At 72.0% G+C, this 48083-nt stretch carries 39 protein-coding genes, 1 tRNA gene and 1 pseudogene; 12 read left to right on the forward strand and 29 right to left on the reverse strand.

What is annotated here, in order from left to right:
* Nucleotides 1–140 precede the first annotated feature (140 nt).
* Complete coding sequence (locus ACWC24_RS32355) at nucleotides 141–1004, reverse strand: quinone oxidoreductase family protein (RefSeq protein WP_450666456.1); 864 nt, start codon at nucleotides 1002–1004, stop codon at nucleotides 141–143.
* Here ACWC24_RS32355 and ACWC24_RS32360 point away from each other — a divergent pair.
* The 3 genes from ACWC24_RS32360 to ACWC24_RS32370 all read left to right on the forward strand — a co-directional run bounded on the left by ACWC24_RS32360 (nucleotide 972) and on the right by ACWC24_RS32370 (nucleotide 2431).
* Nucleotides 972–1364 (forward strand): MarR family winged helix-turn-helix transcriptional regulator, encoded by a 393-nt coding sequence (locus ACWC24_RS32360; protein WP_450666457.1) that lies wholly within the window; start codon nucleotides 972–974, stop codon nucleotides 1362–1364. The two genes, ACWC24_RS32355 and ACWC24_RS32360, sit on opposite strands and share 33 nt — an antisense overlap.
* A gap of 174 nt (nucleotides 1365–1538) precedes the next feature.
* The gene (locus ACWC24_RS32365) at nucleotides 1539–2174 is read left to right on the forward strand and encodes an AAA family ATPase (protein ID WP_450666458.1); all 636 of its coding nucleotides are present in this window, start codon (nucleotides 1539–1541) and stop codon (nucleotides 2172–2174) included.
* Nucleotides 2171–2431: a hypothetical protein gene (locus ACWC24_RS32370; RefSeq protein WP_450666459.1), complete on the forward strand. Its 261-nt coding sequence runs from the start codon at nucleotides 2171–2173 to the stop codon at nucleotides 2429–2431. Before ACWC24_RS32365 ends, ACWC24_RS32370 begins: the two co-directional genes overlap by 4 nt.
* A 9-nt stretch (nucleotides 2432–2440) precedes the next feature.
* Here ACWC24_RS32370 and ACWC24_RS32375 read toward each other — a convergent pair whose 3' ends face one another.
* Nucleotides 2441–4426, reverse strand: coding sequence for an MFS transporter (locus ACWC24_RS32375; RefSeq protein WP_450666460.1), 1986 nt, complete (start codon nucleotides 4424–4426; stop codon nucleotides 2441–2443).
* Between the two features lie 232 nt (nucleotides 4427–4658).
* On the opposite strand from ACWC24_RS32375, the gene ACWC24_RS32380 reads away from it, so the two are divergent.
* From ACWC24_RS32380 to ACWC24_RS32400, 5 genes and pseudogenes are all read left to right on the forward strand, one after another.
* Entirely contained in the window at nucleotides 4659–7034 is a 2376-nt protein-coding gene (locus tag ACWC24_RS32380; protein WP_450666461.1) for a GH92 family glycosyl hydrolase, read from the forward strand.
* 160 nt (nucleotides 7035–7194) lie between these two features.
* Nucleotides 7195–7602 carry a YciI family protein gene (locus tag ACWC24_RS32385; RefSeq protein WP_450666462.1) on the forward strand — a complete coding sequence of 136 codons (408 nt, stop codon included), beginning with the start codon at nucleotides 7195–7197 and terminating at the stop codon, nucleotides 7600–7602.
* Nucleotides 7603–7610: 8 nt separating this feature from the next.
* Nucleotides 7611–8786 carry an RNA polymerase sigma factor gene (locus ACWC24_RS32390; protein WP_450666491.1) on the forward strand — a complete coding sequence of 392 codons (1176 nt, stop codon included), beginning with the start codon at nucleotides 7611–7613 and terminating at the stop codon, nucleotides 8784–8786.
* 97 nt (nucleotides 8787–8883) lie between these two features.
* A pseudogene (locus ACWC24_RS32395) lies at nucleotides 8884–9093 on the forward strand (hypothetical protein); the annotation flags it as partial.
* A gap of 45 nt (nucleotides 9094–9138) precedes the next feature.
* A complete protein-coding gene (locus tag ACWC24_RS32400; RefSeq protein ID WP_450666463.1) occupies nucleotides 9139–11445 on the forward strand; it encodes an FUSC family protein in 2307 nt (768 codons plus the stop codon).
* Between the two features lie 46 nt (nucleotides 11446–11491).
* Here ACWC24_RS32400 and ACWC24_RS32405 read toward each other — a convergent pair whose 3' ends face one another.
* From ACWC24_RS32405 to speB, 13 genes are all read right to left on the reverse strand, one after another.
* Nucleotides 11492–11998, reverse strand: a complete 507-nt coding sequence (locus ACWC24_RS32405) for a GNAT family N-acetyltransferase (RefSeq protein ID WP_450666492.1) — start codon at nucleotides 11996–11998, stop codon at nucleotides 11492–11494.
* A gap of 175 nt (nucleotides 11999–12173) precedes the next feature.
* Nucleotides 12174–12247 (reverse strand) — tRNA-Met (locus tag ACWC24_RS32410).
* A gap of 234 nt (nucleotides 12248–12481) precedes the next feature.
* Nucleotides 12482–12874 (reverse strand): glycine cleavage system protein GcvH, encoded by a 393-nt coding sequence (gene gcvH, locus ACWC24_RS32415; protein ID WP_450666464.1) that lies wholly within the window; start codon nucleotides 12872–12874, stop codon nucleotides 12482–12484.
* A 227-nt stretch (nucleotides 12875–13101) separates the two neighbouring features.
* Nucleotides 13102–13731, reverse strand: a complete 630-nt coding sequence (locus ACWC24_RS32420; RefSeq protein ID WP_450666465.1) for a glyoxalase — start codon at nucleotides 13729–13731, stop codon at nucleotides 13102–13104.
* Between the two features lie 120 nt (nucleotides 13732–13851).
* Entirely contained in the window at nucleotides 13852–14589 is a 738-nt protein-coding gene (locus ACWC24_RS32425; protein ID WP_450666466.1) for a DUF4232 domain-containing protein, read from the reverse strand.
* A gap of 188 nt (nucleotides 14590–14777) precedes the next feature.
* Entirely contained in the window at nucleotides 14778–17612 is a 2835-nt protein-coding gene (locus ACWC24_RS32430) for a SpoIIE family protein phosphatase (RefSeq protein ID WP_450666467.1), read from the reverse strand.
* A 46-nt stretch (nucleotides 17613–17658) separates the two neighbouring features.
* Nucleotides 17659–19080: an MFS transporter gene (locus ACWC24_RS32435; RefSeq protein WP_450666468.1), complete on the reverse strand. Its 1422-nt coding sequence runs from the start codon at nucleotides 19078–19080 to the stop codon at nucleotides 17659–17661.
* A complete protein-coding gene (locus tag ACWC24_RS32440; RefSeq protein ID WP_450666469.1) occupies nucleotides 19077–19934 on the reverse strand; it encodes a class I SAM-dependent methyltransferase in 858 nt (285 codons plus the stop codon). The genes ACWC24_RS32435 and ACWC24_RS32440 overlap by 4 nt, the downstream gene beginning before the upstream one ends.
* Nucleotides 19935–20070: 136 nt before the next feature.
* Nucleotides 20071–21984: a glycoside hydrolase family 5 protein gene (locus ACWC24_RS32445; protein WP_450666470.1), complete on the reverse strand. Its 1914-nt coding sequence runs from the start codon at nucleotides 21982–21984 to the stop codon at nucleotides 20071–20073.
* 314 nt (nucleotides 21985–22298) lie between these two features.
* On the reverse strand, nucleotides 22299–23747 hold the full coding sequence (locus tag ACWC24_RS32450; RefSeq protein ID WP_450666471.1) for a gamma-aminobutyraldehyde dehydrogenase: 1449 nt from the start codon (nucleotides 23745–23747) through the stop codon (nucleotides 22299–22301).
* 208 nt (nucleotides 23748–23955) lie between these two features.
* Nucleotides 23956–24348: a YybH family protein gene (locus ACWC24_RS32455; protein ID WP_450666472.1), complete on the reverse strand. Its 393-nt coding sequence runs from the start codon at nucleotides 24346–24348 to the stop codon at nucleotides 23956–23958.
* A 163-nt stretch (nucleotides 24349–24511) separates the two neighbouring features.
* Nucleotides 24512–26053, reverse strand: coding sequence for a purine-cytosine permease family protein (locus ACWC24_RS32460; protein WP_450666473.1), 1542 nt, complete (start codon nucleotides 26051–26053; stop codon nucleotides 24512–24514).
* Nucleotides 26050–26997: an agmatinase gene (gene speB / locus ACWC24_RS32465; protein ID WP_384727628.1), complete on the reverse strand. Its 948-nt coding sequence runs from the start codon at nucleotides 26995–26997 to the stop codon at nucleotides 26050–26052. Before speB ends, ACWC24_RS32460 begins: the two co-directional genes overlap by 4 nt.
* Before the next feature lie 136 nt (nucleotides 26998–27133).
* Between speB and ACWC24_RS32470 the strand changes: the two genes are divergently transcribed.
* Entirely contained in the window at nucleotides 27134–28570 is a 1437-nt protein-coding gene (locus ACWC24_RS32470; protein WP_450666474.1) for a PucR family transcriptional regulator ligand-binding domain-containing protein, read from the forward strand.
* A 40-nt stretch (nucleotides 28571–28610) separates the two neighbouring features.
* Here the strand turns inward: ACWC24_RS32470 and ACWC24_RS32475 are convergent, their stop codons facing one another.
* The 7 genes from ACWC24_RS32475 to ACWC24_RS32505 form a co-directional block, all read right to left on the reverse strand.
* A complete protein-coding gene (locus ACWC24_RS32475; protein WP_450666475.1) occupies nucleotides 28611–29219 on the reverse strand; it encodes a DinB family protein in 609 nt (202 codons plus the stop codon).
* Between the two features lie 87 nt (nucleotides 29220–29306).
* Nucleotides 29307–30821 (reverse strand): arabinosylfuranosidase ArfA, encoded by a 1515-nt coding sequence (gene arfA / locus ACWC24_RS32480; protein WP_450666493.1) that lies wholly within the window; start codon nucleotides 30819–30821, stop codon nucleotides 29307–29309.
* Between the two features lie 51 nt (nucleotides 30822–30872).
* Entirely contained in the window at nucleotides 30873–31838 is a 966-nt protein-coding gene (locus tag ACWC24_RS32485; RefSeq protein WP_450666476.1) for an arabinan endo-1,5-alpha-L-arabinosidase, read from the reverse strand.
* Nucleotides 31839–31860: 22 nt separating this feature from the next.
* Nucleotides 31861–32724, reverse strand: a complete 864-nt coding sequence (locus ACWC24_RS32490; RefSeq protein WP_450666477.1) for a carbohydrate ABC transporter permease — start codon at nucleotides 32722–32724, stop codon at nucleotides 31861–31863.
* On the reverse strand, nucleotides 32721–33677 hold the full coding sequence (locus ACWC24_RS32495) for a carbohydrate ABC transporter permease (RefSeq protein WP_450666478.1): 957 nt from the start codon (nucleotides 33675–33677) through the stop codon (nucleotides 32721–32723). The genes ACWC24_RS32490 and ACWC24_RS32495 overlap by 4 nt, the downstream gene beginning before the upstream one ends.
* A complete protein-coding gene (locus tag ACWC24_RS32500; protein ID WP_450666479.1) occupies nucleotides 33677–35023 on the reverse strand; it encodes an extracellular solute-binding protein in 1347 nt (448 codons plus the stop codon). Before ACWC24_RS32500 ends, ACWC24_RS32495 begins: the two co-directional genes overlap by 1 nt.
* 149 nt (nucleotides 35024–35172) lie before the next feature.
* Nucleotides 35173–35325 carry a hypothetical protein gene (locus ACWC24_RS32505; protein WP_450666480.1) on the reverse strand — a complete coding sequence of 51 codons (153 nt, stop codon included), beginning with the start codon at nucleotides 35323–35325 and terminating at the stop codon, nucleotides 35173–35175.
* A 27-nt stretch (nucleotides 35326–35352) separates the two neighbouring features.
* Here ACWC24_RS32505 and ACWC24_RS32510 point away from each other — a divergent pair, with 27 nt between their 5' ends.
* Entirely contained in the window at nucleotides 35353–35712 is a 360-nt protein-coding gene (locus ACWC24_RS32510) for a signal peptidase I (RefSeq protein WP_450666481.1), read from the forward strand.
* Between the two features lie 129 nt (nucleotides 35713–35841).
* Here ACWC24_RS32510 and ACWC24_RS32515 read toward each other — a convergent pair whose 3' ends face one another.
* The 5 genes from ACWC24_RS32515 to ACWC24_RS32535 all read right to left on the reverse strand — a co-directional run bounded on the left by ACWC24_RS32515 (nucleotide 35842) and on the right by ACWC24_RS32535 (nucleotide 44136).
* Nucleotides 35842–38073 carry an N-acetylmuramoyl-L-alanine amidase gene (locus tag ACWC24_RS32515; protein ID WP_450666494.1) on the reverse strand — a complete coding sequence of 744 codons (2232 nt, stop codon included), beginning with the start codon at nucleotides 38071–38073 and terminating at the stop codon, nucleotides 35842–35844.
* Between the two features lie 198 nt (nucleotides 38074–38271).
* Complete coding sequence (locus ACWC24_RS32520; RefSeq protein WP_450666495.1) at nucleotides 38272–39132, reverse strand: hypothetical protein; 861 nt, start codon at nucleotides 39130–39132, stop codon at nucleotides 38272–38274.
* Nucleotides 39133–39209: 77 nt separating this feature from the next.
* Nucleotides 39210–39626 carry a hypothetical protein gene (locus tag ACWC24_RS32525; RefSeq protein WP_450666482.1) on the reverse strand — a complete coding sequence of 139 codons (417 nt, stop codon included), beginning with the start codon at nucleotides 39624–39626 and terminating at the stop codon, nucleotides 39210–39212.
* A 229-nt stretch (nucleotides 39627–39855) separates the two neighbouring features.
* A complete protein-coding gene (locus tag ACWC24_RS32530) occupies nucleotides 39856–40869 on the reverse strand; it encodes an ArsR/SmtB family transcription factor (RefSeq protein WP_450666483.1) in 1014 nt (337 codons plus the stop codon).
* Between the two features lie 264 nt (nucleotides 40870–41133).
* Nucleotides 41134–44136, reverse strand: a complete 3003-nt coding sequence (locus ACWC24_RS32535) for a carbohydrate binding domain-containing protein (protein WP_450666484.1) — start codon at nucleotides 44134–44136, stop codon at nucleotides 41134–41136.
* A gap of 277 nt (nucleotides 44137–44413) precedes the next feature.
* Here ACWC24_RS32535 and ACWC24_RS32540 point away from each other — a divergent pair, with 277 nt between their 5' ends.
* The gene (locus tag ACWC24_RS32540; protein WP_450666485.1) at nucleotides 44414–44995 is read left to right on the forward strand and encodes a hypothetical protein; all 582 of its coding nucleotides are present in this window, start codon (nucleotides 44414–44416) and stop codon (nucleotides 44993–44995) included.
* Between the two features lie 61 nt (nucleotides 44996–45056).
* Here the strand turns inward: ACWC24_RS32540 and ACWC24_RS32545 are convergent, their stop codons facing one another.
* Nucleotides 45057–46337: a PP2C family protein-serine/threonine phosphatase gene (locus ACWC24_RS32545; protein ID WP_450666486.1), complete on the reverse strand. Its 1281-nt coding sequence runs from the start codon at nucleotides 46335–46337 to the stop codon at nucleotides 45057–45059.
* A gap of 167 nt (nucleotides 46338–46504) precedes the next feature.
* On the opposite strand from ACWC24_RS32545, the gene ACWC24_RS32550 reads away from it, so the two are divergent.
* Complete coding sequence (locus ACWC24_RS32550) at nucleotides 46505–47347, forward strand: tyrosine-protein phosphatase (RefSeq protein WP_450666487.1); 843 nt, start codon at nucleotides 46505–46507, stop codon at nucleotides 47345–47347.
* A 106-nt stretch (nucleotides 47348–47453) separates the two neighbouring features.
* Here the strand turns inward: ACWC24_RS32550 and ACWC24_RS32555 are convergent.
* On the reverse strand, nucleotides 47454–48083 hold a 630-nt coding region (locus ACWC24_RS32555), incomplete at its 5' end, for an acyl-CoA dehydrogenase family protein (protein ID WP_450666488.1).

Raw genomic sequence — 48083 nt, forward strand, 5'->3', positions numbered from 1 at the left:
CCAAGCTCGCGCTCCCACCGGCGCTGGAGGCATACCCAGCACGCGCCCGCCCTGCCCGGTGGAGGGCAGGGATCCGGCCATGCCCGACGGCGCACGGAAGCATCACCCGGCGCTCAGGGCGTGCGCGGACGAGGCACAGCTCAGCGGAGGCGGCCTCCGTGGCTGTCGGCGATGCGCAGGACGCTCTTTCCGACGGTGACGCCCTCGCGCAGCCGCTGAACGGCGGTGCCGGCTTCGTCGAGGGCGTACTCGGCGGTGATGTCGATACGGATCCGCCCGTCGGCCAGGAGTCCGAGTGCCTGTCGGGCGGAGTCGGCGAGGCGCTGCGGGTGGGTCCGGCCGAGCAGGTGGCTGTTGTAGGTCAGCAGGGACGTGCCGTTCATGAGCAGGTCGTCGGTGTCGGCGAGGGCGGGCTCGCCGTCGCCGACGGTGCCGTAGGCGACAAGCCGTCCGTGCGGGGCGAGCATCCGCAGGCCGTCCCGCCGGGTCCGGCCCCCCACCGGGTCGAGGACCACGTCGAACCGTTCCTCTCCGGCCGCGTCGGGCAGTTCGGCGCGCAGCATGATCCGGTCGAAGCCGAACCGGGCCGCGTACCGGGCCCGGTGCGGGCTGCCGACCACCCCGACGATCCGGCCGGCGCCGGCCAGTCCGGCCAGCTGGGCGGCGACCGTACCGACTCCTCCGGCGGCCCCATGGATCAGCACGCTCTCGCCCGCCCGCACGCGGGCGACGCCGTGGACGAGGTCGTAGGCCGTCGGAGTGCTCCAGCCGAAGCCTGCCGCCGTCCGCAGGGGAACGCCGCCGAGGGGTAACGCGAGGACGGCGGGCGCGGCGACCAGCTCGGCGCAGGCGCCGCCCGTGGTCAGCGCGGTGACGGGCTCGCCGACCCGCCCCGGGTCCACGCCCGCGCCGACGGCCACGACGTGCCCGGACACCTCGAAACCGGGGACGAACGGGCGGAGCAGGCCCTGATGGCACATCACGAAGCCGTGCTGCGCGGACACGGGCTGACCATGACGCAGTACACCGTGCTGCTGACGCTCTCCCGCGAGGGCGGCCTGTCCGCGGCTCAGACGGCGCGTTCCTGCGGGGTCACCCAGCAGACGATGGCGACCGTCCTGGCCAACATGGAAGGAAAGGGGCTCATCCGCCGCGACCCGTCCCCGGTGCACGCCAAGGTGCAGATCGCCACGCCGACCGAGGAGGGCCGGGCGGTACTGGACCTCGCGTACGCCGAGGTGATCGTGCTGGAGCGTGCGCTCACCGCCGCGTTCACACCCGCCGAGCACGCCTCCCTGTGCGCACTGCTGGACCGCACGACAGAGGTCCTGGTCGAACAGACCCCACCGGCCCGCGCCCGCTGACCGGCCCGGCCTTCGGCACCGGCGCCCGCTAAGGCACCGCCGCACCGGTCGCCGCGCGGCACGTCGCCCGGCCGCCGTCAACGCGCGGGCCGCGTGCGACCCCGCGGGTGAACCCGGGCGCCGCGTGTGCGTGCCGGGCGGCACCCGCGGCGTCCACTCCCTACGGTGGCGCCTGTGCTGCTGAGCTGTGCCTTCATCAATCTGAAGCCCGGAGTCGGGAAGACGACCAGCGCGGTCTGGCTGGCCCACGCCCTCTACGAACTGGGACGGCCCCCACTCCTGGTCGACGGCGACCCGGCCGGTTCCGCGCTGCGCTGGAGCGAGCTCGCCGGTGGCTTCCCGTTCCCCGTGATCGCCCTGCCGGTGGGCGACGTGCACCACCGTATCGACGACTTCCTCGGCCTGCGCCAGGCCGTGGTGCACGACGCCCCCCAACTGGAGGACCACGCCCGCATCGCGCGCAGCATCATGCGCCACGCCGACGAGTGGATCGTGCCCGTCACCCCGGCGCCCATCGAACTCGACCGGATGGCGCCCATCGGGGCCGAGATGGGCGACGTGCAGTCCCTTCGCGCGCGACCCGCCCGCACCGCCGTGCTGCTCAACCGCACCAACCGCCCCGACGCCACGCGCACCGGTCCCGACGCCGACGCCCGGGAGGTGCTCGCCGAACGCGGCTTCGACGTGCTCGACACCCAGATCGCCCGGCTGGACCTGTACTCCCAGTCGTTCGGCGGCCCGGTCCGCGCCCAGGACACGGCGTACATGGACCTCGCCGAAGAACTCATCAAGCGTCAGGAAAACGCATGACCCAGCGCAAGAACAACTACCGCGCCGCCCTGCACCGCGACCCGGCCGAACCGGGCCCCTCCCCCACCAGGGCCACCACGCTCAGCACCCGGTTCGTCCGCATCACCATCGAGCTCGAGCCGGACGCCGCGCGCAGCCTGGACCGATGGACGGCACCGGCGATCAGCCTGCTGTCCCACACCCGTACGACCGCGCTGCACCTTCTCTCGGCGTTCAGCCAGGCCACACAGGCGGCCACCGCGGACCGGCCCTCCTGAAGCGCGGGATCACGGCGGGGTCACCCGGGGCGCGACCGCGGCCATCTGCGCGCCGGACAGCTCGTCCAGGGAACGGCCGCGGGTCTCGACCCGGAAGACGTAGGTGACCAGGAAGCCCAGCGCGCAGGTGCCGGCCACCCCGTACAGCAACGCGCTCTCCCCGATGCCGGACAGCAGGACGGGGAAGAGGAACGTCCCCAGGGCCGCGCCCAGTTTCCCGCACCCGGCGGCGAAGCCGTGGCCCGCGGTGCGCATCTCGGACGGGAAGACCTCGGCGGGCAGGGCGAAGGTGGTGGAGTTCGGCCCGAGGTTCATGAACAGGTTGAACAGCCCGAACCCGACGGCGACCAGCACGAGGTGGGCGTCCGCCCCGCCCGGCAGCTGCCCGGCGACGGCCAGGGCGCACAGCGCGCAGGTCATCACCGCGAACCCGGTGAGCTGGAGCGGTACCCGGCCGACCCGGTCCACGAGCACGATCGCCAGGGCGAACCCGACGGCCAGGAAGACGTCCAGGAAGGCGGTGCCCTTGGTCGAGGCGATGTCGTCGGCGATGAAGCCGCCGTTCGCCCCCGCCGGCGAGAGCGACGCCAGCAGGGTCGGGGTGAAGATCCCCACCCCGTACGTGGCGATGTCCATCAGGAACCACGGCACCGCGGCGAAGGTCGTGCGTCTGCGCCAGCGAGGGGAGAACAGCCGCGGCTGGAGGAGCGCCTTCAGTCCTTCCGGTGTCACCTCCTGGCGGACCCGGTCGGCGTCGGACACCCGGACCGGGGAACCGACCAGGGCGCGGCCGACCTCGCACGCCTCCCGCTCCCGCCCGTTCCGCGCCAGCCAGCGAGGGCTCTCCGGCACCCTGCGCCGCAGCCAGATGATGACCAGGGCGGGCAGCGCCCCGAAGCCCAGCATGATCCGCCAGGAACCGGTGTGCGGCCACACCTCCAGGATCACCACTCCGGCGACCGCCCCCAGCAGGACGCCCGCCGCCTGGAGGCTGAAGGCGGCCACCAGCCACCGGCCCCGGGCCCTGGCGGGCAGGATCTCCGCCAGATAGCTCGCGGCGATCGGGTAGTCCAGGCCCACCGCGACGCCGAGCGCGAACCGGAAGGCCGTCAGCGACCACACGTCCCACGCGCCCGCGCACAGCAGGGAGAAGACGACGAACATCCACAGGTCGACCCGGAAGATCCGGCGTCGCCCGATCCGGTCCCCCAGCGGCCCCAGCAGCGCCGCGCCGAAGACCGACCCCACGATGGCCGCCGCCGAGATCAGGCCCTTCTGCGCCGCGCCGACCCGGAAGTCGTGGGAGATCAGCGGGTTGGCGACCCCGATGACGAAGAAGTCGAAGCCGTCGAGCATGATGCCCAGCCCGGCGAGCAGCCAGAACAGGATGTGCAGGCGCGTCATGGCCGCCCCGTCGAGCGCTTCGCCCAACGGCCGGACCTGTTCGGGGAGACGTGTCGTCCGCGTGGTCTCGGAGGTCATGGTCCTCACCAGGCCGGGGGCCGCGTCGAAGGGCAGTCGGACACCATCGTGCGCACATCCGGACGGCTCGGGAGGGGTGCCGAGCCGACGACGGCCCGAACACACGCGATCGGCCCAGCGGTCGCGACGCATGACCGCGGGCGTACGACCGGACGCCCGCCCGCGCTGTGGACGGCCGGTCCTGCTCGGTCCCGGCGGGTGCGCCCCGGCCACCCGGCCGACGACGGCCGCGACCTGCTCCGGATGCTCCGCCGACCAGGCGAGGAGGTGTTCCCGGACGGCCCGCGCGACACAGTCGCGCACCACCGTGCCGTCCGGCTCGCCGTACGAGGGGCCGCGGGACTCGGGTCGGTCCAGCTTGACCGACCCGACCGCGGTCAGGCCCGCGCAGACCCGGCCGGGACGCAGGTCGATACCAATCGCTGTCGACAGCGCCCGGTCGGGGCGCAGATCGGTACCGGTCGCTGTCGGCAGCGCCCGCTCGCGTACACAGGCGCCGATCGCGGCAGTCACCCCGTCGCGAAGGCTCACGCCCCGCTGCCGAAACCCGGCCGAAGGCCTGCGGAAACCGCGCACGCCCCCGTGGCGGGCGACCCCCGGGGCGCCGATTTTCCCTGTGCGCGGCGGAGGCCATTCGCGAACTCACTCGCACACAAAGGCTCTTGACGGTCACACAGATAACGCCAAGAATGAGCGCGCTCGACTCTGACAACGTTGTCCAGTGGCTCGAGAGGCGCTGACGCCCATGCGATGGATCCAGCGAACACGCGGTGCGAGGACGGTGGTCACGGCGGTCGCGCTGCTCGGCGCCGCCCTCACCGCACCGACGGCCCAGGCGGCGCAGACCGCCCGTGCGCCGCAGGCCGCACCGGCCGCCGCGCACACGGCCTCTGCCGACGGGGATCAACTCACCGATCTCGTCAACCCGTTCATCGGAACCGAGAACGAGGGCAACACCTACCCCGGCGCGGCCGTGCCCTTCGGAATGGTGCAGTTCTCCCCCGACACCGGGCACAACACCGGCTACGACCACTCCCAGAGCCACATCCGCGGCTTCTCCCTCGTCCATCTCTCCGGCGTCGGCTGCGGACTTGGCGGCGACCTGCCCGTGCTGCCGACCACGGGCGACATCACCGAGACCGACTACGCCAAGTACGAAGCCGAGTTCAGTCATGACACCGAGCAGGCGAGCCCCGGCTACTACAAGGTCGCGCTGAAGTCCGGCATCACCGCCGAACTGACCGCGACGGCACGCACGGGAGTGCAGCGCTACACCTTCCCCGCCACCGACAAGGCCAACGTCCTGCTCGACGCGGGTCAGTCACTGCACCGGACGGTCTCCACCCAGGTCGAGGTCCTGGACAACCGGACCGTGCGCACCGCGATCACCGGCAGTGGCTTCTGCCAGGACACCAGGCCGTACACCGTCTACACGATCACCCGCTTCGACCGACCGTTCACCGCGCACGGCACCTGGAACGGCTCCACGGTCACCGCCGGGTCGGACACCGGACGGGACGGCGCCTACGTACGCTTCGACACGGCCAAGGACCGGACCGTCGAGGCGACGACCGCGCTCTCGTACGTCGACGCCCGCGGCGCGGCCGTCAACCTCCGCTCGGAGGGCGGCCGTTCCTTCCGACAGGTCCGCGGCTCCGCACGGCGCGCGTGGGAGGACCGGCTCGACGACGTACGCGCGCGGGGCGGCGACGACACCCTCCGGCGCACCTTCTACTCGTCCCTGTACCGGTCGTTCCTCGCGCCCAACATCGGCAGCGACGCCGACGGCCGTTACACCGGCTGGGACCAGCGGATCCACCGGGCGCGCGGCTTCACGTACTACCAGAACTGGTCTTTGTGGGACACCTACCGCACCCAGTCCCAACTGCTCGCGCTGCTCGCGCCGCGTGAGGCCCGGGACATGGCGATCTCCGTCATCAGGATCGACGAGGAGAGCGGCTGGCTGCCCAAGTGGGGTTACGGCACGGTCGAGACGAACATCATGACCGGCGACCCGGTGACCCCGTTCCTGACCAACGCCTACCAGCAGGGCCTGCTCAAGGGGTACGAGGAGCGGGCCTACCGGGCCCTGAAGAAGAACGCCGACGGAGTGCCGGCCGCCGACTCGCCGGCCGTGGGCCGCGAGGCCAACCGGGAGTATCTCGCCGAGGGGTTCGCGCCGTACGTCGCCGACCGGCCGCACGCGAAGCCCGGCGACTCCGACTACGACCACGGCGCGTCCGCGACACTGGAGTACGCCCTGGCGGACGCCGTGCTCGGCGAGATGGCCCGGGACCTCGGCCATGACGCGGACGCGGCGCGCTACGCGGCACGGGCCCGGAACTACCGCCGGATCTTCGACGCCTCGACCGGTTTCTTCCGCGCGCGCGACGCCTCCGGGGCGTTCACCGGACCGGCCGACCCGGCCCGGAGCGAGGGCTTCCACGAGGGCACGTCCTGGCAGTACCAGTGGCTCGTGCCGCAGGACCTGCCGGGCATGGTCGGGCTGATCGGCGGCAAGCAGGCCGCCAACGACCGCCTGGACTCGTTCTTCGCCTACGACCAGCTCGTGCGGGACCCCGCGAGGACCGCCCGCGAGGTCTGGGTGAACGGCCCGTACGACTACTACAACGCGGACAAGTACAACCCGCAGAACGAGCCCGACCTCATCGCCCCGTACACCTATCTCTCCACCGGCCAGCCGTGGAAGACCACGGACGTGGTGCACGCGGCACTGACCCTGTTCACGGACACCCCGACCGGGATGACCGGCAACGACGACCTGGGCACCATGTCCGCCTGGATGGTGCTGTCGTCCATCGGCGTCTTCCCTGTGCAGCCCGGCTACGACACCTGGGGCCTGTCCACGCCCGTCTTCGAACGGGTCGACCTCACCCTCGACCGCCGCTACTACCCGCGCGGTGCGCTCACCGTGACGGCGCCGGGCACCTCGGACGGCCGCCGCTACATCCGGTCGGCCCGGGTCGACGGCTCCCCCTACGACCGTACGTATCTGACGACGGCGGACCTGCGGGACACGAGGTCCCTCGCGTTCGACGTCGGCACCGAGCCCTCCGGCTGGGGGACGGCGGACGGGTCCGCGCCGCCCGCGCTCGGCTGACCCGCGGCCGGTCCCGGGGGCGTCGACGGACGGCTCCCCCGGGTGCCGGCCGCACCCGTCGAAAAAATCTTGGACGGCGATGTCGAGATCCCGTGGACCGCTCCGTCCCCGGGGTGAACGCGACCACAATGGGGTCGTACCGGCACCGAGGAGAACCACGATGGCGAAGTACCTGCTGCTCAAGCACTACCGCGGCGCGCCGAGCGCGGTCAACGACATCCCGATGGACAAGTGGACGCCGGAGGAGGTCTCGGCGCACATCCAGTACATGCGGGACTTCGCCGACCGGCTGGAGAAGACCGGCGAGTTCGTCGACGGCCAGGCGCTCGCCCCGGAGGGCCAGTGGGTCCGGTACGACGGTGAGGGGCGCCCGCCGGTCACCGACGGTCCGTTCGCCGAGACGAAGGATCTCATCGCCGGCTGGATGGTGATCGACGTCGACAGCCACGAGCGCGCCGTCGAGCTGGCCGGGGAGCTGTCGGCCGCCCCCGGGGCGGGCGGCGAGCCGATCCACGAGTGGCTCGAACTGCGCCCGTTCCTGACCGAGCCGCCCACCATCTCGGAGTGACCTCACCGATGAACGAGGCCCTGCTGAGGAGCCTCACCCCGGGTGTGCTCGCGATCCTCGTCCGCCGCGGAGCCGACTTCGCGGCGGCCGAGGACGCCGTGCAGGACGCACTGGTCGAGGCGGTCCGCGTCTGGCCGGCCGACCCGCCGCGGGATCCGAAGGGCTGGCTGGTCACGGTGGCCTGGCGGCGGTTCCTCGACGCGACCCGGGCGGACGCCGCCCGCCGGCGACGCGAGGACCTCGTCGACGAGGAGCCGGCCGCGGGACCGGCGACCGGGGTGGACGACACGCTCCGGCTCTACTTCCTGTGCGCCCATCCGTCCCTGACCGCGTCCTCGGCCGTCGCGCTCACGCTGCGCGCCGTCGGCGGGCTCACCACCCGCCAGATCGCCCGGGCCTACCTGGTGCCCGAGGCGACCATGGCGCAACGCATCAGCCGGGCCAAGCGCACCGTCTCCGGGGTGCGGTTCACCCAGCCGGGAGACGTCGCCACCGTGCTGCGCGTCCTCTATCTGGTCTTCAACGAGGGCTACTCCGGCGACGTCGACCTCGCCGCCGAGGCCATCCGGCTCACCCGGCAGCTCGCGGCCTCGATCGACCACCCCGAAGTGGCCGGGCTGCTCGCCCTGATGCTGCTCCACCACGCGCGGCGCGCCTCCCGGACCGCGCCCGACGGGAGCCTGGTGGCGCTCGCCGAGCAGGACCGGACCCGGTGGGACACCGAGTCGATCGCCGAGGGCGTCGAGATCCTCCAGGCGGCCCTCGCCCGCGACCGGCTGGGCGAGTTCCAGGCCCAGGCGGCCATCGCGGCACTGCACGCCGACGCGCCCGGGGCCGAGGAGACCGACTGGGTGCAGATCGTCGAGTGGTACGACGAGCTCGTACGCCTGACCGACAGTCCGGTCGTCCGGCTCAACCGCGCGGTCGCCGTCGGCGAGGCCGACGGTCCGCGTGCCGGGCTGGCGGCGCTCGCCGCCCTCGACGACTCCCTGCCCCGCCACACCGCGGTCGCCGCCCATCTCCACGAGCGGGACGGTGACCTGGTGGCGGCGGCACGGCTGTACGCCGAGGCGGCGCTCAAGGCACCCAGCCTCGCCGAGCGCGACCACCTGACACGCCAGGCCGCCCGGCTCAACACCCGGCTCGACGCCCGGCTCGACGCCCGCGAGGGGCCTGGTCGCTGAGCTGCCCGGTGCGGGTGCCCGGCGAGCCGACCGCGTGCGGGTGGGTCGGAATCACCGGGCGCCGCCCGCCCGCTCTTCCCTGCGCACGCACCGCGTTCGAGGCGTCCACAGGTCGGTCCAGGCCCTGGAGAAGGACATCCGCACCTGGATCGCCACCTCGAACACCGACCCGAAGCCCTACGTCTGGACGAAGACCGCAGACGAGATCCTCGAACGCCTCGCCAGCTATCTGAACAGAATTCCCGACTCGGAAGACCAGCCGTACATCGCCGCGCGGCATGTTCCGCCGAAGGGACAATGGTCGTGATACGGCGGTTTCCCCCGCGCCGGGAGGGACAGGAGGTGCGACCGCGTGCCGGCACTTGGTCCGATGCGGCGCGTACGCGCCCTCTCCTGGCTGCGCGAGCGTGATCCCGAGCTGGCGGCGACGCGCAAGGCGGCGCGGACCGCACTCGTGATGCCCACGCTGTTCGCCGTGTGCAGCCGGCTGATCGGCTCGGCGCCGATGGCGACCTACGCGGCGTTCGGATCGTTCTCGATGCTCCTGTTCGTGGAGTTCACCGGACCCATGGCCCAACGGTTGCAGGCCCACCTGGGGCTCGCCGTCGCCTGGGCCGCCCTGATCAGCCTGGGCACGATCGCCTCGCGCGAGCTCTGGCTCGCGGTCACGGCCATGGTCGTCGTCGGATTCCTGGTCCTCTTCGCGGGCGTCGTCAGCTCCGTCCTCGCGGGCGCGTCGACCGCGCTGCTGCTCGCACTGGTCCTGCCCGTGTCCTCGCCGGCGTCGCTGTCGCAGCTGCCCGAGCGGCTCGCCGGGGCGGGGCTGGCGGCGGCTGCCGCCCTGCTCGCGATCTCCCTGCTGTGGCCGCGCCCGGCCGCCGACCCGCTGAGCGCGCCCGCGGCCCGGGTCTGCCGCGCCGCCGCACGACAGCTGCGTACCGACGCGTCCTGGCTGGCCGGAGGACCCGACCCGCCCGGTGTCATGCAGTGCCGGGCGACGGCCGACCAGGCCTGCGCCGCGGCGGCCGAGCTGCGCGGGGTCTTCGTCGCCACGCCCTACCGGCCCACCGGGCTGTCCACCGGCTCGCGCGCGCTGGTGCGGCTGGTCGACGAGCTGACCTGGCTGAGCGCCATCCTGGCCGACAGCGCGCCCGCTCCCGACAGCGACTCCGGCACCCGGCCGGCCTGCGACGCCGACGCGCACACCGTACGACGGGCCGCCGCCCGGGTGCTGGACGAGGCGGCCGACCTGCTCGACGCGCCGAACGGCGCGCGGGAGGCGTTGCGCCGCGCCTCGGAGGAGCTGCGCCGGGCCATGAACGACATGGAGCAACGTGCCACCGCCCGGCTGCCCGTGCACCGGGGCGGGATCGGTACGCCCTCCCGTGCGCATCCCGTGATCGGGGTCCTCGACCAGTCGTTCCGCGCGCAGGAGCTCGGCTTCGCCACCCTTCAGATCGCGGGCAACGTGGATCTGGCGGCCGCCGCCGAACGCCGCAGCTGGCCCGAACGGCTGCTCGGCCGTGATCCCGGAGCCGTGACCGAGCCACTGGCCTCGGCGCGCGAGCGGGCCGCCGCGCACTTCCGGCCCCAGTCGGTCTGGCTGCACAACAGTCTCCGTGGCGCGCTCGGCCTCGGTATCGCCGTCGCCCTGGCGAACCTGACCAACGTCCAGCACTCGTTCTGGGTGCTGCTGGGAACCCTGTCGGTGCTGCGCTCGAACGCCCTCAGCACGGGGCAGAACGCCGTCCGCGCCCTGGGCGGCACCGTCGCGGGCTCGGTCGTCGGCGCCGGACTGCTGCACCTCGTCGGACATCACGGCACCGCGCTGTGGTTCGTACTGCCGTTCGCCGTGCTCCTCGCCGGGATCGCCCCCGCCGTCATCTCCTTCGCCACCGGCCAGGCGGCTTTCACCATGGCACTCGTCGTCCTGTTCAACGTCGGCCAGGACCCCGACTGGCACATCGCCCTGCTGCGGGTCCAGGACATCGCCATCGGCTGCGCCGTGAGCGTGCTCATGGCGCTGTTCCTCTGGCCGCGCGGCGCCTCGGCCGCGGTCGAGCGGGCCCTCGCCGAGGCGTACACCGACGCCGCCCGGTATCTGGCCGGGACGGTGGCGTACGCCGTGGGCCGCTGCGCCCCCGGACCCGCGCCGAAGGCGGACACGCCCGTCGAGGAGGGTCGTCGCGCGGCGGCCGCCGCGCGACGGCTCGACGACGCCTTCCGCAGCTACCTCGCGGAGCGCGGTGCGAAGCCGGTGCCGCTGGCCGACATGACCACCCTGGTCACCGGGATCGTGGGACTCCGCCTGGCCGCGGACGCCGTACTGGAGCTGTGGCAGTGCGCGGACGAGCAGGACGTCGACCCCGACCGCCCCGCGGCGCGCCTGGTCGTGCAGAGCGTCGCCGACCGGGTGGCCGGCTGGTACCGGGACCTGGCCGCCGCTTTGGGCCGGGCCGTCGCTCCCCCACAACCCCTGCCGCGCAGCCCGCTGGCCGAAGGACAGCTGGTCGAGGCCCTGCGCCGCGACCTCACCGACGACACGGGGCAGGCCACAGCTCCGGCCGTACGGCTGATCTGGACCTCCGACCACCTCGACGCCGCCCGACGCCTCCAGCCGGGCCTGGCCGCCGCGGCGCGGGCGCACAGCCCGTCCTGAGACAGTTCTGAGCCGTTTCCGAGCCGTGGTCCGACGAGATCGGCTTCTACGGCGTCGTGGCCCGCGAGACCCGCCGAGCGCCCGGGGGGCGGGCCATGAAGACGTCGACCGGATCCTGGGACTCGACGACGAATCCATGGCGCTCGTAGAGGCGGCGGGCGGGGCTGCCCTGGAGGACGTTCAGGCCCACCGTCATGCCCTGGGCGTCGGTCCGCCCCAGCACCGTGCGCAGGACGGCGGATCCGAGGCCTCGGCCCTGATGGCTCGGAGCAAGGTAGAAGTGCTCCAGCCACAGCCTGTCGTCCCGGGGCCGGACCGTGACACAGCCGACGAACTCACGGTCGGCCATGACGACCGACGTGTACCGCGTGGAGAAGGAATCCCGCAGCCGCTGCCGGACCCGGTGCTCGTCGTAGCGTCCCAGGCGCTCCAGATCCGGACGCATGACGTCGGCCCGCAGCTCCGCGATGACCTCGATGTCCGTCTCGGCCGCGGGCCGCAGCTCCCAGCCCGCGCCGGGCTCCGACGTACTCCGTGCACTCCGCGCGGGCATCTCCTCGGCCGCTCGCGCCGTGCCGACCACGCCTCCACCGTCCATGGCCGGAGTATCCCAGCCGGCCCGTTCCGAAGATCCACCGGGGCAGCTCGGCACACGGTGCGAGCGGAGAACGGGACCGCCGCCCAGGATCATGCGAAAGGGCCCGGCAGATGCCGGGCCCTTCCTTTTGTAGCGGGGACAGGATTTGAACCTGCGACCTCTGGGTTATGAGCCCAGCGAGCTACCGAGCTGCTCCACCCCGCGTCGGTAAGACCACTCTACACAGCTTTTGCCGCGCCTCGAACCACCGGGCCGATCACAGGGCACGCCCGCGCCCTTCCGGAGGTCCGGGACGACTTCGGTTGTGGACTCACCGCAGCGAGCTCCGAACGCTCTGCCGCACCGCAGGTCGCGTCGGTGGCCTGCCCGACCGCCGACGCAGGTCCGGTCCGGGTCCGCTCCCGACCGCCCACGGTCACAGCCGCACGCAGGCAGCCGCTAGGACTCCTGGCTGCGGAGGTACGCCTCGTACTGGGCCGCGCTGAGAAGCTGGTCCAGGTCCTTCATCCGGGACGGCGCGACCTGGACGATCCAGCCGTCGCCGTAGGGGTCGGAATTGATCAACTCCGGCTCGTCCGCCAGCAGTTCGTTGACGGCCACGACGGTGCCGGTGACGGGCATGTAGAGCTCGGAGACGGACTTGACGGACTCCACGTGGCCGAACGGCTGGGAGCCGTCGATCCGGTCGCCCTTCGTCGGCTGTTCCACGAAGACGACGTCACCGAGCTGGTGCTGCGCGAATTCCGTGATGCCGACACGCACCTCCTTCGGACTCACGGAGCTCACCCACTCGTGATCCTTGCTGTACTTCAGGTCTGCCGGAACGTTCATCGTGACGTCCTCCGTCGATGGTGTCCGAAACCCCGGAACGGGATGACGCAGAGCGCCGGAACAGCGGTCGCGCACCTGCGTCTTCATGGCGGGACCCGGGCCCCGCGCATGGGACATTACATTCCGTGACCGGCTACAGCCGGAACGCGACCTGCGTGTCGCCACGGCACCCCGGCCGCGGTCCGGCCGGCCCTGAGAGCACCACGGCGGCGGGGGGCGGCGCCGCGTCAGGCCGTGGGTGCCAGTGCTGCGGCGGACTCCCAGGCGAACCCGTCCGGGTCGGTGAAGGGCCCCGTGTCGCCGCCGATCAGGAGCCGGTGCGAGCCGGTGCCCTCGGGCGGGACACCGGCGTCCTTGGCGAGGGCGCGGTGCCGGTACAGGCCCAGCCTGACGGGGCTCGACCCCGTGTCGAACTCGACGTACATGCGGGCGAAACTCTTGGCCACGGCGAGACCCTTGTCGACGTAGAACCGCTTGCTCGCGACGATGTCCGCGACACCCAGCAGGAGTACGACGCCGTCGATCTGCCGGGTGACGGGGCCTGTGTCCTTCTTCGCCGAGGTCGCGACCTTCCAGATCGCCCCGTCCGGCGCCTGGACCACGCCGCCGTAGCCCCACATCGACTTCGCGACCGGCTTCAGCACGGTCGCACCGGCGTCGAGGGCGGTGCCGATCAGACTGTCGACCGTGCCCGGCTGGGACACCGTGAGTGACAGCGTGAACCCGCGGAAGCCGGTGCTGGGCTCCTCGGACGCCCGTAGCCGGACCTGTGTGTCGAGGCCGAAGGCGGCGGTGTAGAAGCGGCGGGCGGCCGTGGGGTCGGCCACGTCGAGGGTGACGGATTCGATGGATGCCATGCCCCTGACGTTAGAGGGGGCGAGGTGAGCGGCGCTTCTTCGATCCTGACCGATCCGGCCGCCCGTACCGCTCGCCCGCCCGCCGCCCTCGCCCGCCGGGCCCCACTTCTGTCCGGAGCTCTAAAGGCTGAGCGCGTCCTCCGCGTTGTTCACCCACGGGGTCACGGAGTTGGTGTGCGGCGAGACGTACAGGCCGGGGGTGCTCGCCGTGAGCGGCTTCTGCTCCAGGTCGGACTCGGTGTTCATGGTCATCGCGATCGAACCCACGGTCCGTCCCTTGCCGTCGTCGGCGCCGCCCATGAGCCCGGCGTAGGCCGACTCGCCCGGCTCCAGCCTGAGGGCGTCCTCAATGCCGGGGGCGGTGCCCCGCTCCGTGGCCGCACCGTCCAGGCCGCCGAAGGTCACGATGGGGTGGTCCAGCGCCCGGCACGCCTTGGTGCCCTTGTTGGTGATCTTCAGTAGGTAGCTGCTGGTCGTGGGCTCCGCCAGGTTCGCGGTGAACGTGACGTCGTACGTGCTGCACGGGAAGACGTCGAAGTCGGCCGAGGAGCCGTCGCCACTGCCGGAGGAGCCCGCGGACGAACCGCCGGCAGCGCCGCCGGAGGAGCCGCCGGAGGAGCCGCCGGACGAACCGCCGGTCGTGGACCCCGCCGGTGTCGCGGACGGCTTGGACGCGGTGGTGGCCTTCGACGGACCCGACGGACCCGACGGACCCGACGGCGCCGTGGACCGGGACGTACTCGCGGTCGGCGGCTTCGCGGATCCGCCCGCCGCACCGTCGTCGGAGGGCCCGCAGGCGGTCAGCGCGAACGCGGACACGGTGGCCAGGACGACGGCGGCTCTGTGAACGGTGCTCATGGTGTTCTTCCCCCGGATCGAGAAACGTGCGGTGTGCTGTGCCGAGCACCAGCCTCCCGGGGTTTCTTCACAGCCAGGTGACAGGATCTCGCCGGATTCACCACTGTTGCCGGACGGCCCCGAAGACATCCCTGACACGGCCGGCCGACTCTCCCGGCGCCGGGCCGGGCTCCGTCCGCCCGGTTCGGTCACAGGGTGTCGTCGCCCCACTGGTCCAGCAGGGCGTCGGGCATGTCCTCCGTCGGTTCCGTGGTGGTCTCCTCGTGCAGGGCCTGCTCGGTCCAGATCACCTTGCCGTGCCGGGTGTAGCGGGTGCCCCAGCGCTGTGCGAACCGTGCCACGAGGTACAGGCCGCGGCCTCCCTCGTCGGTGGCGGCGGCCCGGCGCAGGTGCGGCGAGGTGTGGCTGCCGTCGGAGACCTCGCAGATCAGGGTCCGGTCGTACAGCAGGCGCACGCTGATCGGCGGGGCGCCGTAGCGGACGGCGTTGGTGGCCAGCTCGGAGAGGATCAGTTCGGTGGCGTAGCCGATGCCGTCGAGCCCCCAGTCCCTCAGTTGTCGGCCGCACGCGGCGCGGACCGGGCCCACCGCCGCCGGGTCCGGGGGGAGCTCCCACTGGGCGATCCGGGCCGGGTCGAGCAGTCCGGTGCGGGCCACCAGCAGGGCGACGTCGTCGCGGGGGCGGGTGGGCAGCACGGCGTCGAAGACGGCCCGGCAGGTTTCCTCCGGGTCCCGTCGCGGGTGGCCGGCCAGCGTGTCCCGCAGCAGTCCGAGGCCGACGTCGATGTCCCGGCCTCGCTCCTCGACCAGCCCGTCGGTGAACAGCACCAGTCCGCTGCCCTCGGCCAGTCGCAGCTCGGCCGACTCGAACGGCTCCGCGCCGCCCAGGCCCAGCGGTGGGGAGACGGGCACCTCGGGGGCGTGCACCGTGCCGTCGGGCCGGAGCACGAGCGGCCCCGGGTGCCCCGCCCTGGCCACGGTGGCACGGCCGGAGACCGGGTCGTAGACGGCGTAGAGGCAGGTGGCGCCGGTGAGGCTGCGGCCGGTGTCGTCGTCCGCCTCGTCGGTGTCGATCCGGGTGACGAGTTCGTCGAGATGGGCCATGAGCTCGCCGGGGACGAGGTCGAGGGCCGAGAAGTTGTGCACGGCGGTGCGCAGCCGGCCCATGGTGGCCGCGGCGTGCAGACCGTGGCCGACGACGTCCCCGACCACGAGGGCAACGCGTGCGCCGGGCAGGGGGATGACGTCGAACCAGTCGCCGCCCACGTGTCCCGACTCGGCGGGCAGATAGCGGTGGGCGACCTCGAGGCCGCTGAGCATGGGCAGGGACGCGGGCAGCAGGCTGCGTTGCAGTGTCACGGCCATGGCGTGCTCGCGGGTGTAGCGGCGGGCGTTGTCGATGGCGACCGCGGCCCGGGTGGCCATCTCTTCGGCCAGGGCCAGGTCGTCGTCCTCGAAGGGCTCGGGTTTCTCCGAGCGCCAGAAGCGGGCCACCCCCAGCACCACGCCTCGGGCGCGCAGCGGGACCGTGATCAGCGAGTGGACGCCGTGCTCGACGACCCTCCGCAGACGGTCGGGATCCTGGGGCCCGAACCCGGGGACGTACCCGGGCACGTGTCCGGGGACGGTGCGCAGGTCGTGGTCGATCACCCCGTGCCCCCGGGCCGGGTCCGCCAGGGGGGACCCCGTCGGCGCGAACGCGACGTTCTCGCCGACGGGCATGAACGGCACGTCCGCCCGGATGCCGGCGGCGGCCACGCGGCGCAGCGACTGCTCCGTGCCGGTCGGCTCCTCGCCGCGCAGCACCGGCTCGGCGAGGTCGACGGTCACGTAGTCGGTGAACTGCGGGACCGCCGCCTCGGCCAGTTCCTCGGCCGTCCGGGTCACGTCCAGGGTGGTGCCGATGCCGATACCGGCGTCGTACAGCACCTTCAGGCGCTCCCGGGCCTGCTCCGCCCGGCCGGACAGCACTCTCAGCTCGGTCGAGTCCCGCAGGGTCGCGACGCTGCCGGAGCCGCCTCCGTACCCTTCCAGGGGCCGCTGGTTGACCGCGAGGACCCTGCCGCCGGCCAGCAGCACCTCGTCGGTTGCCTCGCGTCCGGAGGCCAGCAGTTCGGCGATCGGCGGCGCGAGGCCCAGTTCGTCCGCGCGCCGGCCCTGGGCCTGCGGCGACAGCTCGAGCAGGCGCCGGGCCTCCTCGTTGACCAGCAGCAGTCTGCGGTCGGCGTCCACGATGACGACGCCTTCGCGGGCGGCTCGCAGGACCGCGTCGTGGTGGTTGTACAGACGGGTGATCTCGGCCGGTCCGAGGCCGTGCGTCTGGCGCAGCAGCCGTCTGCCGACCACGAGCGCGCCGACGGTGCTGACGACCACGGCGGCGGCCGTGATGCCGAGCAGGACGGGAAGCTGTCTCATGGCCTCGGCGCTGATGCTCGTCACCCTGACGCCGACGACCACCCCGCCGATCACCGAACCGTCGCTGTCCTTGATGGGGGCGAAGGTGCGGATCGCGGTGGCGTGTCCGACCTCGCCGCGCCCGGTGAGGGTGCGCCCGGCACGCAGCGCCGCCAGGTCGTCGGGGTAGGGGATGCGCTTGCCGATCAGGCTCGGATCCACACTGGTGTAGCGGACTCCGTTCTTTCCGACGATCACGATGAAGTCGAGATGGGTGGCCGTCCTGATCGCCTCGGTCTGCGGTTGCAGCACCGCCGACGGGTCGGGCGACTTCAGGGCCGCCTTGATGCCGGGGGCCTCGGCGATGCCCGCCGCCACGGCGACGGAGGCGGCGGTCGCCGCGCGGGTGGTCTGATGCCGGACCGTCAGGGCCAGCAGGACGCCGCCCACGAGGGCCAGCAGCAGGACCATCACCACTTGGATCACGAACATCTGGCCGACCACGCTGCGCACGTTCAGCAGCGACCTCAGGCCGGTCCGGCCGTGCCGCTCACCGTCCGGGATCTCGTCCGCCCGCACGGCATCGTCGGCGTCGGACGACGGACTCGATCGGCGAGGCAATCGCACCATGCACCCTTTTTACCCATATTTGCGGTGTCACTCGCCGGGGCGCCCTCTATGACCTGGCACCCGGACGGCTGCGCCCAGCCTCCCCCGGCTTCGCCGGTACGCAGCGCCAGGCGAGTGCCGCGGCGGTCAGATAGGCGAGCGCGCCGACGGCCATGCTCGTGCGCAGCCCCGCCTCGTAGCCGGCCCCGGTGGCCAGCAGACTGCCTCCCAGGGCCACGCCGGTGGCGCTGCCGATCTGGCGGGTGGTGTTGAACAGCGCGGACGCGGCTCCCGAGTACGCCGGGGGCGCCGCACCCATCACGGTGGCGGTCGCGCCGGTCAGGGCGAAGGACGTACCGAACCCCGCCGCCATCATCGGCACGACCAGTACCGCGTAGGCGGGCTCGGCTCCGGCCGCCGCCCAGCCCGTCAGCCCCAGGGCGCCCAGCAGCATGCCCGAGACCACCAGCGGACGGTCGCCGGTACGGCGGGCCAGCCGGGCCGAGAGCACCGAGGCGAACGTGGTCATGACCACCGCCGGGAACAGCGCCAGCCCCGTCACCAGGGCGCTGAAGCCGCGCTGGTGCTGGAAGTACAGGCTGGCGGTGAACACCATGCCGTAGAAGGCGAAGTTGAACAGCAGGCCGATGACGGGGGTCCCGCGCATCTCGCGGGAGCGCAGCAGGCTCGGCGGCAGGGCCGGAGCCCGGGCCAGTCGCTCGCGCAGCACGAACGCCAGGGCCGCCAGCACGGCCAGGCCCAGCCCTGCGAGCACGGCGGGATCCGTCCAGCCGCGCCGCCCGGCCTCGTTCAGCGCGCCGGTCAGCAGGGCCACCGCGGCCACCACCGCGCACTGCGCCGGCCAGTCCAGGGCCCGTGTGCCGTGCCGGGGCGAGGGCGCCACGTGCCGCAGGGTCAGCAGCAGACAGGCCGCGCCCACGGGCAGGTTGATCAGGAAGACCGAGCGCCAGCCCACCGTGGAGACCAGCAGCCCGCCCAGCAGGGGTCCGGCGGAGGCGGCGATGCCGGCCATGGAGCCCCACAGCCCGAAGGCCCGCGTCCGTGCGGCGGGCCGCGGGTAGGCCTGCTGGAGCAGGGCGAGCGACCCGGGCACGATCAGGGCGGCGCCGAGCCCTTCGGCCAGCCGGGCCCCGACCAGGAACGCGGTGCTCGGCGCGAACGCGCACGCGGCCGAGGACGCCGTGAACACCAGGACGCCCCAGCAGAAGATCCGGCGGTTGCCCAGCCGGTCGCCCAGCGCTCCCCCGGTCATCAGCAGGCCCGCGAAGACGACCGTGTAACCGTCCGTGATCCACTGGATGCCGGTGAGCGAGGCGGACAGGTCCCGGCCCACCACGGGCACGGCGACGTTGATGATCGTCACGTCCAGGATGACCATGAAGTACCCGGCGCACACCGCCAGCAGCGGCGCCGAGGACCGTCGCTCCGCCGCTTCGCCCGCCGCGTACGCCCCCTCGCCCGCGGTCAAGGACGGGCCGGCCTGCGACCCCAGGCCGTCAGCATTCCGGGCGACAGCCCGACGTATTCCGGGGACTCCAGCCGACGCTCGGCCTCCTCGATCGCGGCGTCGTCCACCACGCCCGTCGCCGTCATCGCCGTACGGGCCCGGTCCCAGGTCCGGGCCCAGAAGCGGTTGATGGGACTGCCCGGTACCAGAGGCGGTACGTGGATCTCGGCCGCCACGGACTCCAGGCCCGCCGCGACCATCAGCTCGGGGTAACGCGGCACCCAGGAGATGTCGGTGCCGATCGTCTCCCGCAGCCCTTGCCACATGGCCCGCATGGCCCGGGTGTACGGGGTGTCGGGCGCGGCGTCGGTGGTGAGGTCCACCGCGTCGCCCAGCACGAGGACACCGCCCGGCGCGAGCAGCCCGGCGAGTTTCTCGACCAGCTCGGCGGGTGACGGCAGGTGCATCAGGACGAACCTGGCGTGCACGAGGTCGAAGCCGCCCGGAGCGAAGAGGTCCGGGCCGAAGCGGTCGGAGGTCACGTCGGCCTGGAGCGTGGTGAGTCCGTCGACCGGCTCGCCGGGCAGGAACGTGGTGTGCCGGTCCACGGCCACGACCTCGGCGACGCCCGCTTCGCGCAGCAGCCAGGCGGCCACCGTGCCGGTTCCGGCGCCCACCTCCAGGCAGCGCCAGCCCGGACCTGCGCCCAGCTCCCGCAGCCGCGCGGTCGTCAGGGGGTCGTAGACGAGGGCTCCGAGGTCGGTCCGGTCCGACTCGCCCTCGTCCTGCGGACGGAACAGCCGCTCTCCGTAGGTCCCGGGGCGCACGGCCCCCTGCGGAGCGCGGGGCGTACGGGAGTCCGTTTCACCTGCCACCCGCCCATTGTCGGGGCAGGACGGCGTGCGCACATCTCGCGGACGTCCGGCGCGGCGCCCGGCCCGGCAGCGGTGGCCGGGGCCGGGGCCGCGCCGTCGGCCCGTCAACCCATCAGCCCATCAGCCCATCAGCCCATCAGCCCAGCTTGCGGCAGAGCAGTGCGGCGGGGCCCCCGCTGCTGCCGATCCGGGTGGTGAAGGCGATCCCGGCGGCGTACTCGTCGTCGGCGCACTGGCCCTTGTAGTCGCCGTAGGCGAAGTCGCCGCCCCGGGCGTCGGCGGGGCGGTTGTCGGACCGGTCGAACCACACCGTCCGTCCGGCGCCGCCGAGCGAGGTGCGGGCCGGGACGCACAGGGCCGCCGACGTCCGGCCGCCGCGGCGGCTGAAGCCGATCAGGAACTGGCCGGAGGGGCACTGGAGCTTGGTGTAGCCGGAGGCCCAGTCCCCGCCCGACGGGACGTTGCGCTCGTCGGTGACGACCGTCTGGGTGTTGCCCGCGGCACGCAGGTCACCGGCGGTGACGTCGGTGCACAGCCCGCGGACCGCCTTGTGCCCGAGGCCGGTCAGCCGCAGGCCGTCGGGGCACACGGCCTTGGACGCGCCCGAGTCCCAGTCGCCGCCGGCGCGCACCCGCAGCGACTCGACGTGGTCGCCGTGGTCGGTGGCGAGCATGTGCCAGGAGGCGACCGGGTCGACGGACCCGGTGCGGGTCGGCGCGGTCATGACGCGGTTCCATCCCGCGGCGCGCCAGTCGCCCGGGTCGAGGAGACCGTACCGGTGGCCGTCGGTGTCGTAGCGCAGCAGCGCCCAGTCGTCGTGGCCCTCCCAGCCGACCAGGGGCCAGTAGGCGAAGTCCGTGTCGTGGTCGGCGAAGTAGTCGGTGAGGTTGCCGAACCAGGTGCGGGCCGCGGAGTTCGACTCACCGGCTCCGATGCCGAACTCGCTGACCCACAGGGGCGCGGTGTAGTGCGTGCCGCCGTCCTCGACGAAGAACGCCTCGTCGTAGAGGGCCTGGTAGAGCGCGTCGCGGGTGAGGTCCTGGTAGCGGGCGTCGTGGGTCTCGCCGATCCCGGTGGCTCCGCTGTGGCTCGGCCCCGTGTACCCGTAGAAGTGGGCGGAGTAGACCAGCTTGTGGGCGGCGACGAGGGTGTGCGAGAGCGTACGCGCGGGGGTCAGCATGGGACGGCCGTGCGGCAGCCCGTCCACGGGCAGTCCGGTCCAGTTGATGCCCTCGACGACGATGAGGAGATCGGGGTTGGCCTCGGTGAGGATGCGGTCCGCGGCCGACTGGGCGGCGGCGTACCAGTCGTGGTTGTCGCCCAGGCCCCAGTTGGGGTCGTCCAGGACGTCGCGCCGCACCTCGTTGTAGAGGTCGGCGCCCACCACACGCGGGTCGGCGGCGTAGCGACGGGCCATGAAGACCCAGTCGTCGGCCCACTGCTGAGTGCTCTGGCCGCTGTTCCACCGCTCGTTGCCGTCGACGCCGCAGCACCAACGGGAGGTGTTGGTGTGGTTGTTGAGGATGACCGCGAAGCCCTCCTGGGTGAGGGCGGCCACCACGGAGTCGAAGACCTGGAGCGGTGTACGCCCGCGCAGCTGCGGGTTGGCCGCGACCGCGGCGTCCGGCACGGCCGCCGTCGCGTGGATCATCTCGTTGGAGAACGGCAGCCGGATGCTGTTGATGCCGAGGGCGTGGAAGTCGGCGAGCAGCGTGGCCAGGGGAACGCGGTCCAGGCCGAGGGGGATTCCGTAGGAGTTCTGTCCGGCGTGATGGTTGGCGGGGTCGTCGATGCTTCCGCTGCCGGTCCACGAGCCCTGCGCGCCGTCCCAGTTGGCCGACTTCAGCCGGAAGCGGTTGCCGGCCGCGTCGACGATGTAGCGGCCGCTGGTCGACAGGGGCGGCTGCCAGGCCTCCGTCTGCGCGACGGCGGCGGCCCGGGCGACGGGGGCCGGGGACGCCGGGACGGCGGCGACCGCCCCGGGTGTCGCGGCCAGCAGGAGTACGGCCGAGGCCACCCCTGTCAGGTACTGAACAAGCCTGGTGGGCACAGGTCCTCCGTGGACGAGCGTCGGTGCGCGGGTGGGGGTGGCGCTGCCGACGGACGACGCGGTGCACGGCGCCCGCCGACGGTCTCCCGCGCAACGGCCGGACAACTCCGTCGGCGGACAGTACCTCCAGTCTACGGAGCAACTGCCGTCACTTCAGCCGTACTTGACCGGCACCGGTGACAGACGACGTGCCGAGGAGCTCCGGGACGGCCCCATGCACAACGCCCGACCGGGAGAGCCCGGTCGGGCGTTGTGCATGGGCCGTCCCGGAGGCGGCCTCCGGTGCCGTGGGTCAGCCGTGCTTCAGGCGTGGGTCACAGGGCCGTCATCACGTGCTTGATCCGGGTGTAGTCCTCGAAGCCGTAGGCGGAGAGGTCCTTGCCGTAGCCGGACTTCTTGTAGCCGCCGTGGGGCATCTCGGCGACGAGCGCCATGTGGGTGTTGATCCACACGCAGCCGAAGTCCAGCGCCTTGGACATCCGCATCGCACGGGCGTGGTCGCGGGTCCACACCGAGGAGGCCAGGGCGTACTCGACGTCGTTGGCGTAGGCGACCGCCTGATCCTCGTCGGTGAAGGACTGGACGGTGATCACCGGGCCGAACACCTCGTTCTGGACGATCTCGTCGTCCTGGCGCAGCCCGGAGACCACGGTCGGCGCGTAGAAGTAGCCGCGCTCCCCCACCCGGTGACCGCCGCTCTCCACGGTGGCGTGCTCGGGCAGCCGGTCGATGAAGCCGGCCACCCGCGCGAGCTGGTCGGCGTTGTTGAGCGGGCCGAAGAACATGTCCTCGTCGTCGACGCCGCCGCCGGTACGGGTCTCGGACGCCGCCTTGGCCAGGGCGGCGACGAACTCGTCGTGGACCGACTCGTGGACCAGCACGCGGGTGGCCGCGGTGCAGTCCTGGCCGGCGTTGAAGTAACCGCCGGCGGCGATGCCCTCGGCCGCCGCGGCGAGGTCGGCGTCGGCGAAGACCAGCGCGGGGGCCTTGCCGCCCAGCTCCAGGTGGACGCGCTTGACGTCACGGGCGGCCGACGCGGCGACCTCCATGCCGGCCCGCACCGAGCCGGTGATGGCGGCCATCGCCGGGGTCGGGTGCTCCACCATCAGGCGTCCGGTCTCGCGGTCGCCGCACACGACGTTGAGGATGCCCGCGGGCAGGTCCATGTCCTCGAGGACCTCACCGATGATGCCGGCGAGCAGGACGGTGGACGCGGGGGTGGTGTCGGAGGGCTTGAGGACCACGGTGTTGCCCGCGGCGACGGCCGGGGCGAACTTCCACACGGCCATCATGAGCGGGTAGTTCCAGGGGGCGACCTGCGCGCACACGCCGACCGGCTCACGGCGGATGATCGAGGTCAGGCCCTCGGTGTACTCGCCCGCCGAGCGGCCCTCCAGCATCCGGGCGGCACCGGCGAAGAAGCGGATGGTGTCGACGACCGGCGCGATCTCCTCGGAGAGGGTCAGCGCCCGCGGCTTGCCGGTGTCGCGGCACTCGGCGTCGGCGAGGTCGGCGGCGCGGGCCTCCACCGCGTCCGCGACGCGCAGCAGCAGCCGCTGCCGGGTGGCGGGGGTGGCGTCGCGCCACTGCGGGAAGGCGGCGGCCGCGGCGGCCATCGCCGCGTCCACGTCGGCGGCACCCGACAGCGGCGCGTGCGCGTACACCTCGCCGGTGACCGGGTCGACCACGTCCAGACGGCGGCCGTCGGCCGCGTCCACGTAGTGGCCGTCGATGTGGTTGCGCAGCGCAAGAAGCTCGCTCATGACCTGTTTCCTCGTCGGCCCGCCCACCGGCGCGGCGTCTCGGCGGCGCGTCCGGGGGTGCGGGAGTGTGTCGTGGTACGTCGTGTTTCGTGGGATGCCGCCGGAAACCTCCGGCGGGGTCGCCCGGGCCGAGCCGGGTCGGTCACCCGCCGGGCCGGGACGCCTGGCCGACGGGCCGGGCACGCTCACGCGCCCGGCCCGGATCCGCTCACGCGCCCGGCGTGGGCGAGAGGTGCTCGTGCACGGCCAGCCAGCGGCCGGACGGCGCACGGTGGAAGACGATCGTCTCGCGCTCGGCGAGGCTCTCCTCGCCCGCCGTGGTGCGCACGGTGGTCGCGACGTCGTGGCTGAAGACGGCGGTGTCGTCGCCGAGCGGCTGGACCAGGCGGCCGGTCGAGACGCAGGACAGCACCCGGAAGTCGTCCTCGGCGACCCAGCGGTCCCACAGGGCGCGGTACTCGGCGGTGGAGGAGAGCCGCTCGGGAGTGGTGTGGAACACGAAGGTGGCGTCGGGCGCGAACGCGCCGAAGTAGTCGTCCAGCCGGCCTTCGGCGAAGGCGGCCACCAGCGCGTCGGCGGCTTCGAGTACCTCGTCGGTCATGGGTGGTGCTCCTTGCGGCAGGTGGTGCGAGACCTGGACGGTGGAACCGGCTCCAGGGTGGTGGCACGCCCCGGGCGGTTGCGCCGGAACGGCCGGGCGGGGCCGCTCCGGCGGTACCCGGGCAAGTGGTGAAGGCGGTGCCGGCCGCGTGGCCGGCACCGGTTCAGATCAGTTCTTCCACGGGCTCGGACGAAGCGTCCTCACCGGTGATCGGCGGCACCGGGGTGTCCGACGAGCCCACCAGGCGCGGTCCCTCGGGACCGTAGACGGCGCGCGGCTCGGGGAAGAGGAACAGCAGTCCCAGGTAGACGACGGCGGCCAGGCCCAGGCCCACCGGCAGCGAGATGTCGACGCCGCCGGCCAGGTCGCCCAGCGGGCCGACGAACTGGCCCGGCAGGTTCACGAACAGCAGGGCGAGGATCGCCGAGCCGAGCCAGGCGCCCATGCCGCGCCAGTTCCAGCCGTGGGCGAACCAGTAGCGGCCACCGCGCTGGCGCCGGTTGAACACCTGGAGGGAGTCCGCGTCGTACCAGCCGCGGCGGGTCAGCCAGCCCAGCATCATGATGACCATCCACGGCGCGGTGCAGGTGATGATCAGCGTGGCGAAGGTGGAGATGGACTGCGCCAGGTTCGCCGCGAAGCGGCCGACGAAGATGAAGCCGATCGACAGGACGCCGATGAACACCGTCGCCTGCACCCGGTTGAACCGGGGGAACACGCTGGAGAAGTCCAGGCCGGTGCCGTAGAGCGCGGTGGTGCCGGTGGCCATGCCGCCGATCAGCGCCAGCAGGCAGACGGGCAGGAAGTACCAGGAGGGCGCGATCGCCAGCAGGCCGCCGACGTAGTTCGGGGCGGCGGGGTCCAGGTACGGGGCCGCCTTGGCCGCGATGATCGACGCGGTGGCCAGACCGAAGAAGAACGGCAGGATGGTCGCGATCTGCGAGGCGAACGCCGCCGTCATCACGCGCTTGCGCGGGGTCTCGGCCGGGATGTAGCGGGACCAGTCGCCGAGGAAGGCGCCGAAGGAGACCGGGTTGGACAGCACGATCAGCGCCGACCCGATGAACGCGGGCCAGAAGCCCGGCGTCGACACCGACGCGAACGCGCCCTGGTAGCCGAAGTCGAAGTCGCCGGCGAAGGCGAAGAAGCCGAGGACGAACAGCGCCGAGGCCGCGATGACCGCGATCTTGTTCACGAAGAGCATGAAGCGGAAGCCGTAGATGCACACCACGAGCACGAGCGCCGCGAAAACGCCGTAGGCCAGGGCGAACATGCCGTCGTTCTGCGGCAGCCCCACCATCCGGTGCGCACCGCCGACCAGGGCGTCGCCGGAGGACCACACCGAGATCGAGAAGAACGCGATCGCGGTGAGCAGCGACAGGAACGAGCCGACGACCCGGCCGTGCACGCCCAGGTGGGCGGAGGACGAGACGGCGTTGTTCAGGCCGTTGCGCGGGCCGAACACGGACAGCGGCGCGAGGATCAGCGCGCCCACGACCAGGCCCAGCACGGTGGCCAGCAGGCCCTGCTTGAACGAGAGCCCGAACAGGATCGGGAAGGCGCCGAGCACGCAGGTGGCGAAGGTGTTCGCGCCGCCGAAGGCGAGCCGGAACAGGTCCAGGGGCTTGGCGGTACGGTCGGCGTCGGGGATGCGCTCGATGCCGAACTGCTCGACCTCGGTGAGGGCGGGAGCGGTGTTGCTCATGGGGCTTCCTTCAGGGCGAGCAGGCTGACCAGGTCGTAGGCGACGTGCGAGGCCGCCACCGCGGTGATCTCGGCGTGGTCGTAGGCCGGGGCGACCTCGACCACGTCGGCGCCGACCAGGTTGCAGCCGGCCAGGCCGCGCAGGATCTCCAGCAGCTCGCGGGAGGTCATGCCGCCGGCCTCGGGGGTGCCGGTGCCGGGGGCGTGCGCCGGGTCGAGGCAGTCGATGTCGATGGAGATGTACAGCGGCCGGTTCCCGATGCGCTGCCGGAGCTGGTCGGCGACCTCGTCGGCGCCGCGCCGGTAGATGTCCGCCGAGGTGACGATGCCGAAGCCCATCTTCTCGTCGTCCGTGAGGTCCTGCTTGCCGTACAGCGGGCCGCGGGTACCGACGTGGGACAGCGCCTCGGTGTCGAGGATGCCCTCCTCGACGGCCCGGCGGAACGGGGTGCCATGGGTGTACTCCGCACCGAAGTAAGTGTCCCAGGTGTCCAGGTGCGCGTCGAAGTGGAGCAGCGCGACCGGGCCGTGCTTGGCCGCCACGGTGCGCAGCAGCGGCAGCGCGATGGTGTGGTCGCCGCCGATCGTGACCAGCCGGGTGCCGTCGGCCTGGAGACCGGTCGCGGCCTCCTGGATGGTCTCGATGGCCTCGTTGATGTTGAAGGGGTTGCAGGCGATGTCGCCGGCGTCGACGACCTGCTGGGTCGCGAACGGGGAGACGTCCAGCGCCGGGTTGTAGGGGCGCAGCAGCCTGCTGGCCTCACGCACCGCGGTGGCGCCGAAACGGGCGCCGGGCCGGTAGGAGACGCCCGCGTCGAACGGCACGCCGACCACCGCGACGTCGGCACGGGTCACCTCGTCCAGGCGCGGCAACCGGGCGAACGTCGCGGGACCCGCGAAACGCGGTACCCGGGAGGAGTCGACGGGTCCACGGGGTTCGGTCATTGCCTCTTGCCTTCCTTCTCACACGCACCGGGACCACCCGGCACATCCGAAGTGTCCGCGCGGGAAACGCCGGCCGACAATCGTGTGAGACACAAACAGTTAGGCTGTTTTTGTGGAAGGGAACAAACGACGCGGGGTGAGTGTCCGGGAAGTGCTGACCTATCCGGCGCTCCAGCTCCGGCTGCTCGCGGGCCGGGCCGGACTGGACCGGTCGGTTTCCTGGGCCCACGCCAGTGAGCTGGAGGACCCCACTCCCTGGCTGCTGGGCGCCGAGATCATCATGACCACGGGACGCGCCCTGCCGCGATCGGCCGCGGGACAGCGGGCCTATCTGGAGCGGCTGGACGACGCCGGGGTGGCCGCGCTGGCGGTGTCCGTGCAGCTGCACATGCCCCCGCTGCGGCAGGCGTTCTTCGACACCGCGGAGGAGCGGGGCATGCCGGTCCTGGAGGTACCGCTCGCCGTGCCGTTCATCGTGGTGGCGCAGGAGGTGGCGGCCGCCGTGCAGGAGGACTCCCGGCACCGGCTCGGCGCCCAGCTCCAGGTGTTCGGGGCGCTGCGCTGGCTGGCGGCGGAGAACCTGGACACCGCGACGCTCTTCCGCCGGCTGGAGCACCTCTCCGGCTACGACATCCGGCTGTGCACCACCCAGGGCCGGCCCCTGCTGACGGGGGTGCCCGTCCCCGAGCCGTCGCTGGTCCCCCAGTCCGCGGACGCCCCGCCGACCATCCCCGGCGGGTTCGTGCTGCCGGTGCCCTCACCGGGCGGCACGGCCGGCTTCCTGATCGCGCTGGAACGCGACGGCGCGCGCCCGGCCGGTCTGGCCGTGGTCCAGCACATCGCGACCGTCGCCGCGCTCCAGCTCGCCGTGATCCGCACCGAGCGCGAGACGCTGCGCCGCGAGGGCACCGAGATCCTCGCCGAGATGCTCCAGGGCACCCTGGAGCGGGAGGCCGCCGAGCGCCGCCTGCTGCGCCACTCCATCGAGGGCACGACCGAGCTGACCGTGGTGCGGGGCGTGACCGAGCAGGCGCTGCTGCGCGCCCTCGACGACGAGCCGTTCCTGCTGCTCAACCGTGGCGAGGACCGCTATCTGCTGGGTGCGCCCGCACTGGCGGACACGGTCGCGGCGGTGCCCGGCGTCGCCGCCGGTACCAGCCGGCCCCTGCCCTGCGGCGCGTCGCTGCGCATCGCCCAGCGCGAGGCCCGGTGGGCGGCCTCCCAGGCCGCCGCCTCGGGCCGTCCGCTGGTCCGGTACGGCAACGACCCGGCCGGCCGCTGGCTGCCCGACGACCCGGCGGCGCTGGACGCGCTCGTCGAGCAGGTGCTGGGCGAGGTGCTGCGCTACGACGCCGCCCACGACGCGCACCTGCTGCTGTCGGTGCGCACCTGGATGGAACGCGACCGGCGCACCGACGACGCGGCGGCGGCCCTGCACATCCACCCCAACACCCTCGCCTACCGGCTGCGCCGCTTCAGCGCGCTCACCGGCCGCGACCTCACCGCCACCGGGGCGTTCACCGAGGTCTGGATGGCGATCCGGTCGGCGGTGGAGCTGGGGCTGCTGGACTGATCCGGTCGCGAACGGTCCGGATCACCCGCCCCCTAATTGCCTATGCCTTGTCCGCCCGCGCCCTGTCCTCGGCCTCCCGGGCCGCGCGCTCGAGGCGGGCGCGGTAGTCGTCCCACCAGGCGGGGTCGTCCGTGGTCATGCTGCCGTTCGCCTCGTTCATCCCGACGGCGCCGTCCAGGAGTTCCCTGAGGATGTCGGCGTGCCCGGCGTGCCGCTGGGTGTCGGCGATCACACGCACCACGGCGTGATGCAGCGTGATCTCGGCCTTGTCGGCGGGCCACCAGGGGACCTTGCCGACCGCGTCCAGGGGCAGCGTGTCGAGCGTCGCGTCCGCGTGTGCCCAGGCGCGGCGGTAGAACCCCACGATCTGCTCGCGCGTCTCGTCGGCGGTGGCCCACATGTCGGAGTTGGTCTCGGCCGCGTCGTCGAACCAGGGAGCCGGCTCGCCGGACGGCCGGGCGAAGGTGTCGCCGAGGTAGCCCAGCTCCACACTGGCCACGTGTTTGACCAGGCCCAGCAGGTTGGTGCCGGTGGGCGTCAGCGGGCGGCGGATGTCGTACTCGCCCAGTCCTTCGAGCTTCCACAGCAGGGCGTCGCGGGCGGACTGGAGGTAGCGATGCAGATCGGCCTTGGGCTCGGTTGCGGTCATGGGGTCAGTCTGCCGGTCCGGCGATCTCTGTCCACCTGCTTTCCCGGGCCGGGCCGGCCCCGACGGACCGGCCCGGAACCCGAGGGATCAGCCCAGCCGGATCACGTTCCAGGACAGCGGTTCCAGTACGGCGGTGAGGGTGCCGTCCGTCAGCGCCGTCCCCGCGACCGGGTGCGGGGTGACCCGGTCGGGGTCGTCGAGGGTGTTGCGGGCGTCGGGGTCGGCGTCCGCGAGCGCGCTGTGCTCCACGACCTCGGTCAACTCCAGGCCGCCGAGGGCGACTTCGAGCGGCAGCGCGTCGGTGCGGCTGCGGTTGACCGCGAAGACGGTGACGGTGCCGTCGTCGGCGCGCACGGCGGTGGCGTGCAGCAGGTCCGCCTCGCCGTACCGCTTCGTCTCGTACGTCGGTGAGTCGACGCGTACGTCGAGGACCTGCCCGCGGCCGTACCGCGAGGCCTGCGCGAACGGGAAGAACGTCGTCTGGCGCCAGGCCGCGCCGCCCGGCTCCGTCATGATCGGCGCGATGACGTTGACGAGCTGCGCCAGGCAGGCGACGGTGACCCGGTCGGCGTGCCGCAGCAGGGCGATGAGCAGGGAGCCGAAGACGACGGCGTCGGTGACGCTGTAGTTGTCCTCCAGCAGGCGCGGCGCCTCGGGCCAGTCGTCCTGGGCGAACGTGGTCGCCTGCTCCTGCCAGCGCGAGAGGTACCAGACGTTCCACTCGTCGAAGGAGAGGTTGATCCGCTTCTTGGACTTGAGCCGGGCGCCCACGTGGTCGCAGGTCGCCACCACGTTCTCGATGAAGGACTCCATGTCGACGGCGGAGGCGAGGAAGGAGTCGACGTCGCCGTCGAGCGGCTCGTAGTAGGCGTGCAGGGAGACGTAGTCGACGACGTCGTACGTCTCCTCCAGGACCGTCGCCTCCCACTCGGCGAAGGTGGGCATCGACTGACCGGAGGAGCCGCAGGCGACGAGTTCGACGCCCGGGTCGAGCTGGCGCATCGCGCGGGCGGTCTCGGCGGCGATGCGGCCGTACTCCCGGGCGGTCTTGTGGCCGGTCTGCCAGGGGCCGTCCATCTCGTTGCCCAGGCACCACAGCCGGATGCCGAACGGGTCCTTGTCGCCGTGCGCGGCCCGCAGGTCGGACAGCGCGGTGCCGCCGGCGTGGTTGGCGTACTCCTGGAGTTCGAGGGCCTCGGCGACCCCGCGGGTGCCGAGGTTGACGGCCATCATGGGCTCGGCCTGCGGGCCGATCTTCCGGAGGAAGGCGATGTACTCGGAGAGCCCGAAGCGGTTGGTCTCGGTGGAGTGCCAGGCCAGGTCGAGGCGGCGCGGGCGGTCCTCGGCCGGGCCGACGGAGTCCTCCCACCGGTAGCCGGAGACGAAGTTGCCGCCGGGGTAGCGGATGGCGGTGACGCCGAGCTCGCGGACGAGCTCCAGGACGTCCGTGCGGATCCCGGCCTCGTCGGCCGCGGGGTGGCCCGGCTCGAAGACGCCGGTGTAGACGCAGCGGCCGAGGTGTTCGACGAACGAGCCGAAGACACGGGGGTCGACCTCGCCGATCGTGAAGGCGGGGTCGAGGGTGAAACGGGCGGTGTGCATGGTCGCCTTTCGCATGGATGGTTCTGGATCACTTGCTGCTGACGACAGGCCCTAGCGGACGATCGGCCAGCCGTCCCTGGTCCACTGGAGGGTGTTCAGGCCCAGCTTGGGGATGCCGGAGTCCGCCGCGTCGTAGTAGTGGTACGCGAGGACGTCCCGGCCCCTGTCGCGGAACACCGACTCGCCTCCGGTGCCGACGAAGCGTCCGTGTCCGGCCAGCAGCAGATCGCCGCCGCCCGCCAGCAGCGGGGTGCCCGTGCTGTCGGTGTACGGGCCGGTGACCTTCGTGGATCTGCCGACCCGGATCTTGTAGGTGGAGTTCACGCCGGAGCAGCAGGCGTCGTAGGAGGCGAGCAGGTAGTAGTAGCGGCCGTGCCGCACGACGGAGGGGCCCTCGACGGCGTACGGGGCGTCCGGGCGGGTCGCCAGGTGGTGGACGGTCGCTCCGGGCACGGCCCGGCCGGTGACGGGGTCGAGTTCGACCATGCGGATGCCGGTCCAGTACGAGCCGAAGGCCATCCACAGTCTGCCGTCGGCCCGCACGACCGCCGGGTCGATGGCGTTCCAGGCGTCGGTCGTCTCGGAGGTGAAGACCTTGCCCCGGTCGGTCCAGGTGCCGGGCAGGCCGGAGCGGGAGGTGGCCACGCCGATCGCGGAGTGGTTGGTGCCCCAGGAGGAGACGGCGTAGTAGAGCCAGTACCGGCCGGCCCGGTAGGAGATGTCGGGCGCCCAGGGGTCGCCGGTGGCGTTGTACTCGTACCACCAACTCGGCGGCTCGGCGAAGGCGTTGCCCGCGTCGTCCCACTGTCTGCGGTCCTTCGACAGCCGGGCGCCGATGATCCCGCCGGTCGAATAGGCCACGTACCCGCCGGACTTCAGGCGGATGACGGTGGGGTCGTGGATGATCTGCTGGCCGGTGATCGGCTGCGGATCGGGGTAGTCGGCGGCCCGCGCGGTCGCGGGCAGCAGGGCGAGCAGGACGGCGGCGAACACCGCCGCGAGTCCGATGCGCTTCAACTGGGTAGCTCCTTAAGGGGAGTTACTGCCCGGCGAGGCCGGTGTGCGCGACACCCGCCACGATCTGGCGCTGGAAGAAGACGAAGACGACGATCAGCGGCAGGCCCGCCATCAGGCCGCCGGCCATGAGCTGGGCCCACTGGATGCCGTAGGAGTTCATGACGGTCGCGATGCCGTTCGGCATGGTCATCAGGTCGGGGTTGTTGGTCACCATGTACGGCCACAGGAAGTTGTTCCAGGAGGCGATGAAGGTGAAGATGCCGACCGCCGCGAGGGAGGGGCGGGACAGCGGGAGCACGATGGTGAAGAAGACCCGCCACCGTCCGGCGCCGTCGATGAAGGCGGCCTCCTCCAGTTCGCGCGGGATGCCCTGGAAGAACTTGTAGAGGATGTAGACCATGGCAGCGGGCGCGCACTGCGGCAGGATCATGCCCCAGTAGGTGTCGACCATGCCCATCTGCTGGACGGTGGTGAACAGCGGCACGCCGAGCACGGCGGGCGAGACCATGAGCCCGGTCATGACGAGGGCCAGCAGGGCGCCCTTGCCGCGGAACTCCGTGCGGGCGAAGCCGTATCCGGCGAGCGCGCTGACGACCAGCACCACTGCGGTGACACAGACCGAGACGACGAGCGAGTTGACGAACCAGTCGGTGATGTTGCCGGTGTCGAAGATGGCCTTCCAGGCCTGGGCGGTCCAGGCCTTCGGCAGCCAGTGCGGGGGTACCTCGACGGCCTCGGTCTCCGACTTCAGGGAGGTGAACAGGGCCCACGCCAGGGGTGCCGTCCACACCAGGGAGACGGCGACGCCCAGCAGGGTGAGGACGATCTGGCTCGGGGTCCAGGGCTTGGCGGAACGGGACTTGACCGGGATCTGCGCGGTGGTCATCGCGCGCCCTCCTCACGCTTGCGCAGCAGCCACATCCGCGCGAAGGCGACGGACGCGATGATCACGAAGAAGATGATGGAGATCGCGGAGGCGTAGCCCACGCGGTAGCTGGTGAAGCCCTCTTCGAGGGTGTACTGCACGAAGGTGCGGGTCGATTCCTCCGGTCCCGGCTGGAAGTCGTACATGACGACCGCCTGGTCGAAGACCTGGAGCGAGGCGAGGATCTGCAACGCCACGACGAGTCCGGTGATGTTGCGCAGCATGGGCAGGGTGATGTGCGCCATGCGGTGCCAGGCGTTGGCGCCGTCCAGCTTGGCCGCCTCGTAGAGGTGGTCGGGGATGGCCTGGAGGGCGGCGAGGTAGAGCAGGAAGCTGAAGCCGACCGTCCACCACAGGGTGCAGACGACGACGGCGAGCATCGCGTAGGCCTTGTCGGTGAGCCAGGGCGTCTCGATGCCGAGGACGTGGTCGACCATGCCGGTGCCGGGGTTGAACAGCCACTGCCACAGGTTGGCGGCGACCGTCGACGGCAGCAGGAACGGGGCGAAGAAGCACAGCCGCCACAGCCACTTGGCGCGCTCGATATGGTGGGCGAGCATCGCCATCAGGAAGGCGAGGACGGTGATGCAGGGCACGACCAGGAGCGTGAAGTACGCACTGTGGCCCAGGGAGTTCCAGACCAGCGGATCGTCCAGCGCCTCGCGGTAGTTGTCGAGGCCGACGAAGTTCGCGCCGACGCCGGAGATGTTGGCGTCGGTGAGGCTGAGGTAGACACCGCGCAGCACGGGCCAGATCACGAACAGCACGAACAGGACGAGGAAGGGGGCGATGAACCAGCCGCCGTGCTGGAGCCGCCGTCCCATGCGGTCGCGCAGGCTGTCGGTGCGGCCCGAGGCTGCGATGTCGCGCGTCCGGGCGGGTGCGAGAGCGGTCTCGGCGCTTGTCGTGCTCATCAGGAGGCACCTCCCTGCGCTGCGGTCCTGCCGTCCATGGGGTTCTTCATGACCAGCAGTTCTTCCAGGACGCCCTTCATCCGGCGGGCGGTCGCGTCGGGCTTGGCGGAACCGAGGTTGGACGCGGCGATGACCGGTCCGATCCGGGAGGCGAGGGTGCCGGTGGAGCCCGCGAACCACACCTTCGGCTCGGTGGCCTGGTGGTCCATGGCGGAGACGTACTCGTTCTGCGGGGTGAGCTTCTTGTACGCGGCGGAGGACAGGGTCGGCCGGTAGGCGGGGATGTGGCCGCCCTCGGCCCAGACGAGGGCGTTCTTGACGATGTACGCGGCCAGTCGGTGGGCGGCCTCGTTGGTGGCGCCGGAACGGTGCGTCTGGTGGGGCAGGACGAAGGAGTGCGACTCGGCATGGGTGGCCGCCGTGCCGAAGACGGGCGGCAGCGGGGTCGCCCCGTATTCGATCTTCGCGCCGTTGTAGACGGGCACGGACCAGTTGCCCTCCCAGGTGAACGGCGCGCCGTTGATGAACTGTTCGGCGTCGGCGGCGCCCGCCTGGGCGTAGCCGTCGGTGACGTGCTGCCGCAGGAACTCCAGGACCTGGGTGGCCTTGTCCTCGTCGAAGGTGACCCGGGTGCGGGCGTCGTCGAAGTAGGTGCCACCGAGCTGCTGGTAGAAGGCGACGAAGAACCACCAGGAGAAATTCTGGTCGTTGGCGTGCAGGCCGAGGGTCTGGAGTCCGCTCTTGGTGGCCTTCTTGGCGGCCTTCAGGACGTCGAACCACTCCTGGGTGGAGGTGACCGGCACGATACGGCCGTCGTCGCCGAGCAGTCCCGCCTTCTTCAGGACGTCCTTGCGGTAGAAGCAGAGCTGGACGTGGATGTCGAGCGGCAGCGCGTACAACGTGCCGTCGATGACGGCGCGTTTCCACAGCGCCGGGTTGAAGTCCGCCTCGTTCAGACCGTATTTGGCGAGCAGCTCCATGTCCCAGGGGTCCAGCAGGCGGCCCGGGGCGAATCCGGCGACGCGCCCCAGGTGCATCACGCTGAGGTCGGGGGCGCGGCTGCCGGCGGCCGCCATGGCGAGTTTGGTGTAGTAGGGGTTGCCCCACTGGAGGGTGGAGTCCTTCACCGCGATGTCCGGTGTCGCCTTACGGAAGGCGTCCAGCATCGCGATCATGTTGTAGCCGTCGCCGCCGCTGAAGAGGTTCCAGTACCGCACGCGGGTCTGCGAGCCGGCTGCGAGCGCGTCGGCCCCGGTCCCGAGTGCGGCGAAACCGAAGCTGCCCGCGACGAACAACCCTCCGAGTCCGCCCAGGAGTTGCCTGCGATTCAGGTCAGGTCGTCCCATTCCCTGCCCTAACTGTTCGAGATATGCGAAAGAAACGTCGTTCGATCGTTCAGTGCCGTTCGATGCCGTTCGGTATTTCGGATAGCGCTCGCAACTTCGAACGGGACCGTAGAGTCGAAGCGCTTCCGCGTCAATGGTTTGCACACGACTCACCTGACGGCGAGCACCAAGCACAGGGCCGCGAGCGGCAGTTCCGCGGCCACGGCCACAGCGACCGCGACGGCCGGCTCGGGGCCGGGTGCGGAGGTGGCGAGGTCGAGGCAGACGTCGGCGAGGAGGAGCACCGCCGCGGCGGCGCGCACGGTGGCAAGGTGCTAGCGTCCGGGCCCGTGGACGACAGTGTGTACGTGGGCAATGCGGGCAAGGACGCGGCACTGGACAGGGGATGGATCCTGGGCCACTTCAAGGACCCGGACGATCCGCGGCACTGTGCGGCGGTGGAGATCAAGTGGGGTGTCCACCCCCGTGGCGAGGAACGCGTGCAGTGGGTGACGGGCGAGCAGCGCACGGCCGTCCTGGTCCTGATCAGCGGCCGCTTCCACGTCCGGCTCCCCGGTCGCGTCGTCGTCCTGGAACAGCAGGGCGACTACGTCGTGTGGGGCCACGGGGTCGACCACTCGTGGTTCGCGGAGGAGGAGTCGGTGGTCCTGACCGTTCGGTGGCCGTCCGTACCCGGCTACGCCGCCTGACGGTGTCCCGGGATCGGGGTCGGCACGGCGGGCGACGGCATCGCATGCCGAAGGGGTGGGTGTTCCGAACCAGGTTCGGAACACCCACCCCTTCGGTCGCGGCCGCGGAGCCCCGCTCCGCCCCGGCTCCTACTTCAGGTAGACGATCCCGTCGGTGGTGACGGTGGGCCGCCCGCTCGTCGCGGTGACGACGATCTTGACGGTGTGCTTGCCCGCGACGGACCAGTTCTTGGTCCAGATCGCGCTGCGGTACGCCGTCGTGGCCGACTTCAGGTCGACGGTGGCGGCCTTGGTCCCGTCGACGTAGACGTCGGCCTGTCCCGAGGTGGCCGCGCGCGAGACGATCCAGGACACCGAGCGGCCGGTGAACGTCCAGCTCAGCGAGGCGTTCTTCGTGGAGCTGCCGAGCGAGGCGCCGCCGAGGTAGCTGGTGGACGTCTTGCCCGTCCAGGTGCCGGTCCTGACTGCGGACGTCTCCTGCACGATCACCGGGGCGGCCGACGCCGAGGCGACGGCGGTGTTGCCCGCCAGGTCCTGAGCGGTGAGGCCGAACGCGGTGGCCGCACCGGACTTGGCGGTCAGCGCGGCGCTGGTGACGGTGGGTCCGTAGGTCCTGGCCGCGGGGGCGGTCAGCCGGACCTCCTTCAGGCCCGCGGTGTCGGTGGCCTTCCAGGCGAGGGTCACCGGCACGGCGGCGGTGTCGACGGTGCCGGTGCGCAGCGACAGCGCCGGCTTGGTCGCGAACACCGGCGGGGTGGTCTCCGCCGTCACCGCGACGGCCGGTGTGGTGACGGTCCTGCCCGACTGGTGGGTCGCGCGCACCTGCACGGTGTGGCTGCCGACCGCGAGGGTGACGGCCGCGGAGGTCGCGGTGCCGGTCTTGCCGACGACGCTCTTGCCGTCGACGAGCACCTCGTACTTCGAGATGAGGGCGGCCGGTGTGGTGGCGGCCCAGCCGACGGTCACCGCGCCCTTGGTCAGGTAGGTGCTTCCCGACAGGGTCGCGCCGGTGAGCGACTTGACCGCGAGTCCGGCGACGGGGCCCGCGGCCCAGGTGCGCACGGTCGGCAGCCGGCTGTACAGGACCGTGCCCGGGCACTCGGTGGCGTAGGCGTCACGGTGGCCGGAGATCCGGTTGAAGTCCGCGGACTGCCCGAGGGCGAACTTGCCGTTGGCCTTGCCGGCCGTCAGGGTCACCTTGCCCAGCGGGTCCACCCCGTACTGGCCGAGCTTCCAGGCGGCCAGCCGGGCGATGGCGGTCTTCGCGGCGGCCGGCGCGTCCACGTCCGTGTACGTACCGATCACGGCGATACCGGTGGTGTTGGTGTTGAAGCCCTCGGCCTGCGCCCCGATCACGGGCCGGTCGATGCCGCCCTTGCGCCCCTCGAAGATCGTGCCGCACTTGTCGACCACGAAGTTGTAGCCGATGTCCTTCCAGCCCTGGTTCAGGTGCATGGCGCGCAGACCGCGGACGATGGCCGGGGAGTCGGCGCAGGAGTAGGTGTTGGTCTGGGCGGTGTGGTGGACGAAGACGGCCTTGACGGTCGTGCCGTACTCGGGCGACTCGGTGTTGAGCGTCTCGTCCGCTCCCCAGGCCGCCCGGCTCACCACGGGCGGCTGGGGCACGGAGGACGGCGGGCCCGCCGTGGCGCTCGCCGACGCGGTGGGCGCCGTCGAGGCCGTGGACGTCCCACCGGCGGACGGGGAAGCCGCCGTGGCCGTCGCCGACGTCGTCGGGGCGGCGGGCGTCTCGGTCGCGGACGCGGGCTCGCTCACCGACGGCTCGGTGGTCTCCGTCCCGGGCGTCGAGGAGGTGCTCGGGTCGCTGGGAAGGTCAGTGGGTTCGGGGCTCTCCCCGTCCACGACGTAGGCCGCCGCCTGCATCCCCCTGGACGCGGAGACGCCGGGATCGACCACGTCCAGCCGCAGCCCGGCGGGCAGCGTGCCGCCCGCGGCGACCTTGAGCTCCACCCCGTCCGACGGTCCGAACCAGGCCGCGCCCGTGGCTCCGCGCATCCCCTTGCGCGCCGTGTCCTCCCCGCCCCCGCCGTCCGCCTCCAGCGTGAGCCAGGAGGACCACTTCTGGCTTCCGGCCAGTCGGGTCCTGGCCTCGACCGCACCCCGGACATGCGCGCTCGGGTCGTCCCACGACAGCCTCAGCATGCTGAACGGCTCCATGCCGGACCGGCTCAGCGAGACACCGCCGGCGCCGTCGGCGCGCAGCGCGGTGGACCGCACATGGGTGACGATCGGCCCCGCCGCCTGCTTCGCGTCCGCCCCGGAACCGGAAGGATCGGTCGCCCGGACGGCGACGATCGCCCCCGCCGACACCGCGGTCGCCACGGCGACCGCCCCCCACATCACACGCCGCTTCACGCAGCCCACACCCCATGCACACTCGGATCAGGACGGCCCGCAGCGGGGCGGCACAGCGCAGCACCCCCCGGGCCCGGAGATACGGAATGTACACGATCAGTTTACACGTTCAACTAATTCACCCTGAAACCAAGGCGGTTGACTCGATCGGGTTCGGTGCGGCGCGCGCAGGCGCCGGTCCCGTCAGGGTTCGGGGAACACCAGGGACACGCCGTAGTCCCGCTCGGCCCGGCGCAGCGCGGGGAAGAGGGTCGTGCGGAGCGTGCGGATCCCGGCGGCGTGCTCGGCGAGGAACCGGGTCCGCAGGCGCAGGCGTGCGGGTTCGCGGACGGCCTCGACGGGGCGCATGCAGGTGGCGTACGCGCTGCCCAGCGCGCGCTCCGTGGCCGGGAGGTCGGCGGGGGCCGCACGCTGCTGGCGGGCGTCCGCCATGGACATGAAGCTCTGCTCGTCGCGGGCCGACACGTCCTGCTCCGCCAGGCAGTCCGCCAGACCGCGCTTGGCCTTGAGCACGGCCGGGTCCTCACGCAGGGACATCAGCTCGCCGAACCACTGCTGCTGGAGCGGGACGTAGAGGTCGCGTACGGCGTCGGCGGCCCTCGTGCCCGCCGCGCGGCAGTCCTTCACCTCCGCCGCGCCGCCGGTCTGGGTCGCGCCCGAGGGGGGCACGAGGGCGGGCACCTGGGCGCTGGCGCTCAGGCCGTGGCGGGCGACGAAGTCCAGGTCGGGGAGTTCGAAGAAGCGGATGAACGCGGGCGGGACGTCGTCCGGGAGCGCGATCCCCTTGCGCTCGGCGCAGCGGGCAGTGGCGGCCCGTCCCACCTGCCGGCCGAACACGTCCAGTCCCTGGGTCCACCGGGTCTCGGCTCCGACGGCCGGAAGCACCATGCGCACGGGGTCGTCCGGCAGGGTGCGGCCGAGACGCGCGGGGGCCACGGTCCCGGCGGCCGTGTCGGCCGGCCCGGCGGGGTCGCCCGCGCACGCGGTGACGAGCAGGGCCGTGGCGGCGACCGCCGTACGCGCCAGGAACCGGGCCCGGAGCATCCGGGTCACTCCTCTCCTTCGCGGGGCGCCCGGGGTCCCGTCCGGGTCGGGACGGGACCCCGCGGCGGGGATCGGGGTCAGTGCGTGATGTGGACGGTGTCGCCGCCGTGCGTGGCGCTCGCCACGGTGAACAGCGCGTTGTCGGCGACGTCGGTGCACAGCCAGTACGTCTTGTCGCTGGCACTGTGGCTGCCGTCCTTGGCCCAGACATAGCCCGCGTCGCAGGTGACATAGCTGTCGCTGGAGGAGTGGTACAGACGGCCGGCGTAACCGTCGTATCCGTTCGCCGACGCGTCGTCGGAGTAGGTGAGGTTCAGGTCGCTGCACGTGCTGGTGGACGACTTCCTGACCGTGGTTCCCACACTCTCCGGCCCTCCGGTGAGGATCTTGGTCGTCACGCACGAGTTCGCCGTCGCGGACGCGGAGGGTGCGACCACCAGACAGGTCGCGGCGGACACCAGCGCGAACGCGCCGGCGACGATGGCCTTCTTCATGGTTCCCCCAGCTTCGAATCGTCACGGGTGGGACGAACCGCCGCACCCGGCCGTGCTCACGCCGGACACGCTCGCAGAGCCGGACGGAGCGGGACCACGACCTTCGACGGGTATCGAAAGAGCCGGGCCGAGGACCGGAGGCCGTTGCTCCGATGGTGCGGGTGGGGATGGTGTGGCTCATGTGACGTGTGGGGCGTATTGGAGAGGAGTGACCCGCCGTGGCGTGTGACTAGAAGTCGACGGTGGCGATCGACCGGTCGGGCGCGGCCGGCGGCGTCCGGCGGAGCATCGCCGCGCCGAGCGGGGTCAGGGTGTGCAGCACGGTGTTGTGGCGGCGGTTGCTGACGACCAGGCCCGCGTCGCGCAGCACGGTGGTGTGGTGGGTGGCGGTGGCGGGCGAGATGCCCAGGGCGCGGGCCAGTTCCGACGTGGTCGCGCCGAGGACGAGCGAGCGCAGCGCGGCCGCGCGGGTGCGGCCCAGCAGCGCGGCGAGGGAGCATTCCGCGGGGCGGCGGGGGCCGGGGTGCCGGGTGCCGTACAGGGGATAGACGAGCACCGGTTGCAGCGTGTCGTCCGCCAGGGAGACGGGCCCGTTCCAGCAGAAGTAGGAGGGGACCAGGCGCAGCCCCCGGCCGTCGAGGTACAGGTCACGGTCGACGACGTAGTCGACCTCCAGGACCGGGGCCCGCCAGCGGACGGTCGGGGACAGTCCGGCGAGCAGACCTTCGATGCCGGTGTCGAGGGTCTCGCGGGCGCACAGGGCGCGCTCGCCCTCGATCGAGGCCCGGATGCGGTCGTGGTGCGGCGCGATCACCGCCCGGTGATAGGCGCGCAGGAGCTTGGCCAGTTCCTCGCGGGCCCCGCGTTCCACCAGGCGTGCGGCCCAGGCGGGGGCGCCGCTGCACTCGTCCAGCATCCGGATCTCCTGGGCGACCCGGTCGGGCGGGGTGTCGACGATCGCCGCGAGACCCGCGTCCAGCCCGTCGGCGGCCCCGGGCGGCGTCAGGAAGTCCGGGAGGTAGGGGGCTCGGGGCAGGACGGGGACGAGCATCCGGCGTACCGCGTCACCGAGCGGCGTGCCGGTGAGCACGGCCCGGGTCTCGCGGTACCACTCGGCGAACGCCCAGCGGCCCCGCGACGTCTGGAGCCGGTGCAGGCTGCACGTGATCTCCCAGAGCGGGTCGGGCGCGCTCGCCATCCTGACGCGCGCGAGGTCCTCGGGGGTGAAGTGGACACGCAGCACGGCTTCCGTACCCTCTCCTGAAGCGCCTGTGGTCCTGGTCGGCAGCAGCCTGTGCGACGGCCGCCTCAGGGACAACACGGCGATTCGGCCGCTCCACCGCGTCACGGCCGGACCACGGCTGTCGGTCGGGGCGCGCGGCCTCGGGGCGTGCCCCCGTCGGCGTCGTGACCGAGGACGGCCGCCTCGCCGTGGGGCGAGGCGGCCGCCGTGCCGTGCGGACGGGACCCGGCCCGTCGGTGGAACCGGTGTCGCTTCAGGCTGGTGTCACTTCAGGTAGGGGCCGTCGCTTCCGATCTTGCCGGGGCCGTCGAGCACGTACACCCGCAGGTTGCCCTTGCCGGGGGCGGCCACGGTCAGGGAGCCGCCGGTGACGGTCTTGACGTCGCCGGTGACGGCGTCCCGGTAGGTGCCGTTGGGGATGCCGGTGTAGGTGGCGCCGCCGGTGACCGTGACCAGGGCGAAGCTGTCGGTCGACCCACTGGTGTAACGGCGCTTGAAGGCCATCGAGCCGCTGATGCCGTCCGTCGAGTACTGGCCCGACTGCAGGGCCGGGACCGCCCGGCGGATCTGGTTGAGCCGTTGCAGGTGCTTGACCAGGGGCTGGGAGAGGGTGGTGGCCACCTCGCCGCTCGCGGAGTCGACCTTGCCGAAGTCGGAGACGGTGAGGCTTCCCGCGAGGTGGTCGCCGTAGTACGCGCGGCCGGTGGTCGCCAGCGGGCAGGTCGGCCCGCAGTCGATCTGCTTGCCCGCCTGGAACTCGATCTCCGATCCGTAGTACAGCGTCGGGATGCCGCGGAAGGTCCACATCAGGGACATGTTCTCGGCCCAGGCGTCGGTGCCGCCGCTGTAGCGCGTGCTCGACTTGTTGGGGCCGTAGTCGTGGCTGTCGACGTAGACGACGTTGTACGTGGCGTCGTTGACGGAGTCGTCGGAGTCCTTGCCGTTGTTGTAGGCGTTCTGCGCGTCACCGAAGTTCATGTGCATACGCATGTCGATGATGTTCATCCCGGAGAACTGGCTGCGGTCCGGGGTGTGGTAGCTGTTGCCGCTCAGGAACGCGTTGGTGGAAGTGGGCTGGTTGCCGGTGCCGAGCTGCTCCTCGTAGTTGTACTGCTCGATGGCGGCCGTCTCGTCGTCGGCGCTGTAGTCCTTGCGCTCCTTCCAGGTGAAGAACTGCGCGGAGTGGTTCACCGAGCCGCGGTTCCACTTGTCGTTGACGAACGCGCCGACCTCGCCGAACACGAAGAAGTTCTTGGCGGCGTCCGTGCCGAACCGCTGGGTGACGCGGTCGTAGATGGCGGGCAGGAAGCGGCGGTTCCAGGTGACGCGCGGGATGTGCACGGCCGTGTCGATGCGGAACCCGTCCACGCCCATGTCGATGTACTTGTCGTACGCGCCGATCAGATAGTTCTGGACGGTGGCGTTCTCGGTGTTGAAGTCGGCCAGGTCCTCGTGCAGCCAGCACGAACGCGAGTCCTCGCCCTCCCAGTTGCCGATCCAGCACTGGTGGTAGTACGCCTTCGGGAACATGCCCGAAGTGGGGCTCGGCCACTGGCAGTTGTACAGGGTGTAGCCCTCGGCGCTCTTGCCGCCGGTGGGCTTGCCCCAGTTGAGGCAGGTGTTGCCGGAGGGCTCGGCGGTCGACCACAGGTCGCCGTTGTAGTACGACTTCCCGGACTTGGGCTCGACCGTCAGGCCGTCGTACTCGAAACCGTCGTTCTTCTCGTCGTAGTACCAGCTCCACTGGCTGTCGCGGACGCCGTACACGGTCGGGGTGAACAGGCCCTTCGCGCCCCAGCGGGAGCTGTGGTTGTAGACGACGTCCTGGTAGATCTTCATGCCCTTGGCGTGGGCCGCGTTGATGAGGTCCTGGTACGAGGCACCCGCGGACTCCAGACGCGGGTCGACCTTGTAGAAGTCGTAGCCGTGGTAGCCGTGGTAGTCGTAGTCCGAACGGTTGAGGACGACCGGGGTGATCCAGACGGCGGAGAAGCCGAGCGCCTTGATGTAGTCGAGCTTGTCGACCAGACCCTTGAAGTCGCCCCGGAACATGGGGTCGTTGTTGGCGGCGTTGCCCGACTTGACGTCCTGGCTGCCGCCGCGGTTGTTGGAGCTGTCACCGTCGTAGAACCGGGCGGTGAGGACGAAGTAGATGGGGTCCTTGCGCGGGTCGGTGCCCAGCGGCGTCCCCGAGGCCGGCGCGGGAGCCTTCTCCCCGGTCGTGACGGTGGCCGCGGCGGAGGCGGGCGAGGTGTTCCCGGCCGCGTCGACGGCCTTCACCGTGTAGGTGTAGGTGGTCTTCTCCTCGAGTCCCGTGTCGGAGTACACCGTCGAGCCGACATCGGTGACGACGCTCCCCTTCGTGCCGCCGGTACGCGTGAGCTGGTACTTCGTCACGGCGGTGTCGTCCGTCGCCGGGTTCCAGCTCACCACCACCGAGGTGTCGGTGGCGCTCGCGGTGACCCCGGCGGGTGTGGTCGGCGCCTGGGTGTCGGGGGCCTGGGCCGCGCAGGGGTCCTTGGCGTCGGCGGTGACGGTCCGGTCCTTCACCGTCGTGGTGCCGGACGGGATCGTGTAGTCGGCGCTGTTGTTGTTGTCCCAGACGCCGTTGCCGTTGTTGAAGACGGCCTTGAGCGAGGTCGCCGTGCCGATGTCGAGGGTCTTCTTCCACCAGCCGGTGCAGGCGCTCTCCATGCCGACGCCGGGGACGGTCGTCCAGGAGCCGCCCGTGGGCGCGTAGTGGATGTTGGCCGTGGTCCAGCCGGACGTGGCGGTCGAGTAGTACACGGTGGCCTGGTTGCCGGTGCCGGTGCCGGTGCCGGCGCACGGGTCGCTGTGGGCGATCACGCCGTCCTTGACGGTGATGGTGCCGGTGCCCAGGGCGTAGTTGTTGCCGCCGTTGTTGTCCCAGGTGCCGCTTCCGTTGTTGAAGGTGGCCTGGAGGCCGGTGGCCGAGCCGAGGTCGACGGTCTTCTTCACCCAGTCCGTGCAGGCGGCCTCCATCACCACGCCGGGAACGGTGGTCCACGAACCGCCGTCCGGGGCGTAGTGGAGGTAGGTGGAGGCCCAGTTCTTGGTCTTCGTGTAGTAGAAGACGGTGGCCGTGTTCGACGTGTCGGCCGCCGTCCTCAGCGCGACGGGGCTCGCGTCCGGCATGCCCGTCAACAGTCCTGACAGGCCGGCCACCGCCGCGATCAGTGCGAGCGGGCGGCGCAGTCGGACCGGCAGACGCGCTCCGCGCGGCGGTCTGCGTCTTCCGGGACTCATGGGTGCGGGTTTCATGGTTTCCCCTTGTTGCAAGAAGAACCGGCAAGTTCCTGAAATTTGTTGCAGCGGAAACTACAGGTGCATGACAGTCCTGTAAATGGATCGCGCACCCCTTCCCGCAGAAAGCGCGTTCCCGCCCTGCGCGGGGCGGGCGCCCGTCTCACAAAGGGCGGGTTGCCGTCCTGCGCGAGCCGGGCGCCCGCCTCACGCAAGCCGGGCGCCCGACCGCGCCAACTCGCCGTTCCGGTGTTTGCTTCCGGAATCGACGATCGCCACGATGAACTCCGTGGTTCTGACTCCGGGCTGGGTGTGGCAGGGCGGCCCGGCGCGCCGGGCGCTGGGCACCGGCGTCCCCATCGGGCTCTTCCTCGGCGCCTTCGCCCTCGTCGAGTCGGGCTCCTGGATCGCCGCCGCCGTGGTGTTCCTGCTGCTGAGCCCCCTCCATGGCATCCGGGCGGCCAGACGGATGGGCAGGGCGTGGCCCGGGGCCGCCGAACTGGACGCGGCCGACCGGGCAGCCGTCGTACGGGCCACCCGGCGCGGCGCGGACCTCGGCGATCCCCGCCTGGCGCCCGCGGTGATCGACTACGCCGAGGCCCTCCGCAGCGTTCGCGAACAGGACCGGATCAGACGGTGGGCGGTCGCGGCCCTCGCCACCGCGGCCCTGGTCCTGGCCCTGTACGACACGCACTCCGGGGAGCGGGGGGAAGCCGTGGCGTCGTGGCTGATGCTGGCGCTGTTCCTGCTGGACCTGACCTGGCGGCCAGGCCAGGAGGCAGCGGTCGTCGCCCGCGCGCGGCGGGCGGCGGACTCGGCCCGCCGCACCCTGCGCCGCGATCCGGCCGACGACCGGCCCTGAGGCCACGCGCACCGGGCCGCCCCGGCGGGCACGGCCCTCGCCGGGGCCGTGCGCGCGGGCGTCACAGACGTACGACGATCAGGGCGATGTCGTCGCGCGCGCCGCGACTGACCCCCAGGCGCGCCAGAAGGGTGTCCGCGAGCCGTTCGGGGTCCAGCCCCACGCAGTAGTCGCGCAGGACACCGGTCAGCCGGTTCAGACCGACGTCGATGTCCTCGTCGTGACGCTCGATCAGACCGTCGGTGTACATGACCAGCGTGTCCCCGGGACGGTAGCCGGTGCCGGCCTGCGGGCGCGGTACGTGTTCGGGCCGGGCGCCGAGCGGTGGATCGGTGGCCTGGTCCAGCAGTTCGCTGGAGCCGTCCCCGTGCATCAGCACCGGCGGCGGATGACCGGCGCTGGAATAGATGACCAGGCGGGAGCGGGTGTCGATCAGGGCGGTCACCGCCGTGGCGGCCAGCGCGCCCTCCACGGAACGGGCGTAGAGGCCGAGCACCTCCATGGCCTGCGCCGGTCCGGTGACCGCTCGACTGGCCGCGGAGAGCGCACTTCGGAGCATGCCCATGACAGTCGCAGCCTCCAGGCCGTGCCCCACCACGTCGCCCACCGCGACGGCGAACCGGTCGTTGGCGAGATCGACGGTGTCGTACCAGTCGCCGCACACGTTCAGCGAACCGACGGCGGGCAGGTAGCGCACCGTGACGTTCGGGTGCCGGGCCAGGTCGGGGGCGCGCAGCATCGCCTCCTGAAGGGTGATGGCCACCTGCCGCTCGCGGGCGTGGGCCCGGCGCAGCTCCTCGTTGAGCCGCTGGAGCTCCTTGGCCCGGATGTAGAGCTCGGCCTCCATCCCCTCGGCCCGTTCGCTCGACGATCCGGCCGACGACCGGCTGCGCCAGCCGCGGGCCCGCACGAAGGCGGTCACGTCCTCGACCCGGTGGATGATCCACGCGACATCGCCGTCCGGCCCCAGCACGGGCGTGTTGACCGGGGACCACCACCGCTCCTCGAACCGGCCCGGCCTGCTCGCCACGGGGATGTCGTAGCGCTGCACCGCCAACGCGTCCGGCTCCCGGGTGGCCAGCACGCGCTCCATGGAGGCCGTCAGATTGCGCATCCCGTCCGCATTCGGGCTGTCCGGGTTCTCGGGGAAGGCGTCGAACAGATACTGGCCGATCAGCTCGTCACTCGTCCGTCCGGTCGCCCTGCCGTACGCCTCGTTCACACCGACGATCACCAGCTCGGGGGTGAGCACCAGGTAGGGGCTGGGCGTGGCGGCGAACAGCGCGCGATAGTCGACCTCCCCCGTGGCCGCGTGCGCACCGTCGGCTGCCGGGATCTCCACCCCTCCAATCTACGAGCCCTCCCCGGCCCGCGCCCGCCAGCACCGGCGGCCCGTGCGGCGCCGACGCACACGGAATGCCGGATTCCGATGATCATTCCCACCCTTGGACGACCGGTGTCCACCTGGCGTTGCACCGGCACCCTTCGGGTGGGCGAACGATTTCGGCCATGCCCCATATGACACGCGTCAAAGCCGTTTCCGTACTGCCGGCCGCCCTGATGCCCCCGCCCCGACGGCGGGGGCGGCCCCCACCTCGCCGAACGGCTGATCAAGCTGGACGGCACGACCGACGTCCGCGACGCGGGCGGCTCCCGCATCACCGACGGCAGCCGGGTGAGGACGGGGGTCGTCCACCGCTCGGACGCACTGACCGGCCGCCCACCGCCGACCCGGCCGAGCTCGAACGGCTCGGCATCTGCGTCGACCACGACCCGCGCACCACGTCCGAGCACACCGGCGCGACCGCGAAGGCGGCCTGCTCCAAGGTCTTCACCGGGATCGTCGCGGACACCGACGGCACGCCGCAGCACTGCACGGCGGGCAAGGACCGTACCGGCCGGGCCGATGCCACCCTGCTCACCGCTCCCGGCGTACCGCGGGAGACGGTGACGACGGAGCACCTGTCCTCCGACGCCTGCCGAGCGGCGGTCAACGCCGCCGCCCTGGCCGCCATGCCCGCGACACAGGCCGCGGTCCACAAGCCGATGCTCGACGTCCACCCGGAACTCCAGGCTGCCGTCGGACGGCACACCGCCGAGGACCCGGTCGGCCGGCCCCCATGCGTCGAACATCCTGACGGCGCGGGTCTCGACGATGCCGGCGCGCTGACGCTGTGTCACATACGCGCGCGTCCGGCGTTCCAGCACGACGCAGTCGACACCGCAGCGCCGCGGCGCCGCAGCAGGTTGGCGACGGTCAGAGCGGCCGGACCGGCACCGATCACCACCACGGTCGCGGACTCCGCCGGAATCGACGACTCCGTCGACTCCCCCTCTTTCGCGGCCGCTTGACCACCTCCGGGGGCAGCCCAGGCCCGTGCGCTCCGGCCCGGAAAGGCCGAAGTCGCCCTCCGCGGGTACGGGCGGAGGGCGACGGTGAAGCGGAAGTACGGCCGCGTTACGGGAGGTTGCGGGCCATGACGATGCGCTGGACCTGGTTGGTGCCCTCGTAGATCTGGGTGATCTTGGCGTCGCGCATCATGCGCTCGACCGGGTAGTCACGGGTGTAGCCGTAACCGCCCAGGAGCTGGACGGCGTCCGTGGTGACCTCCATCGCCACGTCCGAGGCGAAGCACTTGGCCGCGGCGCCCTGGAAGGTGAGGCCTCGCTCTCCACCGCCGGCGGCAACGCGCTCCGACTTCGCGGCGGCCGCATAGGTGAGCTGGCGGGCGGCCTCGATCTTCATCGCCATGTCGGCGAGCATGAACTGGATGCCCTGGAAGTCGGCGATCGGCCTGCCGAACTGCTTGCGCTCGCGGACATAGCCCTTGGCGTAGTCCAGGGCGCCCTGGGCGACACCGAGGGCCTGCGCGGCGATGGTGATACGGGTGTGGTCCAGCGTCTTCATCGCCGTGGCGAAGCCCGTGCCCTCCTCGCCGATCATGCGGTCCGCGGGGATGCGCACGTTGTCGAGATAGACCTCACGGGTCGGCGAGCCCTTGATGCCGAGCTTCTTCTCCGGCGCGCCGAACGAGACACCCTCGTCGGACTTCTCCACCACGAACGCGCTGATGCCCTTGGAGCGCTT

It is taken from the genome of Streptomyces sp. NPDC001443, from assembly GCF_053597355.1.

Bases quoted from the DNA above. Each gene is read 5' to 3' on its own strand.
- ACWC24_RS32360 (WP_450666457.1), top strand. From the start codon at position 972: ATGGCACATCACGAAGCCGTGCTGCGCGGACACGGGCTGACCATGACG.
- ACWC24_RS32370 (WP_450666459.1), top strand. From the start codon at position 2,171: ATGACCCAGCGCAAGAACAACTACCGCGCCGCCCTGCACCGCGACCCG.
- ACWC24_RS32380 (WP_450666461.1), top strand. From the start codon at position 4,659: ATGCGATGGATCCAGCGAACACGCGGTGCGAGGACGGTGGTCACGGCG.
- ACWC24_RS32385 (WP_450666462.1), top strand. From the start codon at position 7,195: ATGGCGAAGTACCTGCTGCTCAAGCACTACCGCGGCGCGCCGAGCGCG.
- ACWC24_RS32390 (WP_450666491.1), top strand. From the start codon at position 7,611: ATGAACGAGGCCCTGCTGAGGAGCCTCACCCCGGGTGTGCTCGCGATC.
- ACWC24_RS32405 (WP_450666492.1), bottom strand. From the start codon at position 11,998: ATGCCCGCGCGGAGTGCACGGAGTACGTCGGAGCCCGGCGCGGGCTGG.
- gcvH (WP_450666464.1), bottom strand. From the start codon at position 12,874: ATGAACGTTCCGGCAGACCTGAAGTACAGCAAGGATCACGAGTGGGTG.
- ACWC24_RS32420 (WP_450666465.1), bottom strand. From the start codon at position 13,731: ATGGCATCCATCGAATCCGTCACCCTCGACGTGGCCGACCCCACGGCC.
- ACWC24_RS32425 (WP_450666466.1), bottom strand. From the start codon at position 14,589: ATGAGCACCGTTCACAGAGCCGCCGTCGTCCTGGCCACCGTGTCCGCG.
- ACWC24_RS32430 (WP_450666467.1), bottom strand. From the start codon at position 17,612: ATGGTGCGATTGCCTCGCCGATCGAGTCCGTCGTCCGACGCCGACGAT.
- ACWC24_RS32450 (WP_450666471.1), bottom strand. From the start codon at position 23,747: ATGAGCGAGCTTCTTGCGCTGCGCAACCACATCGACGGCCACTACGTG.
- ACWC24_RS32455 (WP_450666472.1), bottom strand. From the start codon at position 24,348: ATGACCGACGAGGTACTCGAAGCCGCCGACGCGCTGGTGGCCGCCTTC.
- ACWC24_RS32460 (WP_450666473.1), bottom strand. From the start codon at position 26,053: ATGAGCAACACCGCTCCCGCCCTCACCGAGGTCGAGCAGTTCGGCATC.
- speB (WP_384727628.1), bottom strand. From the start codon at position 26,997: ATGACCGAACCCCGTGGACCCGTCGACTCCTCCCGGGTACCGCGTTTC.
- ACWC24_RS32475 (WP_450666475.1), bottom strand. From the start codon at position 29,219: ATGACCGCAACCGAGCCCAAGGCCGATCTGCATCGCTACCTCCAGTCC.
- arfA (WP_450666493.1), bottom strand. From the start codon at position 30,821: ATGCACACCGCCCGTTTCACCCTCGACCCCGCCTTCACGATCGGCGAG.
- ACWC24_RS32490 (WP_450666477.1), bottom strand. From the start codon at position 32,724: ATGACCACCGCGCAGATCCCGGTCAAGTCCCGTTCCGCCAAGCCCTGG.
- ACWC24_RS32495 (WP_450666478.1), bottom strand. From the start codon at position 33,677: ATGAGCACGACAAGCGCCGAGACCGCTCTCGCACCCGCCCGGACGCGC.
- ACWC24_RS32500 (WP_450666479.1), bottom strand. From the start codon at position 35,023: ATGGGACGACCTGACCTGAATCGCAGGCAACTCCTGGGCGGACTCGGA.
- ACWC24_RS32515 (WP_450666494.1), bottom strand. From the start codon at position 38,073: ATGTGGGGGGCGGTCGCCGTGGCGACCGCGGTGTCGGCGGGGGCGATC.
- ACWC24_RS32520 (WP_450666495.1), bottom strand. From the start codon at position 39,132: ATGCTCCGGGCCCGGTTCCTGGCGCGTACGGCGGTCGCCGCCACGGCC.
- ACWC24_RS32525 (WP_450666482.1), bottom strand. From the start codon at position 39,626: ATGAAGAAGGCCATCGTCGCCGGCGCGTTCGCGCTGGTGTCCGCCGCG.
- ACWC24_RS32535 (WP_450666484.1), bottom strand. From the start codon at position 44,136: ATGAGTCCCGGAAGACGCAGACCGCCGCGCGGAGCGCGTCTGCCGGTC.
- ACWC24_RS32540 (WP_450666485.1), top strand. From the start codon at position 44,414: ATGAACTCCGTGGTTCTGACTCCGGGCTGGGTGTGGCAGGGCGGCCCG.
- ACWC24_RS32550 (WP_450666487.1), top strand. From the start codon at position 46,505: ATGCCCCATATGACACGCGTCAAAGCCGTTTCCGTACTGCCGGCCGCC.